Source organism: Citrobacter sp. C6_1, from assembly GCF_014596835.2.
GTDB lineage: Bacteria > Pseudomonadota > Gammaproteobacteria > Enterobacterales > Enterobacteriaceae > Citrobacter > Citrobacter pasteurii.
Genome location: NZ_CP115031.1, coordinates 287,380 through 345,050, shown reverse-complemented (window position 1 = coordinate 345,050; position 57,671 = coordinate 287,380). Strand labels below are relative to the sequence as shown.

At 53.3% G+C, this 57,671-nt stretch carries 47 protein-coding genes and 1 pseudogene (2 of these 48 only partly in view); 24 read left to right on the top strand and 24 right to left on the bottom strand.

The genetic code is table 11. The features are described from left to right. The 4 genes from igaA to hslO all read left to right on the top strand — a co-directional run. Positions 1-1,596 carry the 3' portion of an intracellular growth attenuator protein IgaA gene (gene igaA, locus IB196_RS01635; protein WP_188232011.1) on the top strand. The gene continues 540 nt to the left of window position 1, outside the view, so 1,596 of the gene's 2,136 nt are visible here — the last part of the coding sequence; its start codon lies off the left edge, out of view; it ends in the stop codon at positions 1,594-1,596. A gap of 62 nt (positions 1,597-1,658) precedes the next feature. Next, positions 1,659-2,327 carry a GMP/IMP nucleotidase gene (yrfG, locus tag IB196_RS01630; protein WP_005121633.1) on the top strand — a complete coding sequence of 223 codons (669 nt, stop codon included), beginning with the start codon at positions 1,659-1,661 and terminating at the stop codon, positions 2,325-2,327. A 10-nt stretch (positions 2,328-2,337) separates the two neighbouring features. Further along, positions 2,338-2,739 (top strand): ribosome-associated heat shock protein Hsp15, encoded by a 402-nt coding sequence (gene hslR, locus IB196_RS01625; RefSeq protein WP_048213553.1) that lies wholly within the window; start codon positions 2,338-2,340, stop codon positions 2,737-2,739. Positions 2,740-2,763: 24 nt separating this feature from the next. Beyond that, positions 2,764-3,642, top strand: coding sequence for an Hsp33 family molecular chaperone HslO (gene hslO, locus IB196_RS01620; RefSeq protein ID WP_005121631.1), 879 nt, complete (start codon positions 2,764-2,766; stop codon positions 3,640-3,642). Positions 3,643-3,715: 73 nt separating this feature from the next. Here the strand turns inward: hslO and IB196_RS01615 are convergent, their stop codons facing one another. Continuing rightward, a complete protein-coding gene (locus IB196_RS01615; protein ID WP_188232010.1) occupies positions 3,716-5,434 on the bottom strand; it encodes a DUF4153 domain-containing protein in 1,719 nt (572 codons plus the stop codon). A 378-nt stretch (positions 5,435-5,812) separates the two neighbouring features. Here IB196_RS01615 and pckA point away from each other — a divergent pair, with 378 nt between their 5' ends. Then, complete coding sequence (pckA, locus tag IB196_RS01610; protein ID WP_188232009.1) at positions 5,813-7,435, top strand: phosphoenolpyruvate carboxykinase (ATP); 1,623 nt, start codon at positions 5,813-5,815, stop codon at positions 7,433-7,435. Between the two features lie 74 nt (positions 7,436-7,509). Here pckA and envZ read toward each other — a convergent pair whose 3' ends face one another. Next, complete coding sequence (gene envZ, locus IB196_RS01605) at positions 7,510-8,862, bottom strand: two-component system sensor histidine kinase EnvZ (RefSeq protein ID WP_040231728.1); 1,353 nt, start codon at positions 8,860-8,862, stop codon at positions 7,510-7,512. Continuing rightward, complete coding sequence (gene ompR / locus IB196_RS01600) at positions 8,859-9,578, bottom strand: two-component system response regulator OmpR (RefSeq protein ID WP_001157751.1); 720 nt, start codon at positions 9,576-9,578, stop codon at positions 8,859-8,861. Before ompR ends, envZ begins: the two co-directional genes overlap by 4 nt. A 225-nt stretch (positions 9,579-9,803) precedes the next feature. Here ompR and greB point away from each other — a divergent pair, with 225 nt between their 5' ends. From greB to feoC, 5 genes are all read left to right on the top strand, one after another. Then, positions 9,804-10,277: a transcription elongation factor GreB gene (gene greB, locus IB196_RS01595; protein WP_005121627.1), complete on the top strand. Its 474-nt coding sequence runs from the start codon at positions 9,804-9,806 to the stop codon at positions 10,275-10,277. Positions 10,278-10,375: 98 nt separating this feature from the next. Further along, positions 10,376-12,709, top strand: a complete 2,334-nt coding sequence (locus tag IB196_RS01590) for a Tex family protein (protein WP_188232007.1) — start codon at positions 10,376-10,378, stop codon at positions 12,707-12,709. 374 nt (positions 12,710-13,083) lie between these two features. After that, the gene (gene feoA, locus IB196_RS01585; RefSeq protein WP_003023519.1) at positions 13,084-13,311 is read left to right on the top strand and encodes a ferrous iron transporter A; all 228 of its coding nucleotides are present in this window, start codon (positions 13,084-13,086) and stop codon (positions 13,309-13,311) included. A gap of 18 nt (positions 13,312-13,329) precedes the next feature. Then, a complete protein-coding gene (gene feoB / locus IB196_RS01580; protein ID WP_188232006.1) occupies positions 13,330-15,648 on the top strand; it encodes a Fe(2+) transporter permease subunit FeoB in 2,319 nt (772 codons plus the stop codon). A gap of 11 nt (positions 15,649-15,659) precedes the next feature. Next, entirely contained in the window at positions 15,660-15,896 is a 237-nt protein-coding gene (gene feoC, locus IB196_RS01575) for a [Fe-S]-dependent transcriptional repressor FeoC (RefSeq protein WP_003023516.1), read from the top strand. A gap of 90 nt (positions 15,897-15,986) precedes the next feature. Here the strand turns inward: feoC and bioH are convergent, their stop codons facing one another. Then, the gene (gene bioH / locus IB196_RS01570; RefSeq protein ID WP_005121623.1) at positions 15,987-16,766 is read right to left on the bottom strand and encodes a pimeloyl-ACP methyl ester esterase BioH; all 780 of its coding nucleotides are present in this window, start codon (positions 16,764-16,766) and stop codon (positions 15,987-15,989) included. A 37-nt stretch (positions 16,767-16,803) separates the two neighbouring features. Between bioH and gntX the strand changes: the two genes are divergently transcribed. The 3 genes from gntX (at position 16,804) to gntT (ending at position 19,806) form a co-directional block, all read left to right on the top strand. After that, on the top strand, positions 16,804-17,487 hold the full coding sequence (gntX, locus tag IB196_RS01565) for a DNA utilization protein GntX (protein ID WP_005121622.1): 684 nt from the start codon (positions 16,804-16,806) through the stop codon (positions 17,485-17,487). Positions 17,488-17,545: 58 nt separating this feature from the next. Then, entirely contained in the window at positions 17,546-18,121 is a 576-nt protein-coding gene (gene nfuA / locus IB196_RS01560) for a Fe-S biogenesis protein NfuA (RefSeq protein WP_005121621.1), read from the top strand. A gap of 368 nt (positions 18,122-18,489) precedes the next feature. Beyond that, positions 18,490-19,806 (top strand): gluconate transporter, encoded by a 1,317-nt coding sequence (gene gntT / locus IB196_RS01555; RefSeq protein ID WP_003023507.1) that lies wholly within the window; start codon positions 18,490-18,492, stop codon positions 19,804-19,806. A gap of 96 nt (positions 19,807-19,902) precedes the next feature. On the opposite strand, the gene malQ is transcribed toward gntT, so the two are convergent. Next, complete coding sequence (malQ, locus tag IB196_RS01550; protein ID WP_188232005.1) at positions 19,903-21,990, bottom strand: 4-alpha-glucanotransferase; 2,088 nt, start codon at positions 21,988-21,990, stop codon at positions 19,903-19,905. Positions 21,991-21,999: 9 nt separating this feature from the next. Beyond that, positions 22,000-24,393, bottom strand: coding sequence for a maltodextrin phosphorylase (gene malP / locus IB196_RS01545; protein ID WP_188232004.1), 2,394 nt, complete (start codon positions 24,391-24,393; stop codon positions 22,000-22,002). Positions 24,394-25,021: 628 nt separating this feature from the next. On the opposite strand from malP, the gene malT reads away from it, so the two are divergent. Further along, positions 25,022-27,727: an HTH-type transcriptional regulator MalT gene (malT, locus tag IB196_RS01540; protein ID WP_149691835.1), complete on the top strand. Its 2,706-nt coding sequence runs from the start codon at positions 25,022-25,024 to the stop codon at positions 27,725-27,727. A gap of 41 nt (positions 27,728-27,768) precedes the next feature. Here malT and IB196_RS01535 read toward each other — a convergent pair whose 3' ends face one another. From IB196_RS01535 to glpE, 3 genes are all read right to left on the bottom strand, one after another. After that, entirely contained in the window at positions 27,769-28,527 is a 759-nt protein-coding gene (locus tag IB196_RS01535) for a DeoR/GlpR family transcriptional regulator (protein ID WP_003023499.1), read from the bottom strand. A gap of 15 nt (positions 28,528-28,542) precedes the next feature. Beyond that, a complete protein-coding gene (gene glpG / locus IB196_RS01530) occupies positions 28,543-29,373 on the bottom strand; it encodes a rhomboid family intramembrane serine protease GlpG (RefSeq protein WP_005121615.1) in 831 nt (276 codons plus the stop codon). Positions 29,374-29,476: 103 nt separating this feature from the next. Next, on the bottom strand, positions 29,477-29,803 hold the full coding sequence (gene glpE, locus IB196_RS01525) for a thiosulfate sulfurtransferase GlpE (RefSeq protein WP_005121614.1): 327 nt from the start codon (positions 29,801-29,803) through the stop codon (positions 29,477-29,479). A 202-nt stretch (positions 29,804-30,005) separates the two neighbouring features. Between glpE and glpD the strand changes: the two genes are divergently transcribed. Then, positions 30,006-31,514 (top strand): glycerol-3-phosphate dehydrogenase, encoded by a 1,509-nt coding sequence (gene glpD, locus IB196_RS01520; RefSeq protein ID WP_005121613.1) that lies wholly within the window; start codon positions 30,006-30,008, stop codon positions 31,512-31,514. Positions 31,515-31,605: 91 nt separating this feature from the next. Here the strand turns inward: glpD and glgP are convergent, their stop codons facing one another. The 6 genes from glgP to asd all read right to left on the bottom strand — a co-directional run bounded on the left by glgP (position 31,606) and on the right by asd (position 42,354). Further along, entirely contained in the window at positions 31,606-34,053 is a 2,448-nt protein-coding gene (gene glgP / locus IB196_RS01515; RefSeq protein WP_005121612.1) for a glycogen phosphorylase, read from the bottom strand. A 19-nt stretch (positions 34,054-34,072) separates the two neighbouring features. Further along, complete coding sequence (gene glgA, locus IB196_RS01510) at positions 34,073-35,506, bottom strand: glycogen synthase GlgA (RefSeq protein WP_188232003.1); 1,434 nt, start codon at positions 35,504-35,506, stop codon at positions 34,073-34,075. Beyond that, on the bottom strand, positions 35,506-36,801 hold the full coding sequence (gene glgC, locus IB196_RS01505) for a glucose-1-phosphate adenylyltransferase (protein WP_005121610.1): 1,296 nt from the start codon (positions 36,799-36,801) through the stop codon (positions 35,506-35,508). Before glgC ends, glgA begins: the two co-directional genes overlap by 1 nt. A gap of 13 nt (positions 36,802-36,814) precedes the next feature. Beyond that, entirely contained in the window at positions 36,815-38,791 is a 1,977-nt protein-coding gene (gene glgX / locus IB196_RS01500) for a glycogen debranching protein GlgX (RefSeq protein ID WP_155021683.1), read from the bottom strand. After that, complete coding sequence (glgB, locus tag IB196_RS01495) at positions 38,791-40,974, bottom strand: 1,4-alpha-glucan branching enzyme (protein ID WP_040231714.1); 2,184 nt, start codon at positions 40,972-40,974, stop codon at positions 38,791-38,793. Before glgB ends, glgX begins: the two co-directional genes overlap by 1 nt. 273 nt (positions 40,975-41,247) lie before the next feature. Further along, complete coding sequence (gene asd / locus IB196_RS01490; protein WP_040231713.1) at positions 41,248-42,354, bottom strand: aspartate-semialdehyde dehydrogenase; 1,107 nt, start codon at positions 42,352-42,354, stop codon at positions 41,248-41,250. A gap of 191 nt (positions 42,355-42,545) precedes the next feature. Between asd and yhgN the strand changes: the two genes are divergently transcribed. Both yhgN and IB196_RS01480 read left to right on the top strand, forming a co-directional pair. After that, the gene (yhgN, locus tag IB196_RS01485) at positions 42,546-43,139 is read left to right on the top strand and encodes an NAAT family transporter YhgN (protein WP_003023480.1); all 594 of its coding nucleotides are present in this window, start codon (positions 42,546-42,548) and stop codon (positions 43,137-43,139) included. Between the two features lie 456 nt (positions 43,140-43,595). Next, complete coding sequence (locus IB196_RS01480; RefSeq protein WP_005121606.1) at positions 43,596-44,042, top strand: hypothetical protein; 447 nt, start codon at positions 43,596-43,598, stop codon at positions 44,040-44,042. 95 nt (positions 44,043-44,137) lie between these two features. Here IB196_RS01480 and gntU read toward each other — a convergent pair whose 3' ends face one another. From gntU to IB196_RS01455, 5 genes are all read right to left on the bottom strand, one after another. Beyond that, on the bottom strand, positions 44,138-45,478 hold the full coding sequence (gntU, locus tag IB196_RS01475) for a gluconate transporter (protein WP_005121605.1): 1,341 nt from the start codon (positions 45,476-45,478) through the stop codon (positions 44,138-44,140). Beyond that, complete coding sequence (gntK, locus tag IB196_RS01470) at positions 45,478-46,008, bottom strand: gluconokinase (RefSeq protein WP_149691836.1); 531 nt, start codon at positions 46,006-46,008, stop codon at positions 45,478-45,480. Before gntK ends, gntU begins: the two co-directional genes overlap by 1 nt. 141 nt (positions 46,009-46,149) lie before the next feature. After that, positions 46,150-47,145: a gluconate operon transcriptional repressor GntR gene (gene gntR, locus IB196_RS01465; protein WP_008786351.1), complete on the bottom strand. Its 996-nt coding sequence runs from the start codon at positions 47,143-47,145 to the stop codon at positions 46,150-46,152. A gap of 129 nt (positions 47,146-47,274) precedes the next feature. After that, complete coding sequence (gene yhhW / locus IB196_RS01460) at positions 47,275-47,970, bottom strand: quercetin 2,3-dioxygenase (protein ID WP_005121602.1); 696 nt, start codon at positions 47,968-47,970, stop codon at positions 47,275-47,277. 123 nt (positions 47,971-48,093) lie between these two features. Next, positions 48,094-49,131: an oxidoreductase gene (locus IB196_RS01455; RefSeq protein ID WP_188232002.1), complete on the bottom strand. Its 1,038-nt coding sequence runs from the start codon at positions 49,129-49,131 to the stop codon at positions 48,094-48,096. 476 nt (positions 49,132-49,607) lie between these two features. On the opposite strand from IB196_RS01455, the gene yhhY reads away from it, so the two are divergent. The 6 genes and pseudogenes from yhhY to IB196_RS01425 all read left to right on the top strand — a co-directional run bounded on the left by yhhY (position 49,608) and on the right by IB196_RS01425 (position 53,405). After that, a complete protein-coding gene (gene yhhY / locus IB196_RS01450; RefSeq protein WP_005121599.1) occupies positions 49,608-50,096 on the top strand; it encodes an N-acetyltransferase in 489 nt (162 codons plus the stop codon). 46 nt (positions 50,097-50,142) lie between these two features. Further along, complete coding sequence (locus IB196_RS01445) at positions 50,143-50,976, top strand: hypothetical protein (RefSeq protein ID WP_188232001.1); 834 nt, start codon at positions 50,143-50,145, stop codon at positions 50,974-50,976. Between the two features lie 323 nt (positions 50,977-51,299). Then, a pseudogene (gene tssD / locus IB196_RS01440) lies at positions 51,300-52,553 on the top strand (type VI secretion system tube protein TssD). 1 nt (position 52,554) lies between these two features. After that, entirely contained in the window at positions 52,555-52,815 is a 261-nt protein-coding gene (locus tag IB196_RS01435; RefSeq protein ID WP_049014310.1) for a hypothetical protein, read from the top strand. A gap of 37 nt (positions 52,816-52,852) precedes the next feature. Then, complete coding sequence (locus IB196_RS01430; protein WP_049014308.1) at positions 52,853-53,131, top strand: YrhB domain-containing protein; 279 nt, start codon at positions 52,853-52,855, stop codon at positions 53,129-53,131. 22 nt (positions 53,132-53,153) lie between these two features. Continuing rightward, positions 53,154-53,405: a hypothetical protein gene (locus tag IB196_RS01425; RefSeq protein WP_049014307.1), complete on the top strand. Its 252-nt coding sequence runs from the start codon at positions 53,154-53,156 to the stop codon at positions 53,403-53,405. Positions 53,406-53,477: 72 nt separating this feature from the next. On the opposite strand, the gene ggt is transcribed toward IB196_RS01425, so the two are convergent. Further along, positions 53,478-55,223 (bottom strand): gamma-glutamyltransferase, encoded by a 1,746-nt coding sequence (gene ggt, locus IB196_RS01420; RefSeq protein ID WP_188231998.1) that lies wholly within the window; start codon positions 55,221-55,223, stop codon positions 53,478-53,480. Positions 55,224-55,340: 117 nt separating this feature from the next. Here ggt and IB196_RS01415 point away from each other — a divergent pair, with 117 nt between their 5' ends. After that, positions 55,341-55,784: a DUF2756 family protein gene (locus tag IB196_RS01415; protein WP_005121597.1), complete on the top strand. Its 444-nt coding sequence runs from the start codon at positions 55,341-55,343 to the stop codon at positions 55,782-55,784. Here the strand turns inward: IB196_RS01415 and ugpQ are convergent. The 3 genes in view from ugpQ to ugpE are tightly spaced (at most 1 nt apart) and all read right to left on the bottom strand, a layout consistent with a single transcriptional unit that may run on beyond the window. Beyond that, positions 55,781-56,524 carry a glycerophosphodiester phosphodiesterase gene (gene ugpQ, locus IB196_RS01410; protein ID WP_188231997.1) on the bottom strand — a complete coding sequence of 248 codons (744 nt, stop codon included), beginning with the start codon at positions 56,522-56,524 and terminating at the stop codon, positions 55,781-55,783. The two genes, IB196_RS01415 and ugpQ, sit on opposite strands and share 4 nt — an antisense overlap. Beyond that, complete coding sequence (locus IB196_RS01405; protein ID WP_005121595.1) at positions 56,521-57,591, bottom strand: sn-glycerol-3-phosphate import ATP-binding protein UgpC; 1,071 nt, start codon at positions 57,589-57,591, stop codon at positions 56,521-56,523. Before IB196_RS01405 ends, ugpQ begins: the two co-directional genes overlap by 4 nt. 1 nt (position 57,592) lies before the next feature. Beyond that, positions 57,593-57,671, bottom strand: partial view of a sn-glycerol-3-phosphate ABC transporter permease UgpE gene (ugpE, locus tag IB196_RS01400; RefSeq protein ID WP_003023450.1) — the final stretch only. 767 nt of this gene lie beyond the right edge of the window; only the last 79 of its 846 coding nucleotides appear in the window; the start codon falls outside the window, past its right edge; it ends in the stop codon at positions 57,593-57,595.

Here is a 57,671-nt window from a genome sequence, read left to right as displayed (position 1 = left end):
CAGATTGAACTGCTGAATATTCGTCAGGAAACGCATGAAGAATACGCTCTCAGCCGCCCGTCGGGATTGCGCGAAGCGTTACTGATTGCCGCATCATTCCTGCTGTTCTTTTTCTGTTTAATCATACCAGACACGTTCGTACCGTTGACCGCCGGTGGCGCGGTGTTGCTGCTGGCTGCCGGTCTGTGGGGCCTGTTTGCACCACCGTCTAAAACGGCTCTACGAGAAATCCACTGTCTGCGTGGAACTCCACGTCGCTGGGGGCTGTTTGGTGAAAACGATCAGGAGCAAATTAATAATATCTCCCTGGGTATTATTGACCTGATTTATCCACCACACTGGCAGCCTTACATTGCGCAGGATCTCGGCCAGCAAACGGATATTGATATCTATCTGGATCGCCATGTTGTCCGCCAGGGGCGTTTTTTATCTTTGCATGACGAGGTGAAAAACTTCCCGTTGCAACACTGGCTACGCAGCGCCGTTATTGCCGGCGGTTCTTTGCTGGTATTGCTAATGCTGCTGTTTTGGGTTCCGTTGGATATGCCAATTAAACTTACGCTTTCCTGGATGAAAGGGGCGCAAACTGTTGAGGCCACCAGCGTTAAGCAACTGGAAAAGGCAGGCGTTCGCGTGGGCGACACGCTGCATCTGAGTGGCACGGGGATGTGTAACATCCACACTCAGGGGAGCTGGAACGCACAACCCGCGACACCTTTTATGCCATTTGATTGTTCGCAGATTATATGGAATGACGCGCGCGCCCTGCCGCTGCCTGAGTCCGACCTGGTCAATAAGGCGACCGCACTGACCCAAAGTGTTAGCCGCCAACTGCATCCCAAACCCGACGATGACTCTCGCGTCAGCTCATCATTACGCTCAGCCATTCAGAAGTCCGGCATGGTGTTGCTGGATGATTTTGGCGATATTGTCCTGAAAACCGCCGATCTGTGTGCCGCCGAAGATGAATGCGTACGCCTGAAAAATGCCCTGGTTAACCTGGGTAACAGTAAGGACTGGAACGCTCTGGTTAAGCGAGCAAACGCCGGGAAACTGGATGGTGTGAATGTGCTGTTGCGTCCGGTAAGCGCCGAATCACTGGATAACCTGGTGAATACCTCAACGGCACCGTTCATTTCACGCGAGACCGCCCGGGCGGCTCAGGCACTGAATAGCCCTGCCCCCGGTGGTTTCCTGATTATCAGTGACGAAGGCAGCGACCTGGTTGATCAGCCGTGGCCTGCGACTTCGTTGTACGACTATCCGCCACAAGAGCAATGGAACGCTTTCCAGCGCCTTGCCCAGATGCTTATGCAAACGCCATTTCGCGCTGAAGGGATTGTCACCAACATCTCGACCGACGCCAACGGTACCCAGCACATTGGCCTGCACCGGATCCCGGATCGTTCAGGTTTATGGCGTTACCTTGGCACCACGCTGCTGATGCTCTCCATGCTGGGATGCGCTATCTACAACAGCGTTCAGGCATGCAGGCGCTACCAGCGTCATCGTTCGCGCATCACGGAGATTCAGGAATATTACGAGAGTTGCCTGAATCCAACGCTGATTGAAGACCCAGAAAGCCTGATTCGATAACACGCCCGCGCGACGGAATATGCTACCCTGTCGCGCATCTTGTTTTCCTCTGGGGAGTTTCCATGCACATAGATATTGCCTGGCGGGACGTCGACACCGTTCTGCTGGATATGGACGGTACGCTGCTCGATCTGGCATTCGATAACTATTTCTGGCAAAAACTGGTGCCGGAAACCTACGGCGCGCAACAGGGTATCTCTCCCCAGGAAGCCCAGGAATTTATTCGTCAGCAGTATCATGCCGTACAGCATACGCTAAACTGGTACTGCCTGGATTACTGGAGCGAACGCCTGGGTCTGGATATATGCGCCATGACAACCGCACAGGGACCACGCGCCGTACTGCGTGAAGATACGGTACCGTTCCTTGATGCCCTGAAAGCGAGCGGCAAACGTCGTATTTTGCTCACCAATGCGCATCCGCATAACCTGGCGGTGAAGCTTCAGCATACCGGTCTGGCCTCACACCTTGATTTATTACTTTCCACCCACACATTTGGTTATCCCAAAGAGGATCAGCGGTTATGGCACGCTGTCGCTGAAGAAACGGGAATGAGTGCAGAGAAGACGTTGTTTATTGACGACAGCGAACCGATTCTCGACGCCGCTGCTCAATTCGGCATTCGTTACTGCCTCGGCGTAACCAATCCCGACTCCGGTACAGCGGAAAAACAGTATGCACGTCATCCGTCATTGAATGACTACCGCCGACTGATCCCCTCACTGATGTGAAGGAGACGCCATGAAAGAAAAGCCCCCTGTCGAAGTCAGGCTGGATAAATGGCTGTGGGCAGCACGCTTTTATAAAACGCGCGCAGTCGCCCGCGAAATGGTTGAAGGCGGTAAGGTGCATTACAACGGGCAGCGCAGCAAGCCGAGTAAGATTGTCGAGCTAAATGCCACCCTCACCCTGCGCCAGGGAAATGACGAACGAACGGTCATTATTAAAGCCATTAGCGAGCAGCGTCGCCCGGCAACTGAAGCCGTTATGCTGTATGAAGAAACCGCGGAAAGCGTGGAAAAACGCGAAAAAATGGCGCTGGCGCGTAAACTTAACGCGTTAACCATGCCGCACCCGGACAGGCGACCGGACAAAAAAGAGCGCCGCGACCTGTTACGATTTAAACACGGCGACAGCGAGTGACTGTCACCTGCAAGAGAGATGATTATGCCGCAACATGACCAATTACATCGTTATCTGTTTGAAAACTTTGCCGTGCGCGGCGAACTGGTAACCGTTTCACAAACCCTGCAACAGATCCTCGAAAATCATACTTACCCACAGCCGGTCAAAACCGTGCTGGCGGAGCTGCTGGTTGCCACCAGCCTGCTGACCGCAACGCTGAAGTTTGCCGGTGATATCACTGTGCAGTTGCAGGGCGACGGTCCGTTGAGCCTGGCGGTAATTAATGGCAACAACAACCAACAGATGCGCGGCGTGGCTCGTATACAGGGCGATATCCCTGAAGATGCCGATCTGAAAACCCTGGTGGGCAACGGCTACCTGGTGATCACCATTACCCCGGAAGAAGGTGAGCGCTATCAGGGCGTGGTCGGTCTGGAAGGTGACACGCTGGCGGCCTGCCTGGAAGATTACTTCATGCGTTCAGAACAGCTGCCGACGCGTCTGTTCATCCGTACTGGCGACGTCGACGGTAAACCTGCTGCTGGCGGTATGCTGTTGCAGGTCATGCCAGCGCAAAACGCGCAGGCAGATGATTTCGATCACCTTGCAGCACTGACAGAAACCATCAAAGCCGAAGAGTTGCTGACGCTGCCAGCCAACGAAGTTCTGTGGCGTTTGTACCACGAAGAAGAAGTCACCCTCTACGATCCGCAGGATGTGGAGTTCAAATGTACCTGTTCACGCGAACGCTGCGCGGGCGCTCTGAAAACGCTGCCGGATGAAGAAGTTGACAGCATTCTGGCGGAAGAAGGCGAGATCGATATGCACTGCGATTACTGCGGTAGCCACTATCTGTTTAACGCCATGGATATTGCAGAGATCCGCAGCAACGCCTCTCCGGCGGACCCGCAGGTACATTAATCCCCTTGTCCGGCCTACAGGTAAACGGTTGTAGGCCGGATCAGGCGTTCTCGCCGCCATCCGGCAAACACACTCACTCGGTGTAATAATTCATCGGCAGTCTTTTACCATCAATAGTGATATCCCGCCAGACTCTTGGGGCTGAATCCAGTTGATGATTCGCCACCGCCTTGAGCAATTTATCTTTATTGAACCCTTCAGGTAGCTGACCTGACGCAATAAGCTCCCATTTTCCCTTTTGCATGGAAAAAACCAGGCTCTCGCCATCACCAAAGGCATACAGCACCTGTTCAGGTTTACCATCAGCATTAAGATCCTGATCGACCAGCACGCACGCGTTCTGCTCAACGCAGGAGGTAATACGGTAGCTATGCTCTTTGACAAACGTCCAGAAGGCCTCATCGGGTTGCTTGCTACCCGGTGCGATCATCACTTTTGGCGCTAACTGAGTGGCGGCAAGTGCCTGAATCGGATCGCGATTCCCCTGAAGAATACTGTTTAAATCACGTTTGCGTTTGTTGTCGCTGTTGAACGCTTCGTCCTTCTGTAACGCTTGCAGCGCCGCACGCCCCACCTTCCCGCTGCGATCCAACATATACAAGCTGACCTGATCAGGTTTAATTTTACCACTGTGATACAGCCCCATATGGCTGTTGACGCTAATACGCCAGGCATCAATAACCGGCGACGACAGCAGAACCAACAGCCCCAACGCCAGCAACGAAACGCCAAGAATGACCGGACCCTGAAGCTCAAGCGGATTGCGCCCGCGGCGTAAAATGCTCGCCAGATAGCCAAACGACCATACCAGCAGTACCACGACCACCAGCACGCTATACAAACGCTCAGGCGTCCAACCGTACTGCTGTATTCGCACCCACAGTGACCAACCGGCAATCAGCATATAGATGGGCGCGACAATCAGAGAGCATTTGATCAGGTAGCGTAACGCGCCAGGATAGGGTAACGCCTCTTTGTGCGGTTCACGCACGATAGCCATCAACAGCAATAGGAGCAGCGTCAGCGTTGACATCAGGCCAGCCGCTGACACGCGCTGTGAGATAGCGTCCAGTCCGGTAAAAGGCAGGGTCAGCATAAACATCAGCGCTAACAGTGCAACCAACGGGAGTAAACCCGTGGCAAGGAACGTCAGCAACTTTTGCACCGCAGCAACCAGACGCGACTGCGTACGCGCCAGTACCACTGCCAGTGCGGTAATCAGACCAAAGGCCACATAGCCAAACCAGTCGGTATCAAAGAAGAGCGTGCTGAAGAAGGGAATACCGACCAGCTTAAACATCTCGCTCCATAGCAGGAGCACCAGCCAGAACAGGCCGTTGGCGACAAAGACAATCAGCAACGTCAACGCATTAAGCCACAATTGCCGATAAAAATGCGGGTAACGCGCCTGCTCACGAGAGACATGAAGCGAGTACTGAATCCAGGGCAAGGCAAGCATCGCCATCAGCAGTAAGCGCCAACCGTAGAACATAAAAACTTCATGTTGCCGCCACTTATCACTGTCCTCGACTTGCCACTTTAGCCAGACGCTCATCGCCAGCACCACAACAAAGATCAGCGCCATCCAGTACCACAGCGCGCGTTGTTTGAAAGAAACGACAGTAAGCAAAAGTGCCGAGGTGATCGCAATCGTCGCAGGCATGCCATAGAACAGCCAGTCGTCGTTATGGGGAACCAGATATGTCATCAGCAGGTAGCATAATGCCCCCTGCAACAGGCCGATAAATATCATGCCCAAACGCGTCGTACGTGAAATTTCAGCACTATCCATGTCAGTTTCCAGAATGAAGGGAAAAGCTAATTATCGCATCAACTTCACAATTTTGAGCATTGGCAGGCTGATTTCAGACTAAAGCGACGGGAAGTGAATCGATATTGTTTATGTATGAGTTACGTTATTTTCTTACGTGAATGCGATTACACTCACAATATTCCCGCCAAAAACACTATCCATTAACGTTTTAAGAACATTTTCCACAACAAAAAAGGGTTTCCTGCCATAATATCCGCCTCTTTGTGACAGGAGTCGCAGCGTATTCGGTTATTCGTGGAATTACCGGATGCGTAAATCTATGAGCCTTGTCGCGGTTAGCAATCCCTAAAAAACCTTACTATTCCAGGTAATACATATTGGCTAAGGAGCAGTGAAATGCGTGTGAACAACAGTTTAACCCCGCAAGATCTCAAGGCTTATGGTATCAATGACGTTCAGGATATCGTTTACAATCCAGACTACGACACGCTTTATCAGGAAGAACTTGATCCAAACCTGGAAGGTTATGAGCGTGGCGTGTTAACGAATCTGGGCGCCGTTGCAGTTGATACCGGTATCTTTACCGGACGTTCGCCAAAGGATAAGTACATTGTCCGTGACGACACCACACGAGACACACTCTGGTGGTCAGACAAAGGTAAAGGTAAGAACGACAACAAACCGCTTTCCCAGGAAACCTGGCAGCATTTGAAAGGGTTAGTCACCCATCAACTCTCCGGCAAACGTCTGTTTATCATTGATGCTTTCTGCGGTGCTAATGCGGATACCCGTCTTGCCGTGCGCTTCATTACCGAAGTCGCCTGGCAGGCACATTTTGTCAAAAACATGTTCATCCGCCCGAGCGACGAAGAACTGGTTGATTTCAAACCTGATTTCATCGTGATGAACGGTGCAAAATGCACTAACCCACAGTGGAAAGAACAGGGTCTGAACTCCGAAAACTTCGTGGCGTTTAACCTGACGGAACGCATTCAGTTAATTGGCGGCACCTGGTACGGCGGCGAGATGAAGAAAGGTATGTTCTCCGTCATGAACTACCTGCTGCCGCTGAAAGGCATTGCATCGATGCACTGCTCAGCAAACGTCGGTGAAAAAGGTGATGTGGCGGTCTTCTTTGGCCTGTCCGGTACCGGTAAAACCACGCTGTCCACCGACCCGAAACGCCGCCTGATTGGCGATGACGAACACGGCTGGGATGACGACGGCGTGTTTAACTTTGAAGGCGGTTGCTACGCGAAGACCATCAAACTGTCTAAAGATGCTGAGCCGGAAATCTACAACGCGATCCGCCGTGATGCCCTGCTGGAAAACGTCACCGTGCGCGAAGATGGCTCCATCGATTTCGATGATGGTTCCAAAACCGAGAACACCCGCGTTTCCTACCCGATTTATCACATCGACAATATCGTTAAGCCGGTGTCAAAAGCGGGTCATGCCACCAAAGTCATCTTCCTGACCGCCGACGCATTTGGCGTACTGCCGCCGGTCTCTCGTCTGACGGCAGATCAAACGCAGTATCACTTCCTGTCTGGCTTTACCGCCAAACTGGCTGGCACCGAGCGTGGCGTAACTGAGCCAACGCCAACCTTCTCCGCCTGCTTTGGCGCGGCATTCCTGTCGCTGCACCCAACGCAGTACGCAGAAGTGCTGGTGAAACGCATGCAGGCGGCAGGTGCGCAGGCATATCTGGTTAACACCGGCTGGAACGGTACTGGTAAGCGTATCTCTATCAAAGATACTCGCGCGATTATCGATGCCATTCTGAACGGCTCGCTGGATGATGCGGAAACGTTCCGTCTGCCGATGTTTGACCTCGCAATCCCGACCGAGCTGCCAGGCGTGGATACGCGCATTCTCGATCCGCGTAATACCTACGCGTCTCCGGAGCAGTGGCAGGAAAAAGCCAACGCGCTGGCGAAACTGTTTATCGAGAACTTCGAGAAATACACCGACACCCCTGCGGGTGAAGCACTGGTTAGCGCCGAACCGAAGCTGTAACGAAAAGCGTCGGATAGCGGTTTCGCCATATCCGGTCTACAGCAACAAAAAGGGAGGCATTTCGCCTCCCTTTCTTATACGTCTTTCGTGATACCCTGCGCGCGCGTGAAAGGAACCGGAAGCCAGGCGCGTATCGACAGCCCACCTCGCTCACTGGTCCCAATTTCCAGCATACCGTTATGGTTATCAATAATACGCTGTACAATCGCCAGTCCCAGCCCCGTACCGCTGGTGCTACGCGCGCTGTCACCGCGGACAAACGGCTGGAACAGATGTTTCCGCTGCTCCGGCTTGATGCCTGGGCCATCATCTTCCACCTGGAACCAGGCGCGATGCGCTTCCATACCGCTGCTGACCTTAATCCAGCCATTACCGTAACGGGCGGCGTTAACCACCATATTAGCAACCGCGCGTTTGATAGACAGTGGGTGCATCTTCACCTGAATGACGCCAGGGCGTAATGCAGTATCGATTTCACGCTCGTAACCACTTTCTGCCGCGATCACTTCACCTAATACCGAGTTCAGATCGGCCATCTCCATCGGCATCTCCTGACCAGTGCGCAGGTAATCGATGAACTGTTCAATAATGGCATTACACTCTTCGATGTCCTTGTTGATGGACTCCGCGAGGTATCCGTCTTCTTCGCCCATCATTTCCGTCGCCAGACGGATACGCGTAAGCGGGGTGCGTAAATCATGGCTCACGCCCGCCATTAACAACGTACGGTCATCGGCCAACTGCTTTACGCCGGCGGCCATATGGTTGAAGGCTCGGGTAACAGAGCGCACCTCAGAGGCGCCATATTCGCGCAGCGGCGGCGGAATAATGCCTTTCCCCACCTGTAACGCCGCATGTTCAAGATCCACCAACGGTCGGTTCTGAATACGGATAAATAGCCACGCGCCACCAATAGCCAGCAGCATGATCGCCAGCGTATAGCGGAACAGCGGTGAGAAGTCACCCTGATGTATTTCAGTGAGCGGCACGCGTACCCAAATGTTGGGCGACAGCCAGGTTTTCAGCCAGACGACAGGCGAGCTCTTGTTCACCTCAACGCGGACTTCCGTCGGGCCGCCCAGCTGCTGTGCCATCTGATGGCTTAAGAATTCATAGTGTTGCGCCCAACGCAGACCGGCTTCTTCAGCGGCCTCGTTGGAATAGAGGGAAATACCGAGCTCACGGTAAATTTCCCGACGAAATGCAGGTGGCACTACCAGTTGCGTACCGTCCTCCAGTTGCAGTTTATCAGTCATCAGCATACGGACTTCGTAGGCCAGAACCTTATTAAACTGCTGGAGGCTTGGCAGAATCGCGAAGTTCAGCACCACAAGGTAGGTCGTCACCAGGCTGGCAAACAGCAAGGTGACGATAAGCAATAACGTGCGAGCAAACGAACTTCGTGGCGAGAAGCGCATTCGCCTCATGCTTTAGAACCGTCCGGAACAAAAACATAGCCCAGACCCCATACGGTCTGAATATAACGAGGATGCGCCGGGTCTTCTTCCACCATACGACGCAGACGAGAAATCTGCACGTCGATGGAACGTTCCATCGCAGAGTACTCACGACCCCGCGCCAGGTTCATCAGTTTATCGCGGGACAGCGGTTCACGTGGGTGACTTACCAACGCTTTCAGCACCGCAAATTCACCGCTGGTGAGCGGCATAGGCTCATCTTCGCGGAACATTTCACGAGTCCCCAGGTTCAGCTTAAACTTACCGAAAGCGATAACAGCTTCTTCCTGAGAAGGTGCGCCCGGCAGTTCGTTCGCCTGACGACGCAACACAGCGCGAATACGCGCCAGCAGTTCACGCGGGTTAAACGGTTTCGGGATGTAATCGTCAGCACCGATTTCCAGTCCAACGATACGGTCAACCTCTTCGCCCTTCGCCGTCACCATAATGATCGGCATCGGGTTGCTTTGACTGCGCAGGCGGCGGCAAATTGACAGGCCATCTTCCCCCGGCAGCATTAAATCCAGAACCATCAAGTGGAAGGACTCACGGGTCAGCAGACGATCCATCTGCTCAGCGTTTGCGACGCTTCGAACCTGGAAGCCCTGCTCGGTCAGATAACGTTCCAGAAGCGCGCGCAGGCGCATGTCGTCATCGACCACCAGAATCTTATAGTTCTCTTGCATTGTTATTACTCCCAAAGGTTCGCAACAATTAAGTGTATATTCTTAAGAAAGCTAGCGTGAGTCACCAGCGAATTCTGGTATGAATTCCAGGCTAAATTGTTACAAAGCATATTAAACAGCAGCTTAAGTATACAATGTTTCTCGCAATACATTATTTATTCTGTTGATATGCTCATGTAATACTAATTGTGCGCATCATCACAGAGTCGAAGGTAAAACAATAAGATGAAAACGCCCCTGATAACCCGTGAAGGGTATGAAAAACTCAAACAAGAGCTCAATTATCTCTGGCGTGAAGAGCGCCCGGAAGTCACCAAGAAGGTTACCTGGGCCGCAAGTCTGGGCGACCGCAGCGAAAATGCCGACTACCAGTATAATAAAAAGCGCCTGCGCGAGATTGACCGTCGCGTCCGTTATTTGACCAAGTGCATGGAGAATCTGAAAATTGTCGATTACTCCCCGCAGCAAGAGGGTAAAGTCTTCTTTGGCGCGTGGGTCGAGATTGAAAACGACGATGGCGATATCCGTAAATTCCGCATTGTCGGCTACGATGAAATCTTTGGCCGTAAGGATTACATCTCTATCGATTCCCCCATGGCGCGTGCGCTGCTGAAAAAAGAGGTCGGCGATCTCGCGGTGGTGAACACCCCTGCCGGGGAAGCCAGCTGGTACGTGAACGAGATCGAATACGTGAAGTGAGACCGGAACAATCCGAAGCCCCTGCAGATGACTGGCATTTTTGCCAGTCAGTCCGTATAACTATCCCCTGATTTTTTATCCTATAGACGAAGCTATCCATGATGAATGATTCTTTCTGCCGCATTATCGCAGGTGAAATTCAGGCTCGTGCTGAACAGGTAGAAGCTGCCGTTCGCCTGCTTGATGAAGGGAACACCGTGCCGTTTATCGCACGTTATCGTAAGGAAATCACCGGCGGTCTGGATGACACGCAGCTGCGTAATCTGGAAACCCGTCTGGGATATCTGCGGGAACTGGAAGACCGCCGTCAGGCGATCCTGAAATCTATCGGCGAGCAAGGCAAACTGACCGACGACCTGGTGAAGGCAATCAACGGCACGTTAAGTAAGACCGAACTCGAAGACCTCTACCTGCCGTACAAACCTAAACGCCGTACCCGTGGACAAATCGCCATTGAAGCAGGCCTTGAGCCTCTGGCGGATCTGCTGTGGAACGAGCCGTCTCACGACCCGGAAACCGAAGCCGCTAAATATCTCAATGCCGAAAACGGCGTGGCGGATACCAAAGCCGCTCTCGACGGCGCGCGCTACATCCTGATGGAGCGCTTTGCCGAAGATGCCGCCCTGCTGGCAAAAGTCCGTGACTACCTGTGGAAAAATGCCCATCTGGTCTCCACTGTGGTGAGCGGGAAAGAAGAAGAAGGTGCAAAATTCCGCGATTACTTCGATCACCATGAGCCGATCTCCACCGTTCCTTCTCACCGTGCGCTGGCCATGTTCCGTGGGCGTAACGAAGGCGTGCTACAGCTTTCTCTGAATGCCGATCCACAGTTTGATGAGCCGCCAAAAGAGAGCCACGGCGAGCAGATAATCCGCGATCATCTGGGCCTGCGCCTGAACAACGCACCAGCAGACAGCTGGCGTAAAGGCGTTGTCAGCTGGACATGGCGCATTAAGGTACTGATGCACCTCGAAACCGAACTGATGGGCACCGTGCGTGAACGTGCGGAAGATGAGGCCATTAACGTCTTTGCCCGTAACCTGCACGATCTGCTGATGGCCGCGCCTGCGGGTCTGCGCGCCACCATGGGCCTCGATCCCGGTCTGCGTACCGGTGTAAAAGTGGCGGTTGTTGACGGTACCGGCAAGCTGGTCGCCACCGACACTATTTATCCACATACCGGTCAGGCTGCCAAAGCCGCCGTTGCCGTTGCGGCGTTATGTGAGAAATACCACGTAGAGCTGGTGGCGATTGGTAACGGTACGGCGTCGCGTGAAACCGAGCGTTTCTTCCTCGATGTACAGAAGCAATTCCCGCAAGTGACCGCACAGAAAGTGATCGTCAGTGAAGCCGGGGCATCGGTTTACTCTGCTTCCGAGCTGGCGGCACAGGAGTTCCCGGATCTCGACGTGTCATTGCGTGGCGCGGTGTCTATCGCCCGTCGTCTGCAGGACCCGCTGGCTGAGCTGGTGAAAATCGATCCGAAATCTATCGGCGTGGGTCAGTATCAGCACGACGTTAGCCAGACCCAGCTTGCCCGTAAGCTGGATGCGGTGGTGGAAGACTGCGTAAATGCCGTCGGCGTCGATCTGAACACAGCCTCCGTCCCCCTGCTGACCCGCGTTGCCGGCCTGACGCGCATGATGGCGCAAAACATCGTCGCCTGGCGTGATGAGAACGGCCAGTTCCAGAACCGTCAGCAGTTGCTGAAAGTCAGCCGTCTGGGGCCAAAAGCCTTTGAACAGTGCGCGGGCTTCCTGCGTATCAACCACGGCGATAACCCGCTGGATGCTTCCACGGTTCACCCGGAAGCCTACCCGATAGTGGAACGCATTCTGGCAGCAACCGAACAATCGCTGCGTGACCTGATGGGCAACAGCGACGAACTGCGCAATCTGAAAGCCGCCGATTTTACCGATGAACGATTCGGGGTACCAACTGTCACCGACATCATCAAAGAGCTGGAAAAACCAGGTCGTGACCCGCGTCCTGAATTCAAAACCGCGCAGTTTGCTGATGGCGTTGAAACCATGAACGACCTGCTGCCAGGAATGATTCTGGAAGGGGCGGTCACCAACGTCACCAATTTCGGTGCGTTTGTGGATATCGGCGTTCACCAGGACGGTCTGGTGCATATCTCTTCGCTGTCGAATAAGTTCGTCGACGATCCACACACCGTGGTGAAAGCGGGTGACATTGTGAAGGTGAAAGTGCTGGAAGTTGACCTGCAACGTAAGCGTATCGCGCTGACCATGCGTCTGGACGAGCAGCCGGGTGAAACCAATGCGCGTCGCGGCGGCGGGAACAACGATCGCGCTCAGGGCAATCGCCCGGCACCGAAAGCCGTAAAACCTCGCGGTCGTGACGCTCAACCCGCGGGCAACAGCGCGATGATGGATGCGCTGGCGGCGGCAATGGGTAAAAAACGCTAGTGTGACCTTTGTGCCGGATGACGGTGTCAATACCTTATCCGGCATATTTAATATATTCCCCGCTTTTCACCACAATATATTTATCACTTTATTAACAGATGAAACCTTAATTAAACATTAAGATTCTCAATAATTACCTTCACGAATCATTCGTTCCAAACCAGAATAAATGTTGAGGCATATCAAAATTGGCGCAAATTATTATCTAATTCCACATTCCGTCACATTTATTCTATTGATGATAGAAACCATTCTCATTATCATTGTTTTGTTGATTATTTACTCTTTCCTTACGTTGGCTAATCATCTGGTCTCATGCCGCCCTGTCGCCCCATGAGGTAATCATCCAGTTAGCGAGATATAAGTAGGTCCCTATGCAATTCACTCCTGACAGTGCGTGGAAAATTACCGGCTTTGCCCGTGAAATCAGCCCGGCTTATCGTCAGAAACTGTTGTCACTTGGCATGCTGCCCGGCTCCTCCTTCAACGTGGTACGCGTCGCCCCGCTCGGCGATCCTATCCATATCGAAACACGTCGCGTAAGTCTGGTATTGCGTAAGAAAGATCTGGCGTTATTAGAAGTGGAAGCGGTTTCCTGTTAATACAGTGAGTCTATAAAAATGAAAAAATTAACCATTGGTTTAATTGGTAATCCTAATTCCGGCAAGACAACCTTATTTAACCAGCTCACCGGTGCACGCCAGCGTGTGGGTAACTGGGCTGGTGTGACCGTCGAGCGTAAAGAGGGCCATTTCGCGACCACAGACCATCAGGTCACGCTGGTCGACTTACCCGGTACCTATTCACTGACGACGATCTCATCGCAGACGTCGCTCGATGAGCAAATTGCCTGCCACTACATTTTAAGCGGTGATGCGGATCTGTTGATCAACGTGGTCGATGCGTCAAACCTTGAACGCAACCTCTACCTGACGTTGCAACTGCTTGAGTTGGGCATCCCCTGCATCGTCGCGCTGAACATGCTGGACATTGCTGAGAAGCAGCAAATCCGTATCGATATCGACGCCCTTTCTGCTCGTCTTGGCTGCCCGGTAGTGCCACTGGTTTCCACCCGTGCGCGTGGTATTGAAGCGCTGAAGCTGGCGATTGATCGCTACAAGGAAAACGACACCGTCGAGCTGGTCCATTATGCCCAGCCGTTGTTGCAGGAAGCGGACTCCCTCGCCGATGCAATGACCAAAGACATGCCACTGAAACAGCGCCGCTGGCTGGGCCTGCAGATGCTGGAAGGCGATATTTACAGCCGCGCTTACGCCGGTGATGCCGCACAAAACCTGGATGCTGCCGTTGCTCGTCTGAGCGAAACGATGGACGATCCGGCGCTGCATATTGCCGATGCCCGTTACCAGTGTATTGCCGCTATCTGCGATACCGTCAGCAACACCCTGACCGCAGAACCCAGCCGCTTCACCACCGCAGTAGATAAAATCGTCCTTAACCGCTTCCTCGGTCTGCCGATTTTTCTGTTCGTGATGTACCTGATGTTCCTGCTCGCCATCAACATTGGCGGTGCGCTGCAACCGTTGTTTGACGTCGGCTCCGTGGCGATCTTTATCCATGGTATTCAGTGGATTGGCTACACGCTGCACTTCCCGGACTGGCTCACTATCTTCCTCGCACAGGGGCTTGGCGGCGGGATTAACACCGTCCTGCCGCTGGTACCGCAAATCGGCATGATGTATCTGTTCCTCTCCTTCCTCGAAGACTCCGGCTACATGGCGCGCGCCGCGTTTGTGATGGATCGTCTGATGCAGGCGCTGGGACTGCCGGGCAAATCATTTGTCCCGCTGATCGTCGGCTTTGGCTGTAATGTACCGTCCGTGATGGGCGCACGTACGCTGGACGCCCCGCGTGAACGTCTGATGACCATCATGATGGCGCCGTTTATGTCCTGCGGCGCACGTCTGGCGATTTTCGCCGTCTTTGCCGCGGCGTTCTTTGGTCAGAACGGCGCGCTGGCGGTCTTCTCGCTGTACGTGCTGGGTATCGTGATGGCGGTGTTGACCGGTCTGATGCTCAAACACACCATCATGCGTGGTGAAGCAACGCCGTTCGTGATGGAGCTGCCGGTGTACCACGTGCCGCACATCAAGAGTCTGATCATTCAGACCTGGCAACGCCTGAAAGGCTTCGTTCTGCGTGCGGGTAAAGTCATCATCATCGTCAGCATTTTCCTCAGCGCGTTTAACAGCTTCTCGCTCAGCGGAAAAATCGTCGACAACATCAACGACTCTGCTCTGGCCTCCGTTAGCCGTGTTATTACCCCTGTGTTTAAACCGATTGGCGTTCACGAAGATAACTGGCAGGCAACCGTAGGTTTGTTCACCGGCGCGATGGCGAAAGAAGTGGTGGTGGGTACGTTGAACACGCTCTATACCGCAGAAAACATTCAGGAAGAAGAGTTCAATCCGGCAGATTTCCACCTTGGCGACGAGCTGCTCGGTGCGGTGGATGAAACCTGGCAAAGCCTGAAAGACACCTTCAGCCTGAGCGTACTGGCTAACCCTATCGAAGCCAGCAAGGGCGACGGTGAAATGGCGACGGGCGCAATGGGTGTGATGGGCGAGAAATTTGGCAGCGCCGCCGCCGCGTACAGCTACCTGATTTTCGTGCTGCTGTATGTGCCGTGCATTTCAGTGATGGGCGCTATCGCACGCGAATCCAGCCGTGGCTGGATGGGCTTCTCGGTTCTGTGGGGGCTCAATATCGCTTATTCGCTGTCAACGCTGTTTTATCAGACGGTTAGCTACAAAGAACACCCGACCTACAGCCTGGTGTGCATTTTAGCGGTCATCCTGTTTAACATCGTGTTGCTGGGCCTGCTGCGTCGGGCTCGTAGCCGCGTAGACCTCGCACTGCTGGCGACCAACCGAACGGCAAGTTCCTGCTGCTCCAGCACCACTGGCGATTGCCACTAAGGTTATCGACAATGGCATCGCTTATTCAGGTTCGTGATTTATTGGCTTTGCGGGGGCGCATGGAGGCAACACAAATTAGCCACACGCTGCACACCCCGCAGCCGATGATTGACGCCATGCTGAATCAGTTAGAAAAGATGGGTAAAGCCGTGCGGATTCAGGAAGATGCCGACGGGTGTCTCTCCGGAAGCTGCAAAAGTTGCCCGGAAGGTAAAGCCTGTCTGCGCGAGTGGTGGGCTTTGCGCTAGTTTGATGCCGGATGGCGCTACGCTTATCCGGCCTACAAATAACTGCAAATGTTCAGGCCGGATAACTCGTTTATGCAGATATCCGTTACTTTAGAAACAATTCAGTTTCTGTTTTAACGCCACCAGCGCTGCGCAAAACTCGGCAGGATGCGAGATAAACGGCGCATGCGCCGCTTTGGCAAACACCAGTGACTCGCTCTGCGGCCACAGGGCATCGAGCATCGGGACGACTTTGCGCGGAACCAACCCGTCAAGATAACCGTACAACCGCAGGAAAGGCATTTCCACCGAGCACAATGGCTCACGCAAATCGACCGTTTTCAGGATCTCCAGTCCGCCATTGAGCACTTCGACGTTCGGCATGGGTAATGCCAACACCGTTTTCTTCAGCGCTCGCGCATCCTGACGGGCGGTTTCCGTGCCCATCGTTTGCAACGCCAGAAAACGCTCCACCGTACGCTGAAAATCCTCGCTCAACTGCTGCTGGAAACCTGCCAGCACGTCTGGCTTGATGCCTGGCCACTCCTCGCGCGCGCTAAAGCAAGGGGAAGATGCCACAGTCACCAGCGCCTGAACGCGCTCAGGATGGGTCAATGCGACCTGGCTCGCCACCAGACCACCCAGACTCCAGCCGAGCCAAATAGCTTTCTCCGGTGCCTGTTTTAATACTCGCTCAGCCATCTCTTCCAGCGACATCGCGCCGAAACCCTGGCTGCGGCCAAATCCTGGTAAGTCGACAAGATGCAGCGTGAAATGCGAGCTCAGTTCCTCGCTTATGCAATGCCACACTTGCGCATTCAGTCCCCATCCGTGCAGTAGCACAAGATGGCAATTTCCCGAACCCTGGGTCTGCCACCAGATGTCATTCATCAGTTATTGTTCTCTTTTAGCCTAACAGGATGTTTCTATGCTAACAGTACCGGGATTGTGCTGGCTATGCCGAATGCCCCTGACGTTAGGGCATTGGGGGATCTGTTCAGTCTGCGCACGGGCAACGCGTCAGCACGTCAGCCTTTGCCCTCAATGCGGACTCCCTGCCGCCCACGATGTCGTTCCCTGCGGACGTTGCCTACAAAAACCACCGCCGTGGCAGCGCCTGGTCACCGTCAGCAACTATGTTCCGCCGTTGAGCGGACTTATCCACCAGTTCAAGTTTTCGCGACGCAGTGAAATGGCCTCCACCCTTTCACGTTTGCTGTTGCTGGAGGTATTACAGGCCCGGCGCGTCAGCGGTCTTCCCCTGCCGGACAGGCTCGTCAGCGTCCCGCTCTGGCAACGCCGGCACTGGCGCAGAGGGTTTAATCAGAGCGAATTACTGTGTCGCCCCCTGGCGCGCTGGCTGGGCTGCGGCTGGGACAGCCGGACCATCACGCGGGTTCGAGCAACCGCCACGCAGCACCATCTCAGCGCCCGATTGCGTAAACGTAACCTGAAAAACGCCTTTCGCCTTGAATTGCCGGTACAGGGACTCCATATGGTTATTGTGGATGATGTCGTCACTACCGGAAGTACCGTCGCGGAAATCGCGCAGCTGCTTTTACGCAACGGCGCGGCGACTGTCCAGGTATGGTGCCTGTGTCGAACCTTGTAGAGCCTCGATGATGGGCGTATTATAACCAAGTAAAATAGTCAACTATTAGGCCATTACTATGATCCATATTTCCGATGCTGCACAAGCGCACTTTGCCAAACTGCTGGCAAATCAGGAAGAAGGGACACAAATCCGTGTATTTGTGATCAATCCCGGCACGCCTAACGCTGAATGCGGCGTTTCTTATTGTCCGCCGGACGCCGTGGAAGCAACCGACACCGCCATTAAATTTGACCTGCTGACCGCATATGTTGATGAACTGAGCGCACCGTATCTGGAAGATGCAGAAATCGATTTCGTCACTGACCAATTAGGTTCTCAGCTGACGCTGAAAGCACCGAACGCCAAAATGCGCAAAGTTGCCGATGATGCGCCGCTGATGGAACGCGTGGAGTACATGCTGCAATCACAGATCAACCCACAGCTGGCAGGCCACGGTGGCCGTGTCTCCCTGATGGAAATTACCGATGAAGGCTTCGCCATTCTGCAGTTTGGCGGCGGCTGTAACGGTTGTTCAATGGTCGATGTGACGCTGAAAGAAGGTATCGAGAAGCAGCTGCTGGCTGAATTCCCTGAACTGAAAGGCGTTCGCGATTTAACCGAACACCAGCGTGGCGAGCACTCTTACTACTAACGACCAGACTTGTAGGCCCGGTAAGACGCATCCGCGTCGCCACCGGGCATCGATGCCGGATGGCAGCGTAAACGCTTTATCCGGCCTACGCCCTTACATTTCTCTGCACGTACCCTGTAATAATCCCCCTCATAATTTGACCAGCCTCTCATAATTTAAATTTTGCCTGTCCAGGTGATTTTCAAGCGCAGCATGTTACCCGTATCATTCGTATCAGCACCCAAGACGCACATAACAGCCAGCTAAACAGATTAGTTTTACGGGCAATCAGCATTGGTGCTGTGAATACGCTGTTCCCGGTCGGGACAATCAGAATTTGTCATCTAAACACTGACGTTACCCATAACAAAGCAAAGGCCAGGTAAATCATGCCATTAGTCATCGTTGCTATCGGTGTAATCTTGTTACTCCTCCTGATGATCCGTTTCAAAATGAACGGTTTCATCGCTCTCGTCCTGGTGGCGCTTGCTGTCGGATTGATGCAAGGGATGCCACTGGATAAAGTCATTGGTTCTATTAAAGCCGGTGTCGGCGGAACCCTTGGCAGCCTCGCCCTGATTATGGGTTTTGGCGCCATGCTGGGCAAAATGTTGGCAGACTGCGGCGGCGCGCAGCGCATTGCGACCACGCTGATTGCTAAATTCGGCAAGAAACATATTCAGTGGGCGGTGGTATTAACTGGCTTCACCGTTGGTTTTGCCCTGTTCTACGAAGTTGGCTTCGTGCTGATGCTACCGCTGGTATTCACCATCGCTGCTGCTGCGAATATTCCGCTGCTGTACGTTGGTGTGCCGATGGCTGCGGCGCTGTCCGTAACGCACGGCTTCCTGCCGCCGCACCCGGGTCCAACCGCTATCGCTACCATTTTCCACGCCGATATGGGTAAAACCCTGCTGTTTGGCACGATTCTGGCAATCCCGACCGTCATTCTCGCAGGTCCGGTGTACGCACGTTTCCTGAAAGGCATCGATAAGCCAATCCCGGAAGGTCTGTACAGCGCGAAAACCTTCACTGAAGAAGAAATGCCGGGCTTTGGCGTCAGCGTCTGGACCTCTCTGGTACCGGTGATCCTGATGGCAATGCGCGCCGTGGCGGAGATGATTCTGCCGAAAGGACATGCTTTCCTGACGGTTGCAGAATTCCTCGGTGACCCGGTTATGGCAACGCTTATCGCGGTGCTGATTGCGATGTTCACGTTTGGTCTGAACCGTGGGCGTTCGATGGATCAGATTAACGACACGCTGGTGTCCTCAATCAAAATTATCGCGATGATGCTGTTGATCATCGGTGGTGGCGGTGCCTTCAAACAGGTCCTGGTTGATAGCGGCGTCGACAAATACATCGCTTCAATGATGCACGGCTCTAACGTGTCTCCACTGCTGATGGCATGGTCTATTGCGGCGGTTCTGCGTATCGCACTGGGTTCAGCAACCGTTGCAGCAATCACCGCAGGTGGGATTGTGGCGCCGCTGATTGCAACCACCGGCGTAAGCCCTGAGCTGATGGTTATCGCAGTCGGTTCCGGTTCTGTCATTTTCTCCCACGTGAACGATCCTGGCTTCTGGCTGTTCAAGGAGTACTTCAACCTGACCATCGGTGAAACCATCAAGTCATGGTCAATGCTGGAAACCATTATCTCCGTCTGCGGTCTGGTAGGGTGTCTGCTGCTGGGTATGGTGGTCTGATAAAACGGTGCCGGGTGGCGCTTCGCTTACCCGGCCTACCGCTGTCATCGTAGGCCGGATAAGACGCACTCTGCGTCGCCATCCGGCAAAATAACACTACTTCTTCTTCGCCGCCGCTTTTCGCCGCTTATCCAAATCCTTAATCAGTTTGTTCACGCCCTCATCGGCAAACATCTGCTCCAGCGTGGCGGTAAGCTTACGCCGCCAGTTTTTGTACTGATCGCTGGTGCCCGGAATATTGACCGGTTCCGCCATATCCAGCCAGTCTTCCGGTTGCAGACCCAGGAGTGCACTGTTGCTGTCAGCGATGTAGCGTTGCATGCCGCGATTGAGGATCGGCGTCATCGACATCAGCGATGCCTTATGCCCGGCACGTTTTGGCAGACAACCGTACTTATGCAGTGCATCCAGCAGCCCCTGTTTCGCCAGTTCCCGATCCTGATACAACCCTCGCAGCACAACCTCATCCGGATACAGCCCCAGCGCTTTACCCAATGTCAGGTCGCCGCTGTCCCAATAACCTTTAAGCGTAGGAAGGTCATGCGTCGCCGCGACTGCCATTGATTGTTCCGGGTACGCTTGCGGCGCACGGAAGTTTTTCTCATGGTCATTCTCAAAATAGAGCACTTTGTAGGAGTACACGCCGCTGTCGCGCAGCTTGCTGACGATCTCCACGGGCACAGTACCCAGATCCTCACCAATTACCATGCAGTGATGGCGTTTACTTTCCAGCGCCAGAATTGAAAGCAGGTCATCGACCGGATAATGCACGTAAGCGCCATGATCGGCAGTTTCACCGTAGGGGATCCACCACAGACGCAGCATCGACATCACATGATCGATGCGCAGCGCGCCGCAGTTCTGCATATTGGCACGCAGCAGTTCGATAAACGGTTCGTAGGCCCGTGCCGTGATGATGTGCGGATCCATCGGCGGCAGCCCCCAGTTTTGCCCAAGCGGCCCAAGAATATCCGGCGGCGCGCCAACTGAGGCTTTCAGACAATACAGTTCACGGTCACACCAGGTCTCTGACCCACCTTCGGCCACGCCAACCGCCAGATCACGATACAACCCAATCGGCATGGCAAAGCCCTGACTGGTTTCCCAACAATCCGCAAATTGGGTATACGCCAGCCACTGCAGCCACAGGTAGAAATCCACCTCATCACGATGCTCTGCGCAGAACTGTTTGACCTCCGGCGAATCTACCGACTGAAAAGCTTCCGGCCACACCGGCCATCCCCAGCGCAACGCATCCTCTTTCACCTGATGCGCATGCAGCGCATCAAAGGCTGCCTGCCAGTACAGGCTGTCGCCTTGCTGAGTCACAAACTGGCGAAATGCTGCCATCTGCTCGTCGTCACGAGCGGAGAAGCCTTTCCACGCCATGCGCAGCGCGGTCATCTTCAGTGCGGTAACGGCAGAATAATCAACCCACTCGGCATCCCGCGCGCGTTGCAGGGTTTGCTGAGTTGTAGGCTTCAGCCACCAGCTTTGCGCCTCTTTGCTCAGATGAAAATCTTCCACTGCGTTGACGTCGATATATATGACGTTCAACCAGCGGCGCGAAGACGGACTGTACGGACTGGCGCTCTCCGGGTTCGCCGGATACAACGCATGAATCGGATTAAGACCGATAAACGCCCCACCGCGTTTCGCCACGTCCACCAGCATGGTACGGAGATCGCCAAAGTCGCCAATTCCCCAGTTTTTCTCTGAACGCAGGGTGTAGAGCTGAACGCACGCGCCCCACAGTTTTTTCCCCTCCAGCAGCGCCTGCGGTTCATAGCAGCGCCTTGGCGCCACAATGACTCGACAGTGGGTGCGCAGCTCGCCCTGCGTCAATGTCAGTGTGTGATAGCCCTCCGGCAGTTTCGTCGGAAGGTGAAAAGATTTGCCACCGATGGCATGCCCTTTGTGCTGTACGCCCTCTTCAGTGGTCAGCAGCCAGCTAAACTCCCCGCTACCCTCAACCGCCAGCGGCATTTTCTTACCCGCGGTATACACCATGACATTCGGCACCGGAGTTACCGCCACCTGAGTAGCAGCGGTGATGCGATGCATGGCGTCAAGCAAACGCCGTTTGGTTTCGGCACCAATAGACTGCGGTTTACCGTGAGCGTTAATGTAATTGGGGCTGATCCCCGCCGCCAGCGCGGCATTATCCAGACGTTTGCTTTCCATCGCGATTCCTTAGCGTTTCGCCTGCCAGATACGCGCCTGATAATCGCGGATGGAGCGATCTGAACTGAACATACCGCAGCGCGCGGTATTCAGGATCGCCGCCCGCGTCCAGGCATCCTGGTCACGATACAACACATCAACGTGCTTCTGCGCCTCAACATAGGCCGCGAAGTCCGCCATCACCAGATACGGGTCACCGCCCAGCTTGCCGATACTGTGCAGCATCTGGTCAAAAGCATGTTTATCGCCGTCGCTGTATTTACCGCTTTCAAGCTCCTTCAGAATCGCATCCAGCACTTTGTCTTTCTTACGCCATTTCACCGGATCATAGCCTTTCGCTTTCAGCGCCTTCACCTCTTCCACCGTGTGGCCAAAGATAAAGATATTCTCATCGCCCACCTTCTCAGCGATTTCGACGTTAGCGCCATCCAGCGTACCCACCGTTAACGCGCCGTTCAGCGCCAGTTTCATATTACCGGTACCGGAAGCCTCTTTCCCTGCGGTTGAGATCTGCTCAGAGATATCCGCCGCCGGGATCAGCATTTCCGCCGCCGAGACGCAGTAATCCGGCAGGAACACGACCTTCAACTTATCGCCAACTTTCGGGTCATTATTGATGGTTTCCGCTACCTTGTTTATGGCGAAAATGATGTTCTTCGCCAGGTAGTAACCCGGAGCCGCTTTCGCCCCAAACAGGAATACGCGCGGTACACGATCCGCCTGCGGGTTTTCACGGATTTCTTTGTACAATGCCAGAATATGCAACAGGTTCAGGTGCTGGCGTTTGTACTCATGCAGGCGCTTAATCTGAATATCAAAGATAGCGTTAGTCGTTATCTCAATGCCGGTACGCGCTTTAATAAACTTCACCAGCCGCGCTTTGTTCGCCAGCTTGATGTCACGATACTGCTGACGGAATGTCGCATCGTCGGCGTATTTTTCCAGGTTAATCAGTTGGTCTAAATCGTTGGCCCACTCTTTTTTCAGCGATTTATCCAGCAGCGCGGCCAGCGCCGGGTTGCACTGCTTAATCCAGCGACGTGGGGTAATCCCATTGGTGACGTTATGGAATTTGTTCGGCCACAGTTGGTGATATTCAGGGAACAGATCTTTCACCACCAGATCAGAGTGCAGCGCCGCCACACCATTAACCGCAAAGCCGCTGACTACGCACATATTCGCCATGCGCACTTGTTTGTTGTGCACCACCGCCAGCTTCGCCCAAACGGCGGCATCGCCTGGCCAGGTTTTATCGACCAGTTTCTTAAAGCGGTCATTAATCTCTTTGATGATTTGCATATGACGCGGCAGCAGCGCTTTCACCAGCTTCTCATCCCAGCACTCAAGCGCTTCGGGCATCAGAGTATGGTTGGTGTAAGCAAACGTTTTGCTGGTGATCGCCCAGGCATCGTCCCAGCTCATCTGGTGTTCATCGATCAGCACGCGCAGCAGTTCAGGGATCGCAATAGTCGGGTGGGTGTCGTTCAGTTGAATAACTTCGTAGTCGGCCAGTTCGTGCAGTTTACGTCCCGCCAGATGATGACGGCGCAGAATGTCTGCCACGGAGCAGGCACACTGGAAGTACTGCTGCATCAGGCGCAGCTTTTTACCTGCCGTATGGTTATCGTTCGGGTACAGCACTTTAGTGAGTTTTTCGGCGTCGATCCCCTGCTGCTCGGCGCGCAGGAAATCACCGTCGTTAAATTTGGTCAGGTTAAACGAGTGCGCGTGGCTGGCCTGCCACAGACGCAGCGGCTGTGCCACGCCGTTGCGGTAGCCCAGTACCGGCAGGTCCCATGCCTGACCGGTGATGGTGAATCCAGGCTCCCAGCACCCATCTTTGGTGACCTTGCCGCCAATGCCGACTTGCACATCCAGTGCTTCATTGTGGCGAAACCACGGGTAGCTGCCGCGATGCCAGTCGTCCGGGGCTTCCATCTGTTGCCCATCGGTAAAGGACTGACGGAACAGGCCGTACTGGTAGTTGAGGCCATAGCCCGTCGCCGACTGGCCAACCGTTGCCATCGAATCAAGGAAGCAGGCTGCCAGACGCCCCAATCCACCGTTACCCAACGCCGGATCGGTTTCTTCTTCCAGCAGGTCGGTCAGGTTGACGTCATGCGCTTTCAGCTCATCGCTCACCGCCTGATACCAGCCGAGGTTGAGCAAGTTGTTCCCAGTCAAACGGCCAATCAAAAACTCCATTGAGATGTAGTTAACATGGCGCTGATTTTTTGCCGGTTTCACCGCAGGCTGGGCGCTGAGTAACTCAGCCAGCGCCCCACTCACGGCCTGCCACCACTGGCGCGACGTCATTTCTTGAGCCGACAGTAAACCGAAGCGCTGCCACTGACGCGTCAGGGCAGCCTGAAATTGATCTTTGTTGAAAGTAGGCTGTGACATAGGGGTTCCAGATCCTTAGGTAATAAAACAACGTTATCGCTAGTTTGCCAGGCTCGTTGTTGACCTTCCTCATCCTGCCAGGGATTAGGCAGGGAGGAGGAGCGGGGATGAGCGTTAAAATGTGATCGCCGCCACTTTAAGAGGGGTATTATGGCTGAGAAATACGCAGGCTCTCCGCATACCCCTGAAATGCATCGCGGTTTTCGCATTAATCAAAAGAGATTATCCAGACATTATCAAACAGGAAGATGACATTTAGAAAAAATATGTAAACGGAGAAATAGTTTCTAACCTGAAATACACATTCTGCTTGAAATATTTCACATGAAAGTTTTAAGTCGAGCACAAAATTCATCGACTTTTATTCATCAGTACAGTAACCACATAAAAAAAGATGAGTTATTCCACCCCGTAAAAATAACGCTGGATCCAGTTACCATGCCTGTTGCGACTCTTTAAAACAATTATTGCAATAGATGTATAGATTTGTGACATAGTGCAAAATCAGACACACAAAAAGTCCGCTTAGCTTGCAATAAATCCCGTTCTGGCCGACCTTATATCTATTAATTACGAAGCGCAAAAAAAATCATTTTCCCCCATATTCACACAGTGAAGTGACTAACTTATGTTGATTCCGTCTAAATTAAGTCGTCCGGTTCGACTCGACCATACGGTGGTTCGTGAGCGCCTGCTGGCTAAACTTTCCGGCGCGAACAATTTCAGGCTTGCCCTGATAACAAGTCCGGCTGGTTATGGAAAAACAACGCTTGTTTCACAATGGGCGGCGGGGAAGAACGAATTAGGCTGGTACTCCCTGGATGAAGGCGATAACCAGCAAGAGCGCTTCGCCAGCTATTTGATTGCGGCAATCCAACAGGCGACCGGTGGGCACTGCACCACCAGCGAAGCCATGGTGCAAAAACGCCAGTATGTCAGCCTGACTTCACTGTTTGCCCAGCTGTTCATTGAACTGGCGGAGTGGCATCGTCCACTCTATCTGGTCGTGGATGATTATCATCTGATCTCCAATCCAGCCATCCACGAAGCGATGCGTTTTTTCCTGCGCCATCAGCCGGAGAATCTGACGCTAGTCGTGCTGTCGCGTAACCTACCGCAACTGGGCATTGCCAACCTGCGCGTACGCGATCAACTGCTGGAAATCGGCAGCCAGCAGTTGGCCTTTAACCACCAGGAAGCCAAACAATTCTTTGACCGTCGCCTGTCCTCCCCAATTGAGGCTGCGGAAAGTAGCCGCATGTGCGATGACGTTGCAGGCTGGGCCACGGCGCTACAGCTGATCGCCTTATCTGCCCGTCAGAACAACCATTCCGCCCACCAGTCGGCACGACGTCTGGCCGGCATCAACGCCAGCCATTTATCCGATTATCTGGTCGATGAAGTCCTGGACAGCGTCGATATCGGAACCCGCCATTTCCTGCTAAAAAGCGCCATCCTGCGCTCGATGAACGATGCGCTGATTGTTCGGGTCACGGGCGAAGAAAACGGCCAAATGCGGCTGGAGGAAATTGAGCGCCAGGGATTATTCCTGCAGCGGATGGATGATGTCGGCGAATGGTTTAGCTATCACCCGCTATTTGGCAGCTTTTTACGCCAGCGTTGTCAGTGGGAGTTAGCTACCGAACTTCCCGAAATACACCGCGCCGCCGCTGAAAGCTGGATGGCGCAAGGTTTTCCGACCGAAGCCATCCACCACGCGCTGGCGGCAGGTGACGCCCATATGCTGCGCGACATTCTGCTCAATCATGCGTGGGGACTGTTTAACCACAGCGAACTGGCATTACTTGAAGAGTCATTGAAAGCCCTGCCGTGGGAAAGCCTGCTGGAAAATCCACGCCTGGTGCTGCTGCAGGCCTGGCTGATGCAAAGCCAACACCGCTACAGCGAAGTTAACACCCTGCTGGCTCGCGCAGAGCAGGAAATGAAAGGCGATATGGAACAGACGCTACATGCCGAATTTAACGCTTTACGTGCGCAGGTAGCGATTAACGACGGCAACCCGGACGAGGCAGAACGTCTGGCAAAACTGGCGCTGGATGAATTACCGATTGCCTGGTTTTATAGTCGCATCGTTGCCACGTCAGTGCACGGTGAGGTCCTGCACTGTAAAGGCGATCTCACGCGTTCTCTGGCGTTGATGCAACAAACAGAGCAAATGGCGCGTCATCATGACGTCTGGCATTACGCGCTGTGGAGTCTGATCCAACAAAGCGAAATTTTATTTGCCCAGGGCTTTTTACAGGCCGCCTGGGAAACACAGGAAAAAGCGTTCCAGCTGATTAAAGAGCAGCATCTGGAACAGCTGCCGATGCACGAGTTTCTGGTGCGTATCCGGGCGCAACTCCTGTGGGCATGGGCGCGTCTGGATGAATCAGAAGCCTCTGCCCGTAGCGGCATTGAACTGCTTGCAACCTTCCAGCCGCAGCAACAGCTTCAGTGCCTGGCGCTGCTGGTTCAGTGTTCGCTGGCGCGGGGCGATCTGGACAACGCGCGTAGCCTGCTCAACCGTCTGGAAAACCTGCTGGGCAACGGCCACTATCACAGCGACTGGATCTCCAACGCCGATAAGGTGCGCGTCATTTACTGGCAAATGGTCGGTGACAAAAACTCCGCCGCCAACTGGCTGCGCCACACACCAAAACCAGAATTCGCTAACAACCACTTCCTGCAAAGCCAGTGGCGTAACATCGCCCGCGCGCAGATCCTGCTGGGTGAGTTTGAACCGGCAGAGATTGTGCTGGAAGAACTAAACGAAAATGCGCGTAACCTGCGCCTGATGAGCGATCTTAACCGTAACCTGCTGCTGCTTAACCAGTTGTACTGGCAGGCGGGACGTAAAAATGACGCACAGCGGGTGTTGCTCGACGCCCTGCAACTGGCGAACCGCACCGGGTTCATCAGCCACTTTGTGATCGAAGGCGAGGCCATGGCGCAGCAGTTACGCCAGCTGATTCAGCTCAACACATTACCGGAACTTGAACAGCATCGTGCGCAGCGTATTTTGCGCGAGATTAACCAGCATCACCGCCACAAATTCGCCCACTTTGATGAAGGGTTCGTTGAACGCCTGCTCACCCACCCGGACGTCCCGGAGCTGATCCGTACCAGCCCGCTGACCCAGCGTGAATGGCAGGTTCTCGGTCTGATTTATTCTGGCTACAGCAACGAGCAGATTGCCGGTGAGCTGGCTGTTGCCGCGACGACCATTAAGACGCATATCCGCAACTTGTACCAAAAGCTTGGCGTGGCGCACCGCCAGGATGCGGTGCAACATGCGCAGAAGCTGCTGAAAATGATGGGGTATGGCGTTTAGTTAACGCCTGATGCGCCACGCGTATCAGGCCTGGAACCCGCTTAGCACAGCTCTAACTGGATATGATGGTCGGCGATGACCTGCATCACGCCAGCGGGCGGCAGCGTGTCGGTATATACCGCATCCACCATGCTGATACTGCCCATGTTCACCATCGCATTACGACCAAACTTCGAGTGATCCACCACCAGCATCACATGGCGCGAATTCTCAATAATCGCGCGTTTGGTGCGAACTTCGTGATAATCAAATTCCAGCAGCGAACCATCGCTGTCGATACCGCTTATCCCTAAGATGCCAAAGTCCAGACGGAACTGTGAAATAAAGTCGAGGGTCGCTTCGCCCATAATCCCGCCATCGCGGCTTCGCAGTTCGCCACCGGCCAGAATAATGCGGAAATCCTCTTTTGCCATCAGCGTATTAGCCACATTGAGGTTGTTGGTCACAATGCGCAGGTTGCTGTGATTAAGCAGCGCATGAGCGACCGCTTCCGGCGTGGTGCCAATGTCGATAAACAGCGTGGAGCCGTTCGGGATCTGCGTGGCAACTTTACGGGCAATACGCTCTTTTTCCGCCGTTTGCGTCGCTTTACGGTCATGCCACGGGGTGTTGACCGAGCTGGAGGGCAGCGCCGCGCCGCCGTGATGGCGCAGAATCATGTTCTGATCGGCCAGATCGTTGAGATCGCGGCGAATCGTCTGCGGGCTGACGGAGAAATGCTCCACCAGTTCCTCGGTGCTGACGTATCCCTGTTTCTTTACCAGTTCGATGATCGCGTCATGTCGTTGTGTTTGCTTCATTATGGTTCCCTGAAATTACGTTCGTTTTCGCACATGAATAGTATCAGCAAATGCCATTGCCAGACCGACGGCCAGCCCGGCGATATGTGCGCCGTTCGCCATCGACATGCCGAACACATCAAACCAGCCGGCAACAATCCACATCAAAGCAAAGATAATCAAACCACGCTGCAGGAAAATACCGCTTTGCGGATCGCGCTCGCCACGCAACCACACGTAGCCCATCAGGGCGTACACTACGCCGGAAAGTCCACCGAACCACGGGCCGCTAAATTTCTGCTGCACATAGCCGCTCAACAACGCGCTAATTACGGTAATGACGATCAGTTTTCCGCTGCCGAGTCGTTTTTCAACCGCGCCGCCGAGATACCACCACCACAGCAGGTTGAAGAGAATGTGCATCAGTGAGAAGTGCATAAACGCGTGGGTGAAATAACGCCAGAATTCAAATTTCAGCGTAGGATCAAACGGCCATGCCAGCCAGAGCATAACCGCCTGATCACCCATCACATTCATTGCGATAAACACCAACACACACGCGGCCATCACCGCCCAGGTCACCGGACCCGCACGTTCGCGCAACGTGGCAAGAAACGGATAGCGTTGATAGCGCAAACCGCTGTCGGTCTGCCCCGACTGCCAGCTTGCCGCCAGATAACGCGGATCGCCCGGATTCTCCAGAAAACGCGCCAGTTCAGCCCGTACACGCTCAGCCTGGGACTCATCCGCCAGCCAGACATCCGTTTGCTGATGTTGTTGAATCGTCAGGATAACGCCCTGTGTTGCCATGTAATCAACAAACGCCTGCGCCACGCGAGGGTTAGCAAAAGAGGTAATCATCAACATGGTTGCTGTCGCTTATTCCACACAAAAGAGGACAGTATATAGACCCTGCCTGTTTCAGGCTGCATCTTTGTTATACCCGCCATACTTAAATGAAGGGGATAGCTTACGAACCAAACGTCACTTCTGCAGGAAAATGTCGATGCCAGGCATCAAAGCCGCCGTCGACACTGTAAACCGCATCATAACCTTGCTGAAGCAGATACTGTGCCGCACCTTTACTGCTGTTGCCGTGGTAGCACATCACCATCACGGCGGTATCGAAATCGTGGTCACGCATAAACGTCCCCAGCGTATCGTTCGTCAGATGAAACGCCTGGGGTGCGTGACCCATCGCATAACTTTGCGGATCGCGAATATCCACCAGCACCGCCATTCCGTGCAGTAGTTTCTGATGGGCTTCTTCGACATTGATACATTCAAACTGATCCATGGTGTTCTCTTTTTAAGTTCTACTTATGTTCTGGCAGGTAACCAATATTACCCTCCAGTGTACGTTGCCTGAGCAGGTAAACGCCATAATGTTATATGTATCACTGTAAATTGTTTATCCGATGTTACCAATGGCGCGATTCTTTGCTATTATGCTCGATAACGAACATTAATGAGCTATAACGAAAGTGCGAGAGGCCAGCATGGAAACCAAAGATCTGATTGTGATAGGTGGAGGCATCAACGGTGCCGGTATCGCGGCAGATGCCGCTGGACGCGGATTATCCGTGCTGATGCTGGAAGCACAGGATTTAGCCTGCGCGACCTCCTCCGCCAGCTCCAAACTCATTCACGGTGGCCTGCGCTACCTGGAACACTACGAATTCCGTCTGGTTAGCGAAGCGCTGGCCGAACGTGAAGTGCTGTTGAAAATGGCACCGCATATCGCCTTCCCAATGCGCTTTCGTTTGCCCCATCGCCCGCATCTGCGTCCGGCATGGATGATCCGTATTGGTCTGTTTATGTACGATCATCTGGGCAAACGCACCAGTTTGCCGGGTTCGACCGGTTTGCGTTTTGGCGCGGATTCCGTAATGAAACCCGAGATTGTGCGCGGTTTCGAATATTCTGACTGCTGGGTAGACGATGCGCGTCTGGTTTTGGCAAACGCCCAAATGGTTGTGCGTAAAGGTGGGGAAGTATTAACCCGTACCCGCGCAACCTCCGCTCGTCGCGAAAACGGTCTGTGGGTTGTTGAAGCTGAAGATATCGATACCGGTAAAAAACACACCTGGCAGGCGCGCGGTCTGGTCAACGCCACCGGTCCGTGGGTAAAAGAGTTCTTCGACGACGGCATGCATCTGCCGTCACCATACGGTATCCGCCTGATTAAAGGCAGCCATATTGTGGTGCCGCGCGTGCATACCCAGAAGCAGGCTTACATCCTGCAAAACGAAGATAAGCGTATTGTGTTTGTTATCCCATGGATGGACGAATTCTCGATCATCGGGACGACCGACGTCGAATACAAAGGCGACCCAAAAGCAGTGAAAATTGATGAGAGTGAAATCAATTACCTGCTTAAGGTCTACAACGCGCACTTTAAGAAACAGCTGGGCCGTGACGATATCGTCTGGACCTATTCAGGCGTACGTCCGCTGTGCGATGACGAATCGGACTCACCACAAGCTATCACCCGTGATTACACGCTGGATATCCATGATGAAAACGGCAAAGCACCGCTGCTGTCGGTCTTCGGCGGCAAGCTGACGACCTACCGTAAGCTGGCTGAACACGCGATGGAAAAACTGTCGTCTTACTATCAAGGCATTGGGCCAGCATGGACCAAAGAGTGCATCCTGCCAGGCGGAGATATTGGTGGTGACCGTGAGGATTTCGCGGCAAAACTGCGCCGTCGCTATCCGTTCCTGACCGAGTCGCTGGCGCGCCATTATTCACGCACCTATGGCAGCAACACGGAATGGATCATCGGCGAAGCGACTTCGGTTGCCGAGTTGGGCGAAGATTTTGGCCATGAATTCTATGAAGCCGAGCTGAAATACCTGGTCGAGCACGAGTGGGTTCGCCGTGCAGAAGATGCACTGTGGCGTCGTACGAAAGAAGGGATGTGGCTGAATGCCGAGCAGCAGTCGCGCATGACCCAGTGGCTGACAGAGTACGTTGAGAAACACCAGCTGTCTCTGGCATCCTGATAAAAATGCCGGATGGCAGCTAACGCCTTATCCGGCCTACGAGAGTATATAAACGTAGGCCGGGCAAGCGAAGCGCCCCCGGCATCGTGTATTACAACCGCACCGAATCAATATGCCAGATGTTCTCGGCGTACTCTTTGATCGTCCTGTCCGACGAGAAGTAGCCCATATTAGCGATGTTTATCATCGACTTCGTGGTCCACTCTTCCGGGTGACGATACAGTTCATCAACCTTATCCTGACAATCAACGTAGCTGCGATAATCCGCCAGCACCTGATAGTGGTCGCCAAAGTTGATCAGTGAGTCCACCAGGTCACGGTAGCGTCCCGGCTCCTCGGGGCTGAATACGCCACTGCCGATTTGCGTCAGCACCTGGTGCAGCTCTTCATCTTTCTCGTAATACTCACGCGGCTTGTAGCCCTGACTACGCAGCGCCTCCACTTCTTCCGCAGTATTCCCGAAGATAAAGATATTCTCTGCGCCCACATGCTCCAGCATCTCAACGTTAGCGCCATCCAGCGTACCGATGGTCAGCGCACCATTGAGAGCAAATTTCATATTACTGGTCCCGGAGGCTTCGGTCCCGGCTAGTGAGATTTGCTCAGACAGGTCGGCGGCAGGAATAATCACCTGCGCCAGGCTGACGCTGTAGTTAGGAATAAACACCACCTTCAGCTTGTCGCCAATCTGTGGATCGTTGTTAATCACTTTCGCGACATCGTTAATCAGGTGAATGATGTGCTTCGCCATGTAATAGGCCGAAGCCGCCTTACCGGCAAAAATATTCACACGCGGCACCCACTCGGCGTCAGGATCGGCCTTAATACGGTTGTAGCGGGTGATCACATGCAGCACGTTCATCAACTGACGCTTGTACTCGTGAATACGCTTGATCTGCACATCAAACAGCGATTTCGGATTCACCACCACATTCAACTGCTGCGCGATGAGCGTCGCCAGCCGCTTTTTGTTCTCCAGCTTCGCATGACGCACCGCCTGGTTCACCAGCGGGAAATCGCAGTGTTGTTCCAGTTCGCTGAGCTGACTGAGATCGGTGCGCCAGGTACGGCCAATGTTCTCATCCAGCACATTGGAAAGCGCCGGGTTCGCCAGCGCCAGCCAGCGACGCGGCGTCACGCCGTTGGTAACGTTGCAAAAACGGGTTGGGAAGATCTTCGCAAAGTCAGCGAACAGCGACTGTACCATCAGGTTGGAGTGCAGCTCAGAAACGCCGTTAACCTTGTGACTCACCACCACCGCCAGCCATGCCATACGCACCCGGCGGCCGTTGGATTCATCGATGATCGACGTCCGCCCCAACAGATCCGTATCGCTCGGATACTGCTCCTGCAGCGTTTTCAGGAAGTAATCGTTAATCTCAAAGATGATTTGCAGGTGGCGCGGCAGAATTTTACCCAGCATATCCACCGGCCAGGTTTCCAGCGCCTCGCTCATCAGCGTATGGTTGGTATACGAGAAGACCTGACAGCACACCTCAAAGGCATCGTCCCAGCTAAACTTGTGCTCATCAATCAGCAGACGCATCAGCTCAGGAATCGACAGCACCGGATGGGTGTCATTGAGGTGAATAGCAATTTTATCTGCCAGATTATCGTAGGTTTGGTGCAGCTGATAATGGCGACTCAGAATGTCCTGGATCGTCGAGGAGACCAGGAAATATTCCTGACGCAAACGCAGCTCGCGCCCGGAATAGGTAGAGTCATCCGGATACAGCACGCGGGAGACGTTCTCGGAGTGGTTTTTATCTTCCACCGCCGCAAAATAGTCGCCCTGGTTAAATTTACCGAGGTTGATTGCGCTACTGGCCTGGGCGTTCCACAGACGCAGCGTGTTGGTGGCGTCAGTGTCGTAACCCGGGATAATCTGGTCATAAGCTACCGCCAGAATCTCTTCGGTCTCGATCCAGCGCGTTTTCTTGCCTTCTTGCTGAATACGCCCGCCAAAACGCACTTTGTAGCGTGTATTGTGGCGTTTAAATTCCCACGGGTTACCGTATTCCAGCCAGTAGTCCGGCGACTCTTTCTGTCGGCCATCGACAATATTCTGTTTGAACATCCCGTAGTCATAGCGAATACCGTAACCGCGCCCCGGCAGACCCAGTGTTGCCAGAGAGTCAAGGAAGCAGGCTGCCAGACGACCAAGACCACCGTTACCAAGACCAGGGTCGTTCTCTTCGTCAATCAGATCTTCAAGATCCAGCCCCATGCCTTCCAGCGCATTTTTGACATCGTCATAAATCCCCAACGATAACAGTGCATTGGAAAGCGTGCGGCCAATAAGAAACTCCATTGACAGATAATAGACCTGGCGAGTTTCCTGCGATAATTGCGCACGGTTAGAGCGCAGCCAGCGCTCCACGAGACGATCGCGCACCGCGAATAACGTGGCGTTAAGCCACTCATGTTTGTTGGCAATGACCGGATCTTTGCCAATCGTGAACATCAGCTTGTAGGCGATAGAATGCTTAAGAGCCTCTACGCTGAGTGTGGGCGATGCATAAGTAAATGGAGCATTCATATAGGTGATTCCTGGATATCTATTTCAGGCGATAGTAAAGCTCACGGTAGGACTTCGCCGCGACTTGCCAGCTAAAATCCATTGCCATTGCCTGACGTTGCACAAACCGCCACAGCGAAGGGCGCGACCACAACACGAAAGCACGCCGGATCGCCCGTAACAGCGACCAGGCATTACTATCTTCAAATACAAACCCACTGGCGATACCGTCCGCCAGGTTTTCCAACGAACTATCAGACACCGTATCAGCCAGCCCGCCGGTACGCCGCACCAGCGGCAACGTGCCGTACTTCAGTCCATACAATTGCGTTAAGCCGCACGGCTCAAAACGGCTGGGCACCAATATCACATCGGCCCCGCCCATGATGCGATGCGAGAAGGCCTCGTGATAACCAATCTGCACGCCAACCTGGCCTGGATGTTCCGCGGCCGCAGCTAAGAACCCTTCCTGCAATACCGGATCGCCCGCGCCGAGCAACGCCAGTTGTCCGCCCTGCTCTAACAACCCAGGCAGCGCTTCCAGTACCAGATCCAGCCCTTTTTGACTGGTCAGACGGCTGACTACGGCAAACAGCGGCACTTTATCGTTAACCTTAAGTCCCATCGCAATCTGTAGCTGCCGTTTGTTCTCGGCCTTCTCTTCCAAAGAGTCACGCGTATAGCGCGACGCCAACAGCAGATCGGTTTCCGGGCTCCAGATTTTTTCATCAACACCGTTCAGCACGCCGGAAAGACGCCCTTCACGATGGCGCTGCTGCAACAACCCTTCCATGCCGTAGGCGAACTGCGGCTCGGTAATTTCCCGCGCGTAGGTCGGACTGACCGCCGTAATGTGGTCGGCGTAGTACAACCCGGCCTTCAGGAACGAAATCTGCCCGTTAAATTCCAGTCCGTGCACGTTAAAGAACGACCATGGCAATTGGATGTCATCCATATGCTTTGCATAAAACATGCCTTGATACGCCAGGTTGTGTACGGTGAACACCGATTTCGCCGGATGGCCGCGCGCCGCCAGGTACGCTGGTGCCAGGCCAGCGTGCCAGTCATGCGCATGCACCACATCCGGGCGCCAGAATGGATCAAAGCCGCAGGCCATTTCACAGCCGACCCAACCCAACAGCGCAAAACGCAGCACGTTATCGGTATACGCAAACAGGTTCGTATCGTGATACGGGCTCCCGGGACGGTCATAGAGATGCGGCGCATCAATCAGGTAAATGCCGACGCCGTTGTAGTGTCCGAACAGCAGCGTGATCCTGCCCGCGAAGGTATCCCGGCGCGTCACGACCTGCGCATCGGGAATGCCGCGACGAATATCAGGAAACGCCGGAAGCAACACGCGGGCATCCACACCGTCCGCAATTTGTGCCGCAGGTAACGCCCCAATAACATCCGCCAGTCCCCCGGTTTTTAACAGGGGGAACATCTCTGAACAAACGTGTAAAACCTGCATTATCGCTCCTGTTTGATTTGCAGTTTGCGTAGCATTTCACGCGTGACCAGCACAATGCCTTCCTCTGAGCGGTAGAAGCGACGAGCATCTTCTTCCGCATTTTCGCCAATCACCATGCCCTCAGGAATGATGCAGGCGCGATCGATAATGCAACGACGTAAGCGACACGAACGTCCCACCCACACTTCAGGTAACAACACTGCCGAATCAATGTTACAGAAAGAATTCACCCGCACTCGCGGGAACAGTACGGACTGCACCACCACCGAACCGGAAATAATACAGCCGCCGGAAACCAGCGAGTTCAGCGTCATGCCGTGGCTACCGGAACGGTCCTGCACGAATTTCGCTGGCGGCAGCGATTCCATATGCGTACGGATTGGCCAGTCCTGGTCGTACATATCCAGTTCAGGCGTCACCGAAGCCAGATCGAGGTTCGCCTTCCAGTAGGCTTCCAGCGTTCCCACATCACGCCAGTATGGCTCGGATTCCGGGTCAGACTGCACGCAGGACAACGGGAACGGATGTGCATACGCCATGCCAGCTTCGGTGATTTTTGGGATGATGTCTTTGCCAAAATCGTGACTGGATTTTTCATCGAGATCATCTTCCGCCAGCAGTTCATACAGATAATCGGCGTTGAAGATGTAGATCCCCATACTGGCAAGCGATTTGGTCGGATCGCCAGGCATCGCCGGCGGGTTGGCTGGTTTTTCAACGAATTCGATAATTTTGTCGTTTTCATCAACAGCCATTACGCCAAACGCACTGGCTTCTTCGATCGGCACTGGCATACAGGCGACGGTGCAACGTGCGCCTTTCTCGACGTGGTCGATCAGCATGCGTGAGTAGTCCTGCTTATAAATATGATCGCCTGCGAGGATCACCACATATTCCGCTTTGTAGCGTCGAATGATATCCAGGTTTTGGGTCACCGCATCCGCCGTGCCGCGATACCAGTTTTCACCCTGCATTCTCTGCTGTGCAGGCAGCAGATCGACGAACTCGTTCATCTCTTCGCTAAAGAATGACCAGCCGCGCTGAATATGCTGCACCAGGGTATGTGACTGGTACTGCGTGATCACGCCAATACGACGGATCCCGGAGTTAATGCAGTTGGATAAGGCAAAATCAATAATGCGGAATTTACCGCCAAAGTGCACGGCGGGCTTGGCTCGTTTGTTGGTTAAATCTTTCAGACGGGTTCCGCGGCCACCGGCCAGGATCAGGGCAACAGATTTTAATGGCAGCTGGCGCGCCAACATTACACGATCGTTCTTCTCTAAACTCACCATGACTAACTCCTTTTTATCTTCTCTGGAACACACACAGTCCGTGCGCAGGTCCCTGCCAGACAGCCGTAAGCACCGGATTATCCTCTCCGGCAAATGGGGGAATGGCGTGCCATTCCCCTTCAGGTAAAACAATATCTGTCACCTCAAGCGTGGCGTTTATTGCAATCAGAAAACGGTCTGAAAGCTGGATTTGCATCTGCCTCGGGCCGTTTTGCCACTCATCCGCACTTAAGGGTTGTGCGTACTTATTCAGCCAACGAACATTGCCATCGCCCTCTTCCCACCAGCAATCACCCGTTAATGCGGGTATTTGCTGACGCAGATGAATCAGCGCCGCAGCAAATGTGGTTAGCCCACTGTTTGCCTGCTGCCAGTCCAGCCAGGTTAAGGCGTTATCCTGACAGTAAGCGTTATTGTTGCCGTGCTGGCTATGACCATGCTCATCGCCCGCCAGCAACATCGGCGTCCCCTGGGAGAGCAACAGCGTGGTTAACAGCGCATGAATGCTGTCGCGCCGCCGCTCAATCAGGTCCAGCGTGCCGCCTAATCCTTCTTTACCATGATTGTCGCTGTAGTTATTGCTAGTGCCGTCCCGATTTTCCTCACCATTCGCTTCATTGTGCTTATTTGTGAAGCACACACAGTCGCGCAGCGTAAAACCGTCATGCGCGGTCACCAGATTGACGGAAGCGCTGGGTTTGCGGCCATTGCGTTTAAACACATCGCTGGATGCGGCGAAACGTCCGGCAAACTCTCCTAAAGACAGATTACGCTGAAGCCAGAAGCGTCGACTTGCATCGCGAAAATGGTCATTCCACTCGGCAAACGGCGGTGGGAAATTACCCACCTGATATCCGCCTTCACCAATATCCCACGGTTCCGCAATCAGTTTGACGCGAGAGAGCAGCGGACAGTTTTGGATCGCGGTAAACAGCGGCGCATCCTGACGAAACGCCGGCGTACGCCCCATGACGGATGCTAAATCAAAACGAAAGCCGTCCACGTGACAGGTTTCAACCCAATAACGCAGGCATTCGCAGGCATACTCCACCACGCCGGGATGGCTCAGATTGAGGGTGTTGCCACAGCCGGTCCAGTTGTAGTAATCGCCATCTTCCCTAATCCAATAATAGCTACGGTTATCAATTCCGCGCAGCGAGAAGACCGGCCCCTCAAGATCCAGTTCGGCGCTGTGGTTCAAAACGATATCGAGAATGACCTCAATACCCGCTTTATGCAGTGCTTTTACCGCATCACGAAACTCATCCAACGCACTCTCTGGCGAGCAGGCATAAGCCGGATGCAATGCAAACATCGCTACCGGGTTGTACCCCCAGTAGTTCGACAATCCCAGCCGCTGAAGACGCGGTTCGTTGGCGAAATGCGCGACGGGCAACAGCTCCAGCGCGGTAATGCCAAGACGCTTGAAATAGTCGAGCATCACCGGATGACCCAACGCTTTGTAAGTCCCGCGAATCTCTTCCGGCAGGTCAGGATGCAAATACGTCAGCCCTTTGACATGCGCTTCGTAAATCACGGTATTGCCCCACGGCGTGCGTGGCGGGGTATCGTCTTCCCAGTCATACCGATCTGACACCACCACGCTTTTCAGGGCGATGGCGGCGTTATCATGGTGATCCGGTTCATTTAGCCCGCCGTGTAGCAGCGGGTTATCTTTTAACTCGCCCTCTACCCGACGCGCGCAAGGGTCGAGCAGCAGTTTCGCCGGATTAAACCGGTGGCCCTGCTGTGGTTGCCACGGGCCATGTACACGATAGCCATAGCGCAGACCGGGACGGGCGTTGGCCAGATAGCCGTGCCAGATATCCCCGCTACGCCCCGGCAGGTCGTAGCGGTGTTCGCAACCTTGCTCATCAAATACGCATAACTCAACGCGTTCGGCATGGGCCGAGAAAAGGGTGAAATTGACGCCATGGCCGTCATACGTTGCACCATGGGGTGTGGCGTTGCCGGTTGCCAGTTGCGTCATTACCCCTCCCGAACCAGCCAAATCGTTGCCAGCGGAGGCAACGTAAGGCTTAGTGAGTGCTGCCGACCATGGCTGGCGATTTCATCACTGTGCACTGCCCCACCATTACCGGTATTGCTGCCGTGGTAGTGCATCGAGTCGGTATTGAGGATTTCACGCCATTTGCCCGGTTGATTGATGCCAAAACGGTAGCCATGGCGCGGCACTGGCGTGAAGTTACTGGCGACGATAATTTCATTACCGACCTTGTCACGACGGACAAAAATCAGCACCGACCGTTCGTTGTCATCTACCACCAGCCACTCAAAGCCATAGGCATCAAAATCCAGCTCATGCAACGCTTTATGATGACGATAGGTGTGGTTCAGGTCGCGGACCAGTCGCTGTACACCGTGGTGCCAGTTGTCGCCGCCTTCCAGCAGGTGCCAGTCGAGGCTGGCGTCGTGGTTCCATTCGCGTCCCTGAGCAAACTCATTGCCCATAAACAGCAGTTTCTTGCCTGGGAAGGCCCACATCCAGCCGTAGTAGGCGCGCAGGTTGGCAAACTTCTGCCACGCATCGCCCGGCATGCGGTCGAGAATCGATTTCTTGCCGTGTACGACTTCATCGTGTGACAGTGGCAGAACAAAGTTTTCGGTGTAGTTGTACAGCATGCCGAAGGTCAGCTTATCGTGGTGATACTGACGATGAACCGGGTCCAGTTTCATGTAATCCAGCGTGTCGTGCATCCAGCCCAGGTTCCACTTGTACCAGAAGCCTAAACCACCCATATCCTGCGGTCTTGAGACGCCGGCAAAGTCGGTGGACTCTTCCGCCATGCTCACCGCACCAGGCACCTGTTCGCCAAGAATACGGTTGGTATTGCGCAAGAACTCAATGGCTTCGAGGTTTTCGCGACCACCAAATTCGTTCGGAACCCATTCCCCTTCTTTACGGCTGTAGTCGCGATAAATCATCGATGCCACAGCATCCACGCGCAACGCATCGATACCAAAGCGCTCAATCCAGTACAGGGCATTGCCCACCAGATAGTTGCTGACTTCACGACGGCCATAGTTGTAGATCAGCGTATTCCAGTCCTGGTGATAGCCTTCACGCGGGTCGCTGTGTTCATACAAACTGGTGCCATCAAACTGAGCCAGACCAAAGTCGTCCGACGGAAAATGGCCCGGAACCCAGTCGAGGATCACGTTCAGCCCCGCCTGATGGGCAGCATTGATAAAATAGCGGAAGTCATCGCGCGTGCCGAAACGGCGGGTCGGCGCGTACATGCCGGTAGGCTGATAACCCCAGCTGCCGTCAAACGGGTGTTCGTTAATCGGCAGCAGTTCAAGATGGGTAAAGCCCATCCACTTGGCGTAGGGAACCAACTGATCCGCCAGCTCACGATAGCTCAGCCAGAAGTTGTTATCGGTATGACGACGCCATGAACCCAGATGCACTTCATAGATAGAGATTGGCGCATCAAACTGGTTAGCTCTTTTGCGCTCCTCAGTTTGCACCACTTTTTCCGGCAAACCACAGATAAGCGATGCGGTTTCCGGGCGCATTTGCGCTTCAAACGCGTAGGGGTCGGCTTTAATACGCAGCTTACCGTTCGCATCGATCATCTCGTATTTATACAGCTGCCCCTGCTGGGCTCCGGGGATAAACAGCTCCCAGATACCACTCTCTTTACGCAGGCGCATGGGGTGGCGTCGACCATCCCAGTAGTTGAACTGTCCCACGACTGAAACACGCTGTGCATTCGGCGCCCAGACGGAGAAACGCGTGCCGGTAACGCCATCCATAGTGTCCGCATGCGCACCCAGCGTCTCGTAAGGTCGCAGGTGCGTACCTTCAGATAACAGCCAGGCATCCATATCCTGGATTAGCGGGCCAAAACGATAAGGGTCATCAATCAGATTCTGCTGTCCATGCCAGACAACGGCCAACTGATAGCGAAAGAAATTTTTACGGCGGGGAAGTACTGCACAAAAAAAACCGCGAGAGTCGAGGCAATCCAGCTTGCCGACTTTACGTCCGGTTTTTGGTTCGATCACCCACACTTCGGTGGCGTCAGGTAATAGGGCGCGGACTTCAAGTCCAGCGTCAGTTTGGTGCATACCGAGTACGGAAAAAGGATCCGCAAAATGGCCTGCAATTAGCGCATTAATCACGTCTCTATCGATACGAACGGACATGGTTGTCATCCTGTTTTATGGTGTCACCCCTTCCAACTGATTTTCGACATCAGGTAGTGACACTTTTTTTGACCTGAACGGCGCAGCACAATTGTGCATCCTCTCTGCGTCGTCCCACCTTCAGGCAACAACTTAATACCTCCGGTACTAAGTCACCCTTAAAGAATAGCCAATGCTTTATCTTACTCCTGGTAAAAAATGAAACATCTGCGCTTACTCCTGTATTACGCAAAAAAAAGGGCGACTCAGCACCCTTTATTCATTAACAAACCATTACGCCAGTTGACGTAACATGCGGCGCAATGGCTCCGCAGCACCCCAAAGCAGCTGGTCACCTACGGTAAAGGCTGACAGGAACTCCGGTCCCATATTCAGCTTACGTAGACGACCTACTGGCGTGGTCAACGTGCCGGTAACGGCCGCCGGGGTTAACTCACGCATAGTGATTTCACGATCGTTTGGTACCACTTTCGCCCACGGGTTGTGCGCCGCCAGCAGTTCTTCCACGGTCGGAATAGACACATCTTTTTTCAGTTTAATGGTGAACGCCTGGCTATGGCAGCGCAGCGCGCCGACGCGCACGCACAAACCATCAACCGGGATCACCGAAGACGTGTTGAGAATTTTGTTGGTTTCCGCCTGCCCCTTCCACTCTTCACGGCTCTGGCCGTTATCGAGCTGTTTGTCGATCCACGGAATCAGGCTACCGGCCAGCGGTACGCCAAAGTTATCAACCGGCAGTTCACCGCTACGGGACAGGGTCGTTACTTTGCGCTCGATGTCGAGGATAGCAGAGGAAGGCGTCGCCAGTTCATCGGCCACATGGCTATACAGATGCCCCATCTGCGACAGCAGTTCACGCATATGGCGCGCGCCGCCGCCGGAAGCCGCCTGGTATGTTGCCACGGATACCCAGTCAACCAAATCATTGGCAAACAGGCCGCCGAGCGACATCAGCATCAGGCTAACGGTGCAGTTACCGCCGACAAAAGTCTTAATGCCTTTGTTCAGACCGTCGGTAATGACATCCTGGTTAACCGGATCGAGAATGATGATGGCATCGTCTTTCATGCGCAGTGAAGAAGCCGCGTCAATCCAGTAACCCTGCCAACCGCTTTCACGAAGCTTTGGATAGATTTCGTTGGTATAATCGCCGCCCTGACAGGTCACGATGATATCGAGCGCCTTTAGCGCGTCCAGATCATAAGCGTCCTGAAGCGTGCCGGTCGCGGATCCACCGAACGTCGGTGCCGCCTGCCCGAGCTGGGAAGTAGAAAAGAAAACAGGGCGAATGGCGTCAAAGTCGCGCTCTTCAACCATGCGTTGCATGAGAACAGAGCCGACCATACCGCGCCAGCCGATAAAACCAACATTTTTCATAGCGTTTTTTTCCTGCAGAGATGTGTGCTGTGTATGCTAACCAGTATCCTACTGGCCTATCCTTCACCATACAAAAAGCAGCCAAAGTCGCAAGTGAAATTAATCAATGATAGCGAAGCCATCAGTAATGCGACTTATCCCGCTGCGCAAGCAAGCAGAAAGTCCGTGGTAATTATCAGGGAATTTGAGTTATGAATGAAATCATTTCAGCGGCAGTTTTGTTGATCCTGATTATGGATCCGCTCGGAAATTTGCCCATTTTCATGTCCGTATTAAAACATACCGAACCAAAACGCCGCCGCGCGATTATGATTCGCGAGCTGTTTATTGCGCTGTTGGTGATGCTGATATTCCTGTTTGCGGGCGAGAAAATTCTGGCATTTCTTAACCTGCGCGCGGAAACCGTGTCGATCTCCGGGGGCATCATTTTGTTCCTGATCGCCATTAAGATGATTTTCCCCAGTGCCACCGGGAATAGCACCGGACTTCCGGCAGGCGAAGAGCCGTTTATCGTACCGCTGGCGATTCCGCTGGTAGCAGGCCCAACAATCCTGGCTTCATTAATGCTGTTGTCGCATCAATACCCTAATCAGATGGGGCATCTGGTGATTGCGCTGCTGATCGCCTGGGGCGGTACGTTTGTGATTCTGTTGCAGTCGTCGCTGTTTTTACGCCTGCTGGGGGAGAAAGGGGTGAACGCGCTGGAGCGCCTGATGGGGCTGATTCTGGTGATGATGGCCACCCAGATGTTCCTCGATGGCGTACGGATGTGGATGAAGGGGTGATGTACTCGTTTCACGCCGGGTGGCGGCTTCGCCTTACCCGGCCTACGATGTGGATGTGTGCTCATTTGTAGGCCCGGTAAGCATAGCGCCACCGGGCAATCAGCGCCGTGAATGTGTTTATGAGAAACACCTCAATCATCTAATCCCCTGAAAAAACGTATTTTCATTTCTGCGAAGCGCCTTCCGGAATGCCCTCTTGTCAGCATCGTGGATAAGCCTTATCTTCTCGCTGCACCTGCAAAATCAGGTGTCAGAATTAGCCTTCTGAAAATCATACTGGCGACATATACTTCTATGTCGTGCGACCGATTTCGTCTCAATGGCGGGTCGAGCGGAGGCGTCGCAAGACGCGCCGGTATCCAGTATGACCGGTAAGGCTAACTCCGCTCGATTCCGCCACCCGCGAGATTAGCCTCTCCGGTGGTGGTTTAAATAAAACATACTGGAGGCTGCCCTATGGCGACTACCCCTCTCTTTTCACACTCTTTATTTACCCTGCCCTTTAGCCATGCCACGGACTTCACCGAACTGGCGGATAACTGCGAGCGTTTTGTCGAAGGACTGGTTGAATGCCATGACCCGGTTGAAAAACTGGCGATTTGTGCACGTTTGTCGGCCTGTCTCGCATTATTGCAACCGACCTTAACGGAGCCTGTACCGCAGCATCTGCAGGCCAGTCTGACGGTAGAAACATTCCCGACCCGTTTTCCCCTTTTCGAGCCTGAGCCCGACCAGATGGGGCGTTACTGCCAGCTTTTGACGCATTTGCTGATGAGCAAAACGCTTTCTGATGATATGGAGCGAGTGGCGGGTGATTTGCTACAGGATTTGGTGGACTATTTCGCTGATACGCTAAAAGCGCCGCGCTGGCTGAAAACAGAAGAAGGGGTAGTCGTGCTGTAAAAAAGCCGGGTGGCGCTTGCGCTTACCCGGCCTACGATGTGGATGTGTGCTCGTTTCCAGGCCCGGTAAGCGCAAGCGCCACCGGGCAACAAGATTCAGCTCAGCAGCTGGAAGGCAATCATACCGACAATTGCGCCGACCGTGCCGAGGATGGTTTCCATCATCGTCCAGGTCTTCAGCGTTTGCGCTTCGGTCGCACCGGTAAATTTACCGAACAACCAGAAACCGGCATCGTTAACGTGGCTTACCACGATAGAGCCGCCCGCGATACAGATAGACAGTGCCGCCATCTGTGCGCCGGAGAAGTTTAGCTGTTCAATCACCGGCATCACCAGGCCAACCGCCGTTAAGCACGCCACGGTCGCAGAACCCTGAATGATACGCACCGCCGCCGCCAGCACGAAGCAGGTAATGGCAATCGGCAGACCCATTCCGGTTAACGCTTCGCCCAGCGCCGGACCGACGCCGGAATCAACCAGCACCTGCTTGAATACACCACCGGCACCAATCACCAGCAGAATAATCCCCGCGGGCTGCAGCGCGTGACCGCAGATCTCCATCACTTTGTCTTTTGGCATACCCTGGCGAATCGCCAGGCCGTAAATCGCCACCAGACACGCTACCAGAATCGCGGTAAACGGGTGACCGATAAACTCGAACCATTCATAGGTTGTAGAACCGACCGGCACAAAGCGCGCGGCGATAGTTTTCAGACCAACCAATACCAGTGGCAGCAGGATCAGCGACAAGCTAAAGCCGAAGGACGGCATTTTACCTTCGCCCAGATGCGGCTCGGTAATGTCATCAGGAATGTTCAGCTCAACGTAACGGCTGATGAAATTACCCCACAGCGGCCCGGCGATAATCATGCCCGGAATCGCGGCACACAGGCCAATCAGGATCATCCAGCCAAAGTCAGCGTGCATCTGTGAAGCCAGCAGCATTGGCGCAGGCCCCGGCAGGAGAAACGCCGCCGCCGCCGCCACACCCGCAAACAGCGGAATGACTAATTTAACCAGGTTGGTACCGGTGTGGCGCGCCATCGAGAACGCCACGCTAATCAGCAGCACAATCGCCACTTCAAAGAACAGCGGCAGCGCGCAAATCAGACCGGCCAGGCCAATCGCGTAATGTGCGCGGCTGTGGCCGAAGGATTTCAGCATTTTGACGGCAATTTGATCGACTGCACCGGTCTCATGCAAAATCTTGCCGAACATCGCCCCCAGCGCCACAACAATCGCCAGGAAACCGAGCGTGCCTCCCATCCCTTTTTCCATGGTCGCAGCGATTTTATCGAGCGGCATACCGGAAAAGAGACCTGCACCAATAGACACCACCATCAAAGCAAGGAAGGCGTGCATACGCGCCTTCATCACTAAAAACAGCAGTAATAAAACGGACCCTACTGCTGTTAAAACAAGCGTTAATGTACTCACTACTTACTGCCCTGGTTAATAACCTCAATGGTGCTGGCGACCACACCGTCCAGTGGTTGATCGATATCGACCACCAGTACATCGTTTTCATTCGCACCTGGTTCTTCCAGCGCTTCAAACTGGGTCACCAGCATCTGCGTTTTGAAGAAGTGGCCTTTACGCGCTTTCAGGCGGCTTTCGATAACGTCAAAATCCCCTTTCAGATAGATGAAAGAGAGGTTCGGGTTACCGTCGCGCAGCTGGTCGCGATAGACTTTTTTCAGAGCGGAACAGACGATCAGCGAAACCTTGTTGGTACGCTGCATCGCAAAGGCGGCGTCGTTTAGCGCCTGTAACCACGGTTTACGGTCATCATCGTTGAGTGGCTCACCGGAAGCCATTTTCATGATGTTGCTGCGCGGATGGAGAAAATCGCCATCAAGAAACGCGGCCTGCAGGTGATGCGCCACTTCACTGGCGACAGCAGATTTACCGCTGCCCGATACGCCCATCAGAACGTAAACGTGGTGATCATGATTAGTCGTGCTCAAAGCGTTGCCCCCACTGGTACAAGAATCTGGAAATTGTTACGGGTAACTGTTATCGGTAACATTGTCCAGCCGGATAAATAGAGAAGCAATATCCATTCGTGCCCGAAGTGTATAAGTGTGAGCTACTTCAAACTTGTTGGCTTAAATAGATCCGCCCGGTGACAAGGTGAAACCTAAATCTAACATTTTTGGTGTGACTGCTTCACCACGGATGCGCGCCAGCAGGCGTTCAGCGCCAATGCTGCCCATGCGTTCACGCGGCGTGAGCACGCTCGCCAGACGCGGCTCCATCACCTGTCCGATGTCGTGACCGTGGAATCCGGCAATCGCCATGTCATCCGGGATTTTTAGCCCTAAACGCTGGCATTCGAAGGCCGCCCCTACCGCCAGGTCATCGTTGGTACAGAAGACGCCATCGAGTTGCGGGTATTCACGTCGCGCCTGACGGATGAGTTCAATACCGGAGGAGTAGGAAGAAGACTGTTCCACCATTACGCTGTACGGCACCAGGTTGGCATCGCGCATTGCCTGCTCGTAGCCTCTCTGTTTGATGATAGTACGTTCATCAAGACGTGCGCCAAGATAGGCAACATGACGGTGCCCGCGGGCAATGATCGCGGCAGTCATTTGGCGCGCGGCTTCGAAGTTGTCAAAACCGACGGCGATATCCAGACACGGGGACTGGCTGTCCATCAGCTCAACCACCGGGATACCGGCGACCTCAATCATTTTCAGGGTACGAGGCGTGTGGCTACGTTCGGTAAGGATCAGGCCATCAATATTCCACGACAGCATCGATTCCAGACGCTCCTGTTCCATCTCGGGCTTATAGCCGTAGTGCGCCAGCATGGTCTGATACCCATGGGCGTCGGTAACGGCCTCAATACCGCGTAGCACTTCAGCAAAAACCTGGTTGGTAAGAGAGGGCAACAGGACGCCGATAGCACGGCTGGTGGCGTTAGAAAGGATATCAGGAGCGCGATTGGGAATATAACCCAGCTCATCAAGTGCAGCGGCAATTTTGCCCCGCAGCGCCACGGAGACCTGCTCCGGATTACGCAAAAAGCGGCTGACCGTCATTTTGGTCACGCCCACGCGGTCGGCTACATCCTGAAGTACGGGTCTTTTCTTTTTCATCGTCCTGAAGCGTTAAAAAGGGATAGATTCCCCCAGTTTACCACGGACGCACGGAATTAATGACAAACGATGAAAAGCCGGATGGCAACGCTTTCGCGTCTTATCCGGCCTACATCAGGTTACAGCACGTTATACAGGCGGCAGGTCAAACAGTAACACTTCGCTGTCGCTGTCGGCATGAATAGAAATAGCCTGCTCATCCCAGATTGCCAGACCATCGCTGGTGGTCGCTTTGGTTCCGTTAATGGTGACGTTGCCTTTAACGACCTGGATCCAGACGCGACGTTCAGCGGCAATCTGATGTACCGACTGCTCATCTTTAAGCAACGCCCAACGGTACAGCTCCATATCCTGGTACACTTTCAGCGAACCATCGCGGGCATCCGGCGACAGCACCAGTTGTTTACCCTGAACAGCATCGAAACGACGTTGCTCGTAACGCGGCGTAATACCATTTTCCTGCGGCATGATCCAGATCTGATACAGATGCAGCTTCTCAGTATTGCTCGGGTTGTACTCCGAGTGACGGATCCCCGTCCCGGCGCTCATAATCTGGAACTCACCGGCAGGAACCTGCTCTTTGTTGCCCATGCTGTCCTGATGTTCCACCGCGCCTTCCAGCACGTAGGTCAGAATTTCCATGTCTTTATGGGGATGAGTACCAAAGCCCTGACCTGCGTCGATCACGTCATCGTTAATCACGCGCAGTGCCGAGAACCCCATAAAATTCGGGTCATAGTAGTTGGCAAAAGAGAAGGTATGCCAGGAATCGAGCCAGCCATGATTCGCATGACCGCGGTCGTTAGCTTTGCGTAAATAGATCATTGTGTTCACCCCCAGATGTTTTCGATGGAGTAAGTGTGGACTCAATCCGCCCGGGATCATAGAGGGTGAAAATTGACTCCTCTGTTCAAAAAATATGAACAAGCCCAGAGGAGTGTGTGCAAGCTATTTGGCAAGGGTTATCGTCGCCGGAGACGCCTGTTCAAAGGCGCGTTCGAGAAGTTCCAGGTTGGTAAGAACTTCAGATTCCTTGACGTAATTAGGCGTACCGGCGGTCAGCGTCTGGTATAGCGCATCATAGACGCGACCATAGTCCCCGACTTCCGGTTTCATCTCTTCTTTTACCGTCAGGCCGTCATCGTTGACATACTCCAGTACCCCGATGGAATCGTCAGCAGCGAAACCTAGCTCACCCGGCATGATATTGGCCTTCAGGCTGGTTTCCTGCTGATCGATGCCGTACTTCACAAACGAGCCTTTGGTGCCGTGAACGATAAATTTCGGATAGTCGATTTTCACCAGATGACTGGTTTTAACAATGGCTTTCAGGTCGCCGTAAAACAGCTGTGCTTCAAAGGTATCGTCCGGGTTCGCTTTATTACGCAGGCTGCGGATGTCATAGGCCACATGATCGGGGCGTCCGAACAGCGAGATAATCTGATCCATGGTGTGTACGCCCAGGCCATAAAACGCGCCGTCCTGCGGCAGTCCCGGCTTAGTTTCCGCCACCGGACGGTAGTAATCGAAATGGCTTTCAACCTCAACAATTTCGCCGAGTTTGCCGCTCGCAATCGCCTTTTTAGCGGTGAGGAAGCAGGAGTCAAAACGACGATTCTGATATGGCGTAACGGTCAGCCCTTTGCTTTGCGCCAGTTCGAACAGCACTTTTGCTTCTGCCAGCGTCGGCGTGAACGGTTTCTCAACCAACACGTTTTTACCCGCCTCCAGCGCACGTTTGGCGTAGTCAAAATGGCTGTCAGCATGAGTACAAACGATCACTAACTTCACCTGCGGATCGTTTAAGATCTCGTCGAGGTCACTGGTGAAGTGAATATGCGAATACTGCGGCGCCTGCTCTTCCGGTTTCGCGTTGCGGCGGAAAATATGTGCGACATGCCAGCTGTCTTTGCGGTTGAGGACGTAAGGTAAATGGTAGCGAGTGGTACTTTTACCAAAACCAATAAATGCGCAGTGTAAGGTCATGAGACAATCCTTTTGAAGATGATTATCTACACCATAGCGCAAAGCGGCTGGAGACTGAATCCATCCTGTCATCGTGCCGGATGCGGCGTTGCCTTATCCGGCCTACAAAGCAGATGCCTCAAGCTCAAGCTCGGGCGTCAGTGGCGCAGGCAGATTATTCACGGCCTGCGCGCAGCAACCGGAGCGTACACAGAGTACGTGAGGATTGCGAGCACAGCCCGGGATTAAGCTGACAAGCAAACTAGCCCGAAACCCAGCCTCAAAAAAAAAGCCAGCAAAAGCTGGCTAAAGTAATACTGGAAGCAATGTGAGCAATGTCGTGCTTTCAGGTTCTCCGTAGGGGTTCCCCTGAACGCAGAGCAATAATAATCATTCTCATTCGCACTTGTCTACTTCTTTTTGCAAAAAAATGCAGTTGACGGAATTTTCTTTCTCAGCGAGGGTAAAGACTCAATTAACCCTGAAGGAGATAAGGAATGAGTGAGATAGTGATTCGCCACGCTGAACCTAAAGATTACGACGCCATTCGTCAGATCCATGCCCAGCCGGAGGTGTATCACAACACGCTACAGGTTCCTCATCCTTCCATGGAGATGTGGCAAGAGCGACTAACCGAACGGGTCGGAATCAAACAACTGGTCGCGTGCATTGATAATATCGTCGTCGGACATCTCTGCATCGACGTTGCTCAGCGCCCCCGCCGCAGCCATGTCGCCGATTTTGGTATCTGCGTTGATGCCCGCTGGCAGAATCGCGGCGTTGCCAGCGCGCTTCTCCGTACGATGATCGACATGTGCGACAACTGGCTACGCGTCGACCGTATCGAATTAACGGTGTTTGTTGATAACGAACCTGCGGTTGCGGTCTATAAAAAGCATGGCTTTGAGATCGAAGGGACAGGTAAGAAATACGGCCTGCGCAACGGCGAGTACGTGGATGCGTATTTTATGGCACGCGTGAAATAAATTTAAGGGCGAGTCTTATCGCCCTGCTTATTGAAAGGACGCAATAGTGAAAAAGTTTGTTCCCCTGGTTTTACTGGCCTCGCTCTCCCCAGCTTTTGCCACTACCGTACAAAATCTCGATGCCGTACCCGGCGTTATTCAACATACTGAAGGTAAACAGATTTTTGCTGAGCAAATGGCAGGGGCAACACCTGCGAAAGGATTTGGTGAACTTCCACAGGGATTATCAGAGAACCAGTGGATTGGCTGGGTTGCGCCGAACGAAAGTCCTAATAATCTGATCCTCACCGGCGCCAAAGCCTGGGGAAAAGAGGGTAAATATATTGGTATTGCCTGTTTTGCTGACAATCAGGCCGATGCCGGGCAGGCAAAAAAGTACGCGGATAACACCTGTCCGGAAAACTACAACAACGGACGCGCCAATAAATTATATCTCGGCGTTTTCTCCTGGCAGAACCAACAGCTGCAGCCGATTGCCCGCTCGGAAAAACCATTAAACCAGATCTCAGCGTGGAATAAAGCTGCCGAGAAAGAGAGCGATGATGAGTCCGTCAGACCGCTGGCTTATTATACAAAATTGGATCTGGCACCGTACCGGATCGCTCCCGATACTCTGGCGTTCGGGGTGCGCGGTGGCTACTCCGATGCCTACTCCGGCGGCGGGGCGTTTTATGAAGTGCTGGAACTCTACACCATCAAAGACAGCAAGATAATCAACGTGTTTTCTGACCTTGTTTATTACTATTCGGATATCGCCGGAGACTGGAATAAAGACGGCACAAGGCAGCACGACATCAGCGAGAGTAAGTACATCCTGAAATTGCGGTCGGCAAAGACGCAGGGATTTTATGATTTAGAGGTCGTGAACCTGCAGGATTAAAGCAGCCAAATATTTCACTGGTCTGAATCACTGCAACAGTATGTTCCTTAACGGACGAATAAGGCCTGCAACGTTCAGAACGATGCAGGCCATCAATATGGAATAAAAAACATCAACACATATTCAATTAATAATTCATAGTTATTAAATATACAAACACTTGCCCCACACATTATTTATATTCAGATTATCCTCAACAAAACCCACTTAAAATGAAACGTTTTGTTTCTGCTATATACGAACACCATCAAAAAGCGTAATTAAAAATGGAAGAATAAAAACCTCCGTTTTACAATAACACGTAATAAAAGGATAAGGATGTCATGAGTGATATCGTCTATCTGATGGTTTCGGGGCAACAGCAGGGTGCTATTTCTGACGGATGTGGAACCACTGCATCTGTGGGTAATCGCTGGCAAATCGAACACGAGGACGAAATCTTTGCCTTTTCGCTCGCTAATAGTATAACCAGTACCGGCAAAGGCTCTCAGTTGCACGGACTACGCTTTTGTAAGCTGATCGATAAAAGCACGCCATTGTTTGTTAATGCGATTAACAACAACGAACAGTTGTATATGGAGTTTTATTTCTACCACATCAATAGATTCGGTAGATGAGAGAAGTATTATTATATTCAACTGCGGGGAGCATTCTTATCCAGTATTCAACACCAGTTCAGTGAAAATAGTTTAGATACAGAAACAATAACCATCAGCTATGAATACATCCTCTGCAAACACCTTGTTGCCAACACTGAGTTCAGCTACCTGGCGTTGCCTGAGAACTACAACCGCCTGTTTATCCCCCCTCCAAAAACTCCCGCAGACAACGGCCTCAAAACGTTAAACAGCAAAGGGGTTGGCAGACTGCTTGCCGCCGGAGGGATCTACAACGGGAATATCGAAGGTTTCAGGGAAACGGCAGAGAAACTGGGAGGTGATGCGCCAGCGGGTTACGACCAGGTTATGAACGATCAAACAAAAGGAACCATAATAGCCTTAGCCTCAATCGCATCTGTTTTTGGAATGGGTCGGTTAGGATTAGCTTCGGAAGTGGAAAAGCTCGGACAGGTAAAAGTCAGGAAGCCACTATCAGTTCCAGATAACATTGATGCAACTACCATTGCGACAACAGGACAGAATTACCGTGCGATTGCCGCCGGTGTGGAGGACTTGAGTGTTGCACAAATAAAAACTCTGACACAATTGCCCAAAGTGGGCTCAAGAATTATTGTAACCAAAGACTTTGGGCAGAATGATTTAGCGGCACTTAGTGCTGCTACAGGCGACGAGTTTGCAATGTTCACAACAGGTGGTAGAAGATTGATTATTCGCGGAAATGCAACCGGAGTACCGATAGGTGCTGTCGAAGCTGAAGAGCTTGCAGCTAAAGGCTGGCGATGGTCCAGCCATGTTCATCCAGATGGGACATTAAGATCGTCTCTTGGTGATAGAGCGATTTTAAAGATATTTAGGGATCACAATTTGAATAGTAAGAGTTCTATATCTGACCCTTATGGACGCAGATTTAACTTTTCACCTGATGGCGATTTAATTAGCCCTGAATGGAGACCATAGAATGAAAAAAATACCGTTAGACGTTTTAGAGCAAAAAGCAAAAAAAATAAGCAGAGACACATTAGGTGATTATATATTGCCAGACGATATATTTTCGCAATTGGTATTAGGAACAATTATTGATGGCGATGATAGAGTTTTTGTTTTATTCATACCTAAAGAACTTGCAAAAGATGCAATAGATATTCTCAGAATAAGAATGAATATTTACTCTGGGGAGGGTTTTGTTGAATATGTTGGGCTTGAGCGAAAAAAGAAATAGATCAACGATAAAGCTTCGTACAGTCAGGAGGATCTCTATGATCACTTACGAAGAAGCCATAAACAAAGCCAATAAGTACCTTAGCGATGCGGATGCTCCTGTCGTCATCACACTCCACGGACGGTTTGCAGAAGGTTGGTTTTTTTGCTTCGAATCGAGGGAATACCTCGAAACCGGAGACAACGCTTCCCGCCTGGCAGGAAATGTGCCTTTCATCATCGATAAAGATAGCGGTGAAATCGTTGATTTAGGTACTGCCTGGCCGCTGGAGAAATATTTAAAAGACTACGAAACGAGCAAAACAACACGAAGCTAAGCTCACTCGGATACGATCAACTATGATAACTGAAACAGAATTTAACGTACTGAAAGTTATGGCCGAAAAAGATATTAACTGGAACTGGATAGCTCTGGATCGTGCGCTTTATACGAGAAACGTTCCTGGATTTGGTAACGTTGCGAATATCGTAACGAGCCTTGTCAATAGCGGATTGGTTGATGTTGTATATGGCGAAGATAAATCAAGACCACGCTACAAAGTAGCCCAAAATGGCTTTAACTTGATCAAAGAGCAACAGCATCTTTTTTAGTTTGAAATATTATGTTCGCTAAAAATTAAACTGTCCAAATCAGCCCTCTCCGACCGAAGAGGGCCGTTATCTTTAGTATCCCGCCGTTAAATCATCCACGGAACGTGGGTCGGATGCGCCATACAGTGCGCCATCCGGTCCTACCATAATGCTCTGTGTGCTACCCATCGCTTCCTTCAGCGCGACTTTCTGCCCTTTCTGCTCCAGCAGCTTAATGGTGTCCGGGCTAAACCCTTTCTCAACGCGCAGTTCATCGGGCAACCATTGATGATGGAAGCGCGGCGCGTTGGTCGCTTCAGCGACATTCATTCCAAAATCAATGCTGTTGACTACCATTTGCAGCACGGTAGTGATAATTCGGCTCCCGCCAGGGCTACCGGTAACCAGCCAGGTTTTCCCGTCTTTTACCACAATAGTCGGCGACATCGACGACAGTGGGCGCTTCTTCGGCCCAACAGCGTTAGCATCGCCGCCCACCAGCCCGTAAACGTTCGGCACACCCGGCTTGGCGGAGAAATCATCCATCTCATTATTGAGCAGAATGCCGGTGTTACCCGCCACAATGCCGGTTCCGAAGGTGGTATTCAGGGTATAGGTCACTGCCACGGCATTCCCGTCTTTATCTACCACCGAGAAGTGAGTGGTCTGGTTACTTTCATAGGGAGCAAGTTTGCCAGGCTTGATTTGGCTGGAAGGCCTGGCCTTGTTGATATCAATCTGATCGGCAAGCGATTTGGCATAAGCTTTGTTGGTCAGCGCCTGCCATGGCACTTTCACAAAATCCGGGTCGCCCAGATACTCCGAGCGGTCGGCGTAGGCATATTTTTCTGCTTCAGCCATGATCTGCATGGCATCGGCGCTGCCAAACCCGTACTTCTTCATATCAAAGTTTTCGAGAATATTGAGGATCTGCACGATGTGAATACCGCCAGAGGACGGCGGTGGCATCGAGAAGACTTGATACCCGCGATAGTCGCCGCTAATCGGCGTACGCTCCACGGCTTTATAGCTGGCTAAATCCTCTTTGGTCATCAACCCGCCGTTTTTCTGCATTTCCCCAGCTATCTGATCGGCAATCGCCCCTTTATAAAACGCATCCGGGCCATTTTCGGCAATCATCTCGAGGCTTTTCGCCAGGTTCGTTTGCACCAGCTTGTCGCCCTTTTTCAGCGGCTCGCCGTCTTTCCAGAAAATGGCTTTGCTGTTCTCGTGATTAGGGAGCACTTCGCTGCCATAGGTTTTCAGATCGTCAGCCAGCGCATCGTTAACCACAAAGCCTTCTTCCGCCAGCTTCATTGCCGGGCGCACGACTTTGTTCAGCGGCATCGTGCCGTATTTCTCCAGCGCCAGCGAGAAACCCGCCACCGTACCCGGCGTACCGGATGCCAGATGCGATGTCAGCGACTTTTTCGCATCAGCGTTGCCCTGCTCATCAAGGAACATATCGCGAGTCGCGCCAGCTGGCGCCATTTCACGAAAATCAATCGCCGTGGCGTTACCGTCTTTGGTACGCAGTAGCATAAACCCACCGCCGCCCAGATTGCCCGCCTGCGGATGCGTCACCGCCAGCGCGTAGCCAACGGCTACAGCGGCATCAACGGCATTCCCGCCCTGTTTCAGAATATCCACCCCAACCTGCGTGGCCAGCGCATCCACGGAAGCCACCATCCCCTGCTGCGCACGCACAGGATGGAACACATCTTCTTCAACACCGTAGGATACCGGCGGTGGCGCAGTCGGTGCAGCAGCCACGCTAAAACAACTTCCTGAGAGCAGAGCAGCAATGGCTACCCGGCGTAAAAACGTCGGTTTTATCATCGTTATTCTCCAGATTTATGGGGTCGGCCCCCACTAAGCCTGGTGCATAACTCTGAAATAATCATCGTAACGGTGAGAAAGGAGTAAACTTAAGCGATCCCCGAGAGGAGAAAAGCGATGAAACGACTCTTACTTTTAGCCATGCTATTGCCGTTTGCAGGCTTTGCACAGCCCATCAACACCATGAATAACCCGAATCAACCCGGTTATCAGATCCCGAGTCAACAGCGTATGCAAACACAAATGCAAACGCAGCAAATTCAACAGAAAGGGATGCTCAACCAGCAGTTGCAAACGCAGACTCGCATGCAGCAACAGCATATGGAAAACCAAATCAACGCCAATTCCCAGCGAGTACGTCAGTCTCAGCCAGGTGAGTTGAATTCCGGCCAGCAGCAAATGCTGCCCAACAGCAATGGCGGGATGTTAAACGGAACGCATAACCCGGACAACTCGCTGAATAAACAGCAACAGATGCTGCCGGAAAAAAAGAATGGCGACATGCTGAAGCCCTCCAGCACGCCGCAACCTAACGTTCCGTTAAAAACGCTTGGACCTTAACAGGGCTGGAAATCCGGCCCGATGACATCAATGGCATCGGTACAGATGCAGTCTACCCCCCAGCGTAGCAGTTCTGCCGCGCGCTGGGGTCGGTTGACGGTATACACCAGAATCCGCAGCCCCGCATCGCGCAACGCATCCACGCGCGCTTCATCCAGCAGCTTATGATTAAGATGAATAGAGACACAGTCCAACCGGGTGGTGAGCTCTCGCCAGTCCTCGCGCCACTCATCAAGCAGTAAACCACGCGGCAGCTCAGGCACCGACTGCTGCGCCGCTTCAAGCGCATCAATTTCAAAAGATGACAGTAGCGGCGACGTCATTCCCGACCACAGTTCACGCGCGGCCAGCGCCACGGCTTTCCCGGTCAGCGCCCCGGTTCCCGTGGTCGGTTTGATTTCAATATTCGCCATCATGCCATGCTGGCGGCAGCGCTCAGCGACTTGCGAGAGCAGCGGCAGCGGTTCGCCTTTAAACTCACCGCTAAACCAGCCCCCGGCATCCACACGCAATAAATCCTGCCAGTTCAATTCGCCAGCCACGCCCCAGCCGTTGCTGGTGCGCTCCAGGTTGTCGTCATGCAGCAAGAAGATCTCACCGTCTTTCGACAATTTAGCGTCAAACTCAATCATGGTGTGACCGTATCGCGCTCCCATGTCGATTGCCGCCAGGGTGTTTTCCGGTGCCAGCTTACCGCCGCCACGATGGGCGACAATATGGGGGTAAAGCCAGTTACTCATACACGTTGTCCTGTTTCGCCATCAAAAAGATGCAGATGATTTTCTGGCAGATGCAGCCACAGCGTGCTGCCTGCCGTCGGGCGATGCTGATGCGCCAGTCGCACCACCAGCTTTTGCTCACCCCAACGTCCATGTGCCAGATTATCCGCACCCAGCATTTCCAGCGTGTCGACGACCAGCGGCACGCCACCTTCGGCCTGCGAGCTTAGCGCAATATGCTCCGGGCGGATACCCAGCGTCATGTTACGCCCAATACACTCCCCGACGCTTTTCCCTATAGGTAACGACATACCATCGCCCAACTCAAAATGCGTACCCGAGGCGCTGATGCGACCATCCAGCAGATTCATCGCCGGGCTGCCGATAAAACTCGCCACAAAGCGGCTGGCGGGTTTTTCATACACCTCAACCGGGGTACCGATTTGCTCGGCAATGCCTTTGTTCATCACCATTACCCGTTGGGCGAGGGTCATCGCTTCAACCTGATCGTGCGTCACGTACAGCGAGGTGGTTTTCAGTCGGCGATGCAGATGTTGTAACTCCAGACGCATCTGTACGCGCAGCTTGGCATCAAGGTTAGAAAGCGGCTCATCGAACAGGAATACCGCCGGGTCGCGGACAATCGCCCGCCCCATGGCCACACGCTGGCGCTGGCCGCCAGAAAGCTCGCGTGGACGACGTTTAAGCAGGCCATCCAGCTCAAGAATACGCGCCGCCTCTTTCACTCGCTCAGCAATATGCTCCTTGCCCATCCCGCGGATTTTCAGTCCCCAGGCCATATTTTCTTCCACGCTCATATGCGGGTACAACGCGTAGTTCTGGAAGACCATCGCAATACCGCGATCTTTCGGTTCCATCTCGGTGACGCGCTTATTATCAATCCAGATATCGCCACCGCTCACCCGTTCAAGCCCGGCCACCATCCGCAGCAGCGTAGATTTACCGCAACCGGATGGCCCAACCATCACAATAAATTCCCCGTCCGCAACGTCCAGCGTCAGCGGTTTAATCACCTGGGTTTTGCCGTCCCAGCTTTTGGTTACTGCCTGTAGTTTTAAACCAGCCATTTTATTTCTCACTGTCCACTAAACCACGCACAAACGCGCGCTGCATGGCTAACACGATGATTACCGGAGGGATGAGCGTC

Coding starts and splice junctions, on each gene's coding strand:
- yrfG (WP_005121633.1), top strand. CDS start 1,659: ATGCACATAGATATTGCCTGGCGGGACGTCGACACCGTTCTGCTGGAT.
- hslR (WP_048213553.1), top strand. CDS start 2,338: ATGAAAGAAAAGCCCCCTGTCGAAGTCAGGCTGGATAAATGGCTGTGG.
- hslO (WP_005121631.1), top strand. CDS start 2,764: ATGCCGCAACATGACCAATTACATCGTTATCTGTTTGAAAACTTTGCC.
- IB196_RS01615 (WP_188232010.1), bottom strand. CDS start 5,434: ATGGATAGTGCTGAAATTTCACGTACGACGCGTTTGGGCATGATATTT.
- pckA (WP_188232009.1), top strand. CDS start 5,813: ATGCGTGTGAACAACAGTTTAACCCCGCAAGATCTCAAGGCTTATGGT.
- envZ (WP_040231728.1), bottom strand. CDS start 8,862: ATGAGGCGAATGCGCTTCTCGCCACGAAGTTCGTTTGCTCGCACGTTA.
- ompR (WP_001157751.1), bottom strand. CDS start 9,578: ATGCAAGAGAACTATAAGATTCTGGTGGTCGATGACGACATGCGCCTG.
- greB (WP_005121627.1), top strand. CDS start 9,804: ATGAAAACGCCCCTGATAACCCGTGAAGGGTATGAAAAACTCAAACAA.
- IB196_RS01590 (WP_188232007.1), top strand. CDS start 10,376: ATGATGAATGATTCTTTCTGCCGCATTATCGCAGGTGAAATTCAGGCT.
- feoA (WP_003023519.1), top strand. CDS start 13,084: ATGCAATTCACTCCTGACAGTGCGTGGAAAATTACCGGCTTTGCCCGT.
- feoB (WP_188232006.1), top strand. CDS start 13,330: ATGAAAAAATTAACCATTGGTTTAATTGGTAATCCTAATTCCGGCAAG.
- feoC (WP_003023516.1), top strand. CDS start 15,660: ATGGCATCGCTTATTCAGGTTCGTGATTTATTGGCTTTGCGGGGGCGC.
- bioH (WP_005121623.1), bottom strand. CDS start 16,766: ATGAATGACATCTGGTGGCAGACCCAGGGTTCGGGAAATTGCCATCTT.
- gntX (WP_005121622.1), top strand. CDS start 16,804: ATGCTAACAGTACCGGGATTGTGCTGGCTATGCCGAATGCCCCTGACG.
- nfuA (WP_005121621.1), top strand. CDS start 17,546: ATGATCCATATTTCCGATGCTGCACAAGCGCACTTTGCCAAACTGCTG.
- gntT (WP_003023507.1), top strand. CDS start 18,490: ATGCCATTAGTCATCGTTGCTATCGGTGTAATCTTGTTACTCCTCCTG.
- malQ (WP_188232005.1), bottom strand. CDS start 21,990: ATGGAAAGCAAACGTCTGGATAATGCCGCGCTGGCGGCGGGGATCAGC.
- malP (WP_188232004.1), bottom strand. CDS start 24,393: ATGTCACAGCCTACTTTCAACAAAGATCAATTTCAGGCTGCCCTGACG.
- malT (WP_149691835.1), top strand. CDS start 25,022: ATGTTGATTCCGTCTAAATTAAGTCGTCCGGTTCGACTCGACCATACG.
- IB196_RS01535 (WP_003023499.1), bottom strand. CDS start 28,527: ATGAAGCAAACACAACGACATGACGCGATCATCGAACTGGTAAAGAAA.
- glpG (WP_005121615.1), bottom strand. CDS start 29,373: ATGTTGATGATTACCTCTTTTGCTAACCCTCGCGTGGCGCAGGCGTTT.
- glpE (WP_005121614.1), bottom strand. CDS start 29,803: ATGGATCAGTTTGAATGTATCAATGTCGAAGAAGCCCATCAGAAACTA.
- glpD (WP_005121613.1), top strand. CDS start 30,006: ATGGAAACCAAAGATCTGATTGTGATAGGTGGAGGCATCAACGGTGCC.
- glgP (WP_005121612.1), bottom strand. CDS start 34,053: ATGAATGCTCCATTTACTTATGCATCGCCCACACTCAGCGTAGAGGCT.
- glgA (WP_188232003.1), bottom strand. CDS start 35,506: ATGCAGGTTTTACACGTTTGTTCAGAGATGTTCCCCCTGTTAAAAACC.
- glgC (WP_005121610.1), bottom strand. CDS start 36,801: ATGGTGAGTTTAGAGAAGAACGATCGTGTAATGTTGGCGCGCCAGCTG.
- glgX (WP_155021683.1), bottom strand. CDS start 38,791: ATGACGCAACTGGCAACCGGCAACGCCACACCCCATGGTGCAACGTAT.
- glgB (WP_040231714.1), bottom strand. CDS start 40,974: ATGTCCGTTCGTATCGATAGAGACGTGATTAATGCGCTAATTGCAGGC.
- asd (WP_040231713.1), bottom strand. CDS start 42,354: ATGAAAAATGTTGGTTTTATCGGCTGGCGCGGTATGGTCGGCTCTGTT.
- yhgN (WP_003023480.1), top strand. CDS start 42,546: ATGAATGAAATCATTTCAGCGGCAGTTTTGTTGATCCTGATTATGGAT.
- IB196_RS01480 (WP_005121606.1), top strand. CDS start 43,596: ATGGCGACTACCCCTCTCTTTTCACACTCTTTATTTACCCTGCCCTTT.
- gntR (WP_008786351.1), bottom strand. CDS start 47,145: ATGAAAAAGAAAAGACCCGTACTTCAGGATGTAGCCGACCGCGTGGGC.
- yhhW (WP_005121602.1), bottom strand. CDS start 47,970: ATGATCTATTTACGCAAAGCTAACGACCGCGGTCATGCGAATCATGGC.
- IB196_RS01455 (WP_188232002.1), bottom strand. CDS start 49,131: ATGACCTTACACTGCGCATTTATTGGTTTTGGTAAAAGTACCACTCGC.
- yhhY (WP_005121599.1), top strand. CDS start 49,608: ATGAGTGAGATAGTGATTCGCCACGCTGAACCTAAAGATTACGACGCC.
- IB196_RS01435 (WP_049014310.1), top strand. CDS start 52,555: ATGAAAAAAATACCGTTAGACGTTTTAGAGCAAAAAGCAAAAAAAATA.
- IB196_RS01430 (WP_049014308.1), top strand. CDS start 52,853: ATGATCACTTACGAAGAAGCCATAAACAAAGCCAATAAGTACCTTAGC.
- IB196_RS01425 (WP_049014307.1), top strand. CDS start 53,154: ATGATAACTGAAACAGAATTTAACGTACTGAAAGTTATGGCCGAAAAA.
- ggt (WP_188231998.1), bottom strand. CDS start 55,223: ATGATAAAACCGACGTTTTTACGCCGGGTAGCCATTGCTGCTCTGCTC.
- IB196_RS01415 (WP_005121597.1), top strand. CDS start 55,341: ATGAAACGACTCTTACTTTTAGCCATGCTATTGCCGTTTGCAGGCTTT.
- ugpQ (WP_188231997.1), bottom strand. CDS start 56,524: ATGAGTAACTGGCTTTACCCCCATATTGTCGCCCATCGTGGCGGCGGT.
- IB196_RS01405 (WP_005121595.1), bottom strand. CDS start 57,591: ATGGCTGGTTTAAAACTACAGGCAGTAACCAAAAGCTGGGACGGCAAA.